Source organism: Serratia sp. 201 (assembly GCF_037027545.1).
GTDB lineage: Bacteria > Pseudomonadota > Gammaproteobacteria > Enterobacterales > Enterobacteriaceae > Serratia > Serratia bockelmannii.
Genome location: NZ_JAXCHC010000001.1, coordinates 606310 through 661408 on the forward strand (window position 1 = coordinate 606310; position 55099 = coordinate 661408).

The 55099-nt window shown below is 61.9% G+C and carries 56 protein-coding genes (2 of these 56 running past the window's edge); 34 read left to right on the top strand and 22 right to left on the bottom strand.

Features of this window, described 5'->3' with window-relative positions:
- Window positions 1-681: the start of an alpha-amylase gene (gene amyA / locus WA302_RS03365; protein ID WP_261456147.1), read on the bottom strand. Its footprint begins 810 nt before the window's first position; 681 of the gene's 1491 nt are visible here — the first part of the coding sequence; the start codon lies at window positions 679-681; the stop codon falls past the left edge of the window.
- A gap of 500 nt (window positions 682-1181) precedes the next feature.
- Here amyA and WA302_RS03370 point away from each other — a divergent pair, with 500 nt between their 5' ends.
- Window positions 1182-2087 carry a bifunctional helix-turn-helix transcriptional regulator/GNAT family N-acetyltransferase gene (locus WA302_RS03370; RefSeq protein ID WP_038629042.1) on the top strand — a complete coding sequence of 302 codons (906 nt, stop codon included), beginning with the start codon at window positions 1182-1184 and terminating at the stop codon, window positions 2085-2087.
- Window positions 2088-2171: 84 nt separating this feature from the next.
- Entirely contained in the window at window positions 2172-3470 is a 1299-nt protein-coding gene (locus WA302_RS03375; protein WP_261456148.1) for an SLC13 family permease, read from the top strand.
- On the opposite strand, the gene dapF is transcribed toward WA302_RS03375, so the two are convergent.
- From dapF to bhsA (WA302_RS03390), 3 genes are all read right to left on the bottom strand, one after another.
- The gene (dapF, locus tag WA302_RS03380) at window positions 3445-4320 is read right to left on the bottom strand and encodes a diaminopimelate epimerase (protein ID WP_261456149.1); all 876 of its coding nucleotides are present in this window, start codon (window positions 4318-4320) and stop codon (window positions 3445-3447) included. The two genes, WA302_RS03375 and dapF, sit on opposite strands and share 26 nt — an antisense overlap.
- Window positions 4321-4433: 113 nt before the next feature.
- Window positions 4434-4691 (bottom strand): multiple stress resistance protein BhsA, encoded by a 258-nt coding sequence (bhsA, locus tag WA302_RS03385; RefSeq protein ID WP_016928601.1) that lies wholly within the window; start codon window positions 4689-4691, stop codon window positions 4434-4436.
- Window positions 4692-4883: 192 nt separating this feature from the next.
- Entirely contained in the window at window positions 4884-5141 is a 258-nt protein-coding gene (gene bhsA, locus WA302_RS03390; RefSeq protein ID WP_033637578.1) for a multiple stress resistance protein BhsA, read from the bottom strand.
- A 176-nt stretch (window positions 5142-5317) separates the two neighbouring features.
- Between bhsA (WA302_RS03390) and WA302_RS03395 the strand changes: the two genes are divergently transcribed.
- The gene (locus WA302_RS03395; RefSeq protein ID WP_049203879.1) at window positions 5318-5962 is read left to right on the top strand and encodes a TetR/AcrR family transcriptional regulator; all 645 of its coding nucleotides are present in this window, start codon (window positions 5318-5320) and stop codon (window positions 5960-5962) included.
- Window positions 5963-5997: 35 nt separating this feature from the next.
- Here the strand turns inward: WA302_RS03395 and WA302_RS03400 are convergent, their stop codons facing one another.
- The 4 genes from WA302_RS03400 to WA302_RS03415 all read right to left on the bottom strand — a co-directional run bounded on the left by WA302_RS03400 (window position 5998) and on the right by WA302_RS03415 (window position 9228).
- Window positions 5998-6816: a MetQ/NlpA family ABC transporter substrate-binding protein gene (locus WA302_RS03400; protein WP_043136906.1), complete on the bottom strand. Its 819-nt coding sequence runs from the start codon at window positions 6814-6816 to the stop codon at window positions 5998-6000.
- Window positions 6817-6835: 19 nt separating this feature from the next.
- Window positions 6836-7504 (bottom strand): methionine ABC transporter permease, encoded by a 669-nt coding sequence (locus WA302_RS03405; RefSeq protein ID WP_004939505.1) that lies wholly within the window; start codon window positions 7502-7504, stop codon window positions 6836-6838.
- Complete coding sequence (locus WA302_RS03410) at window positions 7497-8522, bottom strand: methionine ABC transporter ATP-binding protein (protein WP_025302007.1); 1026 nt, start codon at window positions 8520-8522, stop codon at window positions 7497-7499. The genes WA302_RS03405 and WA302_RS03410 overlap by 8 nt, the downstream gene beginning before the upstream one ends.
- A 262-nt stretch (window positions 8523-8784) precedes the next feature.
- The gene (locus WA302_RS03415) at window positions 8785-9228 is read right to left on the bottom strand and encodes an acetyltransferase (protein WP_016928596.1); all 444 of its coding nucleotides are present in this window, start codon (window positions 9226-9228) and stop codon (window positions 8785-8787) included.
- A 242-nt stretch (window positions 9229-9470) separates the two neighbouring features.
- Here WA302_RS03415 and WA302_RS03420 point away from each other — a divergent pair, with 242 nt between their 5' ends.
- The 3 genes from WA302_RS03420 to WA302_RS03430 all read left to right on the top strand — a co-directional run bounded on the left by WA302_RS03420 (window position 9471) and on the right by WA302_RS03430 (window position 12163).
- Window positions 9471-10343: an oxygenase MpaB family protein gene (locus WA302_RS03420; RefSeq protein WP_336062896.1), complete on the top strand. Its 873-nt coding sequence runs from the start codon at window positions 9471-9473 to the stop codon at window positions 10341-10343.
- A gap of 163 nt (window positions 10344-10506) precedes the next feature.
- Entirely contained in the window at window positions 10507-11610 is a 1104-nt protein-coding gene (locus WA302_RS03425; RefSeq protein ID WP_025302009.1) for a suppressor of fused domain protein, read from the top strand.
- Between the two features lie 25 nt (window positions 11611-11635).
- Window positions 11636-12163 (top strand): cysteine hydrolase family protein, encoded by a 528-nt coding sequence (locus WA302_RS03430; RefSeq protein WP_049295228.1) that lies wholly within the window; start codon window positions 11636-11638, stop codon window positions 12161-12163.
- Window positions 12164-12195: 32 nt separating this feature from the next.
- Here the strand turns inward: WA302_RS03430 and WA302_RS03435 are convergent, their stop codons facing one another.
- Complete coding sequence (locus WA302_RS03435) at window positions 12196-13071, bottom strand: NAD(P)-dependent oxidoreductase (RefSeq protein WP_025302011.1); 876 nt, start codon at window positions 13069-13071, stop codon at window positions 12196-12198.
- A 290-nt stretch (window positions 13072-13361) separates the two neighbouring features.
- Between WA302_RS03435 and trpS the strand changes: the two genes are divergently transcribed.
- From trpS to urtE, 15 genes are all read left to right on the top strand, one after another.
- Window positions 13362-14369 carry a tryptophan--tRNA ligase gene (gene trpS, locus WA302_RS03440; protein WP_043136919.1) on the top strand — a complete coding sequence of 336 codons (1008 nt, stop codon included), beginning with the start codon at window positions 13362-13364 and terminating at the stop codon, window positions 14367-14369.
- 117 nt (window positions 14370-14486) lie between these two features.
- A complete protein-coding gene (gene phnC, locus WA302_RS03445) occupies window positions 14487-15320 on the top strand; it encodes a phosphonate ABC transporter ATP-binding protein (RefSeq protein ID WP_019454697.1) in 834 nt (277 codons plus the stop codon).
- Between the two features lie 41 nt (window positions 15321-15361).
- The gene (gene phnD, locus WA302_RS03450) at window positions 15362-16294 is read left to right on the top strand and encodes a phosphonate ABC transporter substrate-binding protein (RefSeq protein ID WP_025302014.1); all 933 of its coding nucleotides are present in this window, start codon (window positions 15362-15364) and stop codon (window positions 16292-16294) included.
- 78 nt (window positions 16295-16372) lie between these two features.
- Window positions 16373-17236, top strand: coding sequence for a phosphonate ABC transporter, permease protein PhnE (gene phnE, locus WA302_RS03455; protein WP_043136924.1), 864 nt, complete (start codon window positions 16373-16375; stop codon window positions 17234-17236).
- Window positions 17233-18132: a phosphonate ABC transporter, permease protein PhnE gene (gene phnE / locus WA302_RS03460; protein ID WP_025302015.1), complete on the top strand. Its 900-nt coding sequence runs from the start codon at window positions 17233-17235 to the stop codon at window positions 18130-18132. Before phnE (WA302_RS03455) ends, phnE (WA302_RS03460) begins: the two co-directional genes overlap by 4 nt.
- A gap of 232 nt (window positions 18133-18364) precedes the next feature.
- Window positions 18365-18829, top strand: a complete 465-nt coding sequence (locus WA302_RS03465; RefSeq protein WP_004939471.1) for a DUF1456 family protein — start codon at window positions 18365-18367, stop codon at window positions 18827-18829.
- Window positions 18830-19016: 187 nt separating this feature from the next.
- On the top strand, window positions 19017-22160 hold the full coding sequence (locus WA302_RS03470) for a right-handed parallel beta-helix repeat-containing protein (protein WP_261439051.1): 3144 nt from the start codon (window positions 19017-19019) through the stop codon (window positions 22158-22160).
- A gap of 253 nt (window positions 22161-22413) precedes the next feature.
- Window positions 22414-24243, top strand: a complete 1830-nt coding sequence (gene atzF, locus WA302_RS03475; RefSeq protein WP_261456151.1) for an allophanate hydrolase — start codon at window positions 22414-22416, stop codon at window positions 24241-24243.
- Between the two features lie 2 nt (window positions 24244-24245).
- Window positions 24246-27866: an urea carboxylase gene (uca, locus tag WA302_RS03480; protein ID WP_261456152.1), complete on the top strand. Its 3621-nt coding sequence runs from the start codon at window positions 24246-24248 to the stop codon at window positions 27864-27866.
- A 14-nt stretch (window positions 27867-27880) separates the two neighbouring features.
- Window positions 27881-28591, top strand: a complete 711-nt coding sequence (locus WA302_RS03485) for a GntR family transcriptional regulator (RefSeq protein WP_043137204.1) — start codon at window positions 27881-27883, stop codon at window positions 28589-28591.
- Between the two features lie 35 nt (window positions 28592-28626).
- A complete protein-coding gene (gene urtA / locus WA302_RS03490) occupies window positions 28627-29895 on the top strand; it encodes an urea ABC transporter substrate-binding protein (protein WP_025302020.1) in 1269 nt (422 codons plus the stop codon).
- A gap of 56 nt (window positions 29896-29951) precedes the next feature.
- Window positions 29952-31532: an urea ABC transporter permease subunit UrtB gene (gene urtB, locus WA302_RS03495; RefSeq protein WP_197825084.1), complete on the top strand. Its 1581-nt coding sequence runs from the start codon at window positions 29952-29954 to the stop codon at window positions 31530-31532.
- Window positions 31532-32608: an urea ABC transporter permease subunit UrtC gene (gene urtC / locus WA302_RS03500; protein WP_025302022.1), complete on the top strand. Its 1077-nt coding sequence runs from the start codon at window positions 31532-31534 to the stop codon at window positions 32606-32608. The genes urtB and urtC overlap by 1 nt, the downstream gene beginning before the upstream one ends.
- Window positions 32605-33411, top strand: coding sequence for an urea ABC transporter ATP-binding protein UrtD (urtD, locus tag WA302_RS03505; RefSeq protein WP_015377102.1), 807 nt, complete (start codon window positions 32605-32607; stop codon window positions 33409-33411). Before urtC ends, urtD begins: the two co-directional genes overlap by 4 nt.
- A gap of 12 nt (window positions 33412-33423) precedes the next feature.
- Window positions 33424-34122 (top strand): urea ABC transporter ATP-binding subunit UrtE, encoded by a 699-nt coding sequence (gene urtE / locus WA302_RS03510; RefSeq protein WP_260515377.1) that lies wholly within the window; start codon window positions 33424-33426, stop codon window positions 34120-34122.
- Window positions 34123-34129: 7 nt separating this feature from the next.
- On the opposite strand, the gene WA302_RS03515 is transcribed toward urtE, so the two are convergent.
- Window positions 34130-34429 carry a type II toxin-antitoxin system RelE/ParE family toxin gene (locus WA302_RS03515; protein WP_049295232.1) on the bottom strand — a complete coding sequence of 100 codons (300 nt, stop codon included), beginning with the start codon at window positions 34427-34429 and terminating at the stop codon, window positions 34130-34132.
- Complete coding sequence (locus tag WA302_RS03520; protein ID WP_004939442.1) at window positions 34414-34677, bottom strand: type II toxin-antitoxin system ParD family antitoxin; 264 nt, start codon at window positions 34675-34677, stop codon at window positions 34414-34416. The genes WA302_RS03515 and WA302_RS03520 overlap by 16 nt, the downstream gene beginning before the upstream one ends.
- Before the next feature lie 134 nt (window positions 34678-34811).
- On the opposite strand from WA302_RS03520, the gene WA302_RS03525 reads away from it, so the two are divergent.
- Complete coding sequence (locus tag WA302_RS03525; protein ID WP_004939438.1) at window positions 34812-35324, top strand: DUF2165 family protein; 513 nt, start codon at window positions 34812-34814, stop codon at window positions 35322-35324.
- Between the two features lie 21 nt (window positions 35325-35345).
- Here the strand turns inward: WA302_RS03525 and WA302_RS03530 are convergent, their stop codons facing one another.
- From WA302_RS03530 to WA302_RS03545, 4 genes are all read right to left on the bottom strand, one after another.
- Window positions 35346-35858, bottom strand: coding sequence for a GNAT family N-acetyltransferase (locus WA302_RS03530; RefSeq protein WP_049208922.1), 513 nt, complete (start codon window positions 35856-35858; stop codon window positions 35346-35348).
- 24 nt (window positions 35859-35882) lie between these two features.
- The gene (locus WA302_RS03535) at window positions 35883-36188 is read right to left on the bottom strand and encodes a type II toxin-antitoxin system RelE/ParE family toxin (RefSeq protein WP_065424617.1); all 306 of its coding nucleotides are present in this window, start codon (window positions 36186-36188) and stop codon (window positions 35883-35885) included.
- A gap of 1 nt (window position 36189) precedes the next feature.
- A complete protein-coding gene (locus WA302_RS03540; RefSeq protein WP_016928576.1) occupies window positions 36190-36450 on the bottom strand; it encodes a type II toxin-antitoxin system Phd/YefM family antitoxin in 261 nt (86 codons plus the stop codon).
- Window positions 36451-36518: 68 nt separating this feature from the next.
- Window positions 36519-37754: an FAD-dependent oxidoreductase gene (locus WA302_RS03545; protein WP_336062922.1), complete on the bottom strand. Its 1236-nt coding sequence runs from the start codon at window positions 37752-37754 to the stop codon at window positions 36519-36521.
- A gap of 280 nt (window positions 37755-38034) precedes the next feature.
- Here WA302_RS03545 and WA302_RS03550 point away from each other — a divergent pair, with 280 nt between their 5' ends.
- A complete protein-coding gene (locus tag WA302_RS03550) occupies window positions 38035-38904 on the top strand; it encodes a LysR substrate-binding domain-containing protein (RefSeq protein WP_025302028.1) in 870 nt (289 codons plus the stop codon).
- Here WA302_RS03550 and sseA read toward each other — a convergent pair.
- Window positions 38901-39746 (bottom strand): 3-mercaptopyruvate sulfurtransferase, encoded by an 846-nt coding sequence (sseA, locus tag WA302_RS03555; RefSeq protein WP_319869008.1) that lies wholly within the window; start codon window positions 39744-39746, stop codon window positions 38901-38903. The two genes, WA302_RS03550 and sseA, sit on opposite strands and share 4 nt — an antisense overlap.
- A 106-nt stretch (window positions 39747-39852) precedes the next feature.
- Between sseA and WA302_RS03560 the strand changes: the two genes are divergently transcribed.
- Complete coding sequence (locus WA302_RS03560) at window positions 39853-40278, top strand: NUDIX hydrolase (RefSeq protein ID WP_164099763.1); 426 nt, start codon at window positions 39853-39855, stop codon at window positions 40276-40278.
- Between the two features lie 7 nt (window positions 40279-40285).
- Here WA302_RS03560 and WA302_RS03565 read toward each other — a convergent pair whose 3' ends face one another.
- The 3 genes from WA302_RS03565 to WA302_RS03575 all read right to left on the bottom strand — a co-directional run bounded on the left by WA302_RS03565 (window position 40286) and on the right by WA302_RS03575 (window position 43491).
- Window positions 40286-40951 (bottom strand): epimerase, encoded by a 666-nt coding sequence (locus WA302_RS03565; protein ID WP_060447572.1) that lies wholly within the window; start codon window positions 40949-40951, stop codon window positions 40286-40288.
- Window positions 40948-41973, bottom strand: a complete 1026-nt coding sequence (locus WA302_RS03570) for an AraC family transcriptional regulator (RefSeq protein WP_025302032.1) — start codon at window positions 41971-41973, stop codon at window positions 40948-40950. Before WA302_RS03570 ends, WA302_RS03565 begins: the two co-directional genes overlap by 4 nt.
- 81 nt (window positions 41974-42054) lie before the next feature.
- The gene (locus WA302_RS03575) at window positions 42055-43491 is read right to left on the bottom strand and encodes an aminotransferase-like domain-containing protein (RefSeq protein WP_025302033.1); all 1437 of its coding nucleotides are present in this window, start codon (window positions 43489-43491) and stop codon (window positions 42055-42057) included.
- A 180-nt stretch (window positions 43492-43671) separates the two neighbouring features.
- Here WA302_RS03575 and WA302_RS03580 point away from each other — a divergent pair, with 180 nt between their 5' ends.
- The 3 genes from WA302_RS03580 (at window position 43672) to WA302_RS03590 (ending at window position 45852) form a co-directional block, all read left to right on the top strand.
- A complete protein-coding gene (locus WA302_RS03580; protein WP_016928567.1) occupies window positions 43672-43854 on the top strand; it encodes a DUF1127 domain-containing protein in 183 nt (60 codons plus the stop codon).
- Between the two features lie 15 nt (window positions 43855-43869).
- Window positions 43870-44493, top strand: coding sequence for a glutathione S-transferase family protein (locus WA302_RS03585; protein ID WP_261456156.1), 624 nt, complete (start codon window positions 43870-43872; stop codon window positions 44491-44493).
- Between the two features lie 228 nt (window positions 44494-44721).
- Window positions 44722-45852: a Gfo/Idh/MocA family protein gene (locus WA302_RS03590; RefSeq protein ID WP_336063439.1), complete on the top strand. Its 1131-nt coding sequence runs from the start codon at window positions 44722-44724 to the stop codon at window positions 45850-45852.
- Between the two features lie 101 nt (window positions 45853-45953).
- On the opposite strand, the gene WA302_RS03595 is transcribed toward WA302_RS03590, so the two are convergent.
- Genes WA302_RS03595 through WA302_RS03605 form a run of 3 tightly spaced genes read right to left on the bottom strand, consistent with a single transcriptional unit; the run spans window position 45954 to window position 49085 of the window.
- Window positions 45954-47825: an amidohydrolase gene (locus WA302_RS03595; RefSeq protein WP_049203907.1), complete on the bottom strand. Its 1872-nt coding sequence runs from the start codon at window positions 47823-47825 to the stop codon at window positions 45954-45956.
- 21 nt (window positions 47826-47846) lie between these two features.
- Window positions 47847-48392, bottom strand: a complete 546-nt coding sequence (locus tag WA302_RS03600; protein ID WP_049203908.1) for an antibiotic biosynthesis monooxygenase — start codon at window positions 48390-48392, stop codon at window positions 47847-47849.
- A 48-nt stretch (window positions 48393-48440) separates the two neighbouring features.
- On the bottom strand, window positions 48441-49085 hold the full coding sequence (locus tag WA302_RS03605; RefSeq protein ID WP_004939390.1) for a hydrolase: 645 nt from the start codon (window positions 49083-49085) through the stop codon (window positions 48441-48443).
- Window positions 49086-49225: 140 nt separating this feature from the next.
- On the opposite strand from WA302_RS03605, the gene WA302_RS03610 reads away from it, so the two are divergent.
- From WA302_RS03610 to WA302_RS03640, 7 genes are all read left to right on the top strand, one after another.
- Window positions 49226-50137, top strand: coding sequence for a LysR substrate-binding domain-containing protein (locus tag WA302_RS03610; protein ID WP_025302038.1), 912 nt, complete (start codon window positions 49226-49228; stop codon window positions 50135-50137).
- A 41-nt stretch (window positions 50138-50178) separates the two neighbouring features.
- Window positions 50179-50553, top strand: coding sequence for a cell envelope integrity protein TolA (locus WA302_RS03615; RefSeq protein ID WP_261456158.1), 375 nt, complete (start codon window positions 50179-50181; stop codon window positions 50551-50553).
- Between the two features lie 140 nt (window positions 50554-50693).
- A complete protein-coding gene (locus tag WA302_RS03620; protein ID WP_049295238.1) occupies window positions 50694-51170 on the top strand; it encodes an OsmC family protein in 477 nt (158 codons plus the stop codon).
- 89 nt (window positions 51171-51259) lie between these two features.
- On the top strand, window positions 51260-52291 hold the full coding sequence (locus WA302_RS03625; RefSeq protein WP_261456159.1) for a fatty acid desaturase: 1032 nt from the start codon (window positions 51260-51262) through the stop codon (window positions 52289-52291).
- A gap of 40 nt (window positions 52292-52331) precedes the next feature.
- Window positions 52332-53261 carry a glycine betaine ABC transporter substrate-binding protein OsmF gene (gene osmF / locus WA302_RS03630; RefSeq protein WP_025302041.1) on the top strand — a complete coding sequence of 310 codons (930 nt, stop codon included), beginning with the start codon at window positions 52332-52334 and terminating at the stop codon, window positions 53259-53261.
- A gap of 61 nt (window positions 53262-53322) precedes the next feature.
- On the top strand, window positions 53323-54483 hold the full coding sequence (locus tag WA302_RS03635) for an ABC transporter permease (protein WP_043136997.1): 1161 nt from the start codon (window positions 53323-53325) through the stop codon (window positions 54481-54483).
- On the top strand, window positions 54480-55099 hold the 5' portion of the coding sequence (locus WA302_RS03640) for an ABC transporter ATP-binding protein (protein WP_089195657.1). Its footprint extends 316 nt past the window's final position; only the first 620 of its 936 coding nucleotides appear in the window; its start codon is at window positions 54480-54482; its stop codon lies off the right edge, out of view. Before WA302_RS03635 ends, WA302_RS03640 begins: the two co-directional genes overlap by 4 nt.

Below are 55099 nucleotides of genomic sequence, written 5' to 3' on the forward strand. Positions count from 1 at the left end.
CGTGTCCAGCAGCCAGCGCGCCCAGTATTTGAGCTCCTCCGTCACGGCGGTATTGCGGAACTCCACGTCGGCGCCCATCAGATAGTCATAGTTGCCTTTCTCGTCGTCGACCTGATCGTTCCAGCCGTCGTCGCCGTAGTCGTTGGCGATTTTAAACACCCCTTTGTCATCCGGCTGCTCAACGTAATCGACGCCGCTGAAGCATTTGTAATCCCAGATAAACTCGGAATGCACGCCTTGGCGGCCGGGAAAGGTGAAGCGGGTGTAAGCCAGCGCGTCGAAGCCCTGGTCGTCGATGTCGTTGCGGTTGTTGGCGTCCACCTTGAACACGTGTACCCGTTCTTTTTCGTCCGCGCCGAGCTTGTGGTTGAACACCACGTCGTAGATCACCCCCACGCCGTGTTCGCGCAGCGTAGTGGCGGCATGTTCCAGCGCCGCCTTGTCGCCGTATTTGGTGGCCACGCTGCCTTTCTGGTCAAATTCGCCCAGATCGAACAGATCGTAGGTGTCGTAGCCGACGGAGTAGCCGCCGGAAGCGCCCTTGCAGGCGGGGGGCAGCCACAGATCGGTGATGCCCAGTTCGGCAAGGTGCGGAGCGCGCTCGGCGGCCTCCTGCCACAGTTTGCCGCCGTCGGGGTAGTACCAGTGGAAGAATTGCAGCAGGGTGGTTTTTTTCGTCATGAGCCAGCGTCCCGGTTAGCCAGAAGGAAAGGAGCAGTTAAAGCATGGGCTACTTTTGGCAAAAGGGACAATGGCGTAGGGAGGCGCGCGAAGGCAGGCGTAAATATGTAACCGATATTGACGGGATAGCGATTAAGTTGCTGCTATCAAGTTTTCACGTTTTAGTTTTTATTAACTATTTTTCAAATAGATATTTGCTTTGTTTTTTGTTATGTCAAATTTTGATGTTTTTACTCTCATTTTTATTGGTTTTTTATTTTAATTTTAAATATTAATTTGTATTTAAGTTTTTAAAATAATCAATTAAATGGTTTTAAATTCTGGTTAATGAAATGTTTTGACATATTCAGATGCCCCGTTGGTTATTCATTCGCAATTGTTTATGCGTTATCGTTATGTTCTAAATTAGGTAACACTATCAACCAATAATCCATCCAACGCAGCGTGAAGGTGGAAGTACAGGGGAGCATAACGCCGTGAACATCAGGGATTTCAGAGCATTGGCGCGCAGTTTGGTCAGAGAATTCGGCATGTTGAACAAGCAGAGCAACGGCTCGCGCTTTTCGCCGCTGCAGATCCATCTGATGATCGAAGTCAGCGAGCAGCCGCTGGGCGTCACCGAGCTGGCGGCCCGACTTTGCATCGACAAGGCCAGCGCCAGCCGGGCGCTGCGCAGCCTGGTCGCCGCCGGCGTGATAGAAACGGTGGATCATCCGGATGACAAGCGGCACAACCTGCATCGGCTGAGTAAACAGGGCGGCAAGGCGCTGGCCGGCATCGAGAGCGACGCCGACGGCTTTATGCAGGCGGCGCTGGCGCAGTTGGACGACGATGAGCTGGCGAGCACCACTGCGGCGATGAAAAAGATGACTGCGGCGCTGCGTAGCGCGCGCAAACAGCGCGACGCCAATCTGCGGGTGCGGCCGATCGCCGTGCGCGACGATGCGGCGATGGCGGCGATCATTCGCGATGTGTTTCGCGAGTACGGCATGGACAACATGGAAGGGGTCAGCCTGCACGATCCGGATCTCGATCGGCTGACCGGCCTGTATCGCGACAACGGCGGCCGCTACTGGGTGCTGGAGCGGGACGGGCAGGTGGTGGGGGGCGTCGGCATGGCGCCGCTGGCGGGCGAAGAGCCCGGCTATTGCGAGCTGCAGAAGCTATTTTTCAAGCCCGGCGCGCGCGGGCTGGGCATGGCGCGCTATATGGTGGTGCAGGCGATGAAGGCGGCGCGGGCGGCAGGGTATCGCTATTGCTATCTGGAAACCACCGAACAGTTGAAAGAGGCGATTGGGCTGTATTACGCGCTGGGTTTCACGCTGTTGACGGAACGGCGCGGCAATACCGGCCACCACGGCTGCAATGTGTGCATGCTGAAAAATCTGCAGAACGACGATATGTGAGCGGTTTCAAGGTTAACGCCTGCGCCTTGTGTCACCCTGTTAACCGTTTGATAACAATCACAACGTTTTATCAGGGAGGAAACTATGTTGGGGGATCCGATGGCGCTGTCCGCGCTGGTCACGCTGGTGGTCATCGCGCTATGGGCCAGCGCCCGCTTGCCGGAGTATTTGGTCGCGCTGCTGTTCTTTGCGGCGGTGATGGTATTGCAGCTGGCGCCCGCCGCGGTGACCTTTTCCGGTTTCGCGTCCTCCGCATTCTGGCTGGTGCTCAGCGGTTTCGTGTTGGGCAGCGCCATCCGCAGCACCGGCTTGGCGGATCGTCTGGCCAACCGGCTCTTGCCGCATCTGGCCGGTTCCTGGCCGCGCCTGGTGGGCGGCGTGGTGGCAATAAGCTACGCGTTGGCGTTTGTCATGCCCTCGAACATGGGGCGGATTACGCTGCTGATGCCGATCGTCATGGCGTTGGCCGAGCGCGCCGGCCTGGCGGAAGGCTCGCGCGGCCGCATCGGTTTGGCGCTGGCGGTGGGGTTCGGCACCTTCCAGCTCTCCGCCAGCATTTTGCCGGCCAACGTGCCCAACCTGGTGATGAGCGGTGCGGCGGAAAGCGCCTACGGCAGCCACTTCGCTTATCTCTCTTATCTGCTGTTGCATGCCCCGGTGCTCGGGGTGGCCAAAGGCGCGCTGCTGACGCTGTGCATCTGCGGCCTGTTCCGTGCCCGGCCGCAGCCAGTGACGGCCGAGGCGGGGCAAACGCCGCTCAGTGCCGCCGAGTGGCGACTGATCGCGCTGTTGGGCATTACGGTGCTGCTGTGGATGACCGACAGCTGGCACGGCATCGCCCCCGCCTGGATCGGGTTGGCGGCGGCCTGCGTCTGCCTGCTGCCGCGCCTCGGTTTTCTCAACGGCGAACAGTTCGCCGCCGGCGTTAACGTGCGCACCTGTATTTACGTGGCGGGGATCCTGGGGCTGACCGCGTTGGTCAGCCACTCGGGTCTCGGCGATCGGTTGGGCGGTGCGCTGCTGGCGATGATGCCGGATCTGCACGGCAAGCCGTTTACCGCATTCGGTTCGCTGGTGGGGATCACCGCGCTGTTGAATTTCGTGGTGACCGCCAACGGCGTGCCGGCGCTGTTTACTCCGCTGGCGCAGGCGCTGTCCGCAGGCAGCGGCCTGCCGCTGCTGACGGTGCTGATGACCCAGGTGATCGGTTACGCCACGCCGCTGTTGCCGTATCAGGCCTCGCCGATCGTGGTGGCGATGGGGATGGGCAAAGTGCCGGCGCGTGAAGGGCTAAAGCTGTGTCTGCTGTTGGCCGCGCTCAGCTTTGCGCTGCTGGTGCCGTTGGACTATCTGTGGTTCAGGCTGCTGGGGTGGATCCCGTAAACAGCCCCGGACCGCCGGCAAAACAATCTTCGTCCAGCGTCAGGGTGGCGATTTTATGCACCGGCCCGCGCATGCTGACCTGAAAATCGCCGCTGAAGGCGATCTGCAGTTCGCCGCCCGGCATCCGCACGCTAACCCGATCGCCGACTCGTCCCAACTTGCGCATCACGCTGGCGGCGGCGCAGCTGCTGCTGCCGGAGGCGAGGGTAAAGCCGGCGCCGCGCTCCCAGATGCCGATGCGCAGCGTCTGGCGATCGGCCACTTCCACCAGTTGTACATTGGTGCGTTTCGGGAACAGCGGATGGCGTTCAATCAGCGGTCCGAGCCGATGCACCTGCGCCAGATCCAGTTTTTCCACCGGCACCACGCAGTGCGGGTTGCCCATCGACACCAGCGAAACGCTCAACGTCTCCTCCCTCAGGGGCAGCGGATAGTTCAGCGCCTCCGGCAGATCGATCAAGGCCGGCAGCGCCGCCGGGCTGAAATTGGCGCGCCCCATCTCCACGGTTATCTGATGCGCGTCTTGCGCCACCTGGCAACGCACGTCGCCGCCGGCGGTGTGCACCAGAAACGGCTGATGCCCTACACGCTCGCTGTCAAACAGATAGCGCGCGTAGATACGCAGGCCGTTGCCGCTTTTCTCCGCTTCGGAGCCGTCCGGGTTGATGATGCGCAGGGTGGGATTGACGGCGTCACCGCTGTCGATCAGCAGGCCGTCGGAACCAATGCCGTAATGCGGGTGGCACAACAGGCGGATCTGTTCCTGGCTCAGACGATCGGCGACCGAACGGTGGCAGACCAGGTAGTCGTTGCCCAGGCCGTGATATTTGTGAAACAGCAGGGGAGTCATGGCGTTGCTCGGCTCAGCAAGAAAAGGTCGCTACAGCTTACAACAGAATGTTGGCGTCAAAACAAACAAAAGGCGGCCTGAGCCGCCCTTTTGCACGATTGCCTATCTGGCCATTAATTGTAGATGATCGCGGTGCCGTGCAGTTTGTTGTCACCGGTGGTGGCGATGATCTGGAAGGATTTGGCGCCCGCCGCGTCGGCTTTGGCCGCCAGTTTGTTTTCCAGGCTGCTCAGGTCGGACGCACCGCTGACGGTGACGACGCCGGCTTTTTGCAGGTCGGCGGGTTGTGCGTTAACCAGATCGGCGGCGAAGCTGCCGAAGGAGACGGAAGCCAGTGCGATGGCTGCGATGGTCATTTTCAGGTTTTTCATGGTCTTATTTCCTATCTTTGTTCTTTACGATGTTTGTTTTGTAAGGTCGTTAAATTGATTAACGATCGATAATTTAATGTTAGATGCCGGTTTGACGGATTGCAAGTGTTTTTTTAATGCTCGTTAATTAATTTTTTTACGCCCTGGCGCTGTGAGCAATAAGGGTATGCAGTCCACAGGATTAATGCTTTGTTATTGATAGATTTCTGCAGTACCATGCAGCTGGTTGTTACCGCCGGCGCCGATGATGCGGAAGGATTTTGCGCCTGCCTGATCGGCTTTAGCGGCCAGGCTGCTTTCCAGCGAGGTCAGATCGGATGCGCCGCTGACGGTGATGACGCCCACTTTCTGTTGATCTGCCGGTTGGTTCTGGACTAAATCGGCGGCGAAGCTGCCGAAGGAAACGCTGGCCAGAGTGAGAGCTGCTAAGGTTAATTTTAAATTTTTCATGATGTTAATTCCTTTCTGATAACGGTCAATAGAGGGTTTTAATCTGCTTCGTTAAATTATCTTAACGATCGATAACTAAATGCTAATCGGTTCTCGACGAACGCGCAATATTTTTTTATAATGATCGTTAAGTTATTTGTGCTAAGCCTGCCGTGGAGCGGGATAGGAGAGGAACGATGAGCATCAATGAAGCGGTCTGCGGCAAGAAAAGCCGTGGCAGACCAAAACAATTTGATCGCGACCGGGCGCTGGAAAGCGCGCTCGATCTGTTCTGGCGGCACGGTTATGAAGCCACCTCGCTGGCCGATCTGGTGGAAGTGACCGGCGCCAAGGCGCCGACGCTGTATGCGGAATTCGGCAACAAAGAGGGGATGTTCCGCGCGGCGGTGGAACGCTATCTGCAAAAATACACCACCTGCACCAACCAGCTGTTGGAACAGGATGTGCCGGTGGCCGAGATCGTCGAGGCCTACGTGCGCTCTTCCGTCGAAGTGTTTACCGACCCCGATACGCCGTCAGGCTGTTTTATGGTGTGCGCCTCCGCGGCACTGTCGTCTGCTTCCGACGACGTCGCCCAGATGCTGCGCAAAAAACATCATGCCCAGGAAGCGGCGCTGAAAGTCTGCTTCGATCGCAAGGTGCAGCAGGGCGAATTGTTGGCGAAAACCGATACCGCGCTGCTGGCGAAATACGTCATTTGCACCATTGAAGGCATGTCGGTGCAGGCGCGAGAAGGGGCAAGCCGGAGCGAGCTGTTGCGGTTGCTGGAGGCGCTGATGCTGGTGTGGCCGCGGCTCAGCCAGATTGGCAATAAGGTGTAGAAACAGGCCCGGTTTTCACCGGGCCGTATAACCTACTACTGATTGACCGGGATCACCGCGCCCTGGTACTTCTCGCGGATAAAGTCCTGAATCGGCTTGGAGTGCAGCACTTTCACCAGCGCCACGATCTCCGGCTTGTTCACGTCGGCTTTGTGCACGGTGATGATGTTGGCGTACGGGTTGTTTTCGCCGCTTTCGACCGCGATCGGATCCTTGGTCGGATTCAGCCCGGCGTCGATGGCGTAGTTGGCGTTGATCACCACCGCGTCACCTTCGTTGTTGTTGTACATCTGCGGCAGCAGCGCGCCTTCAACGTTCGCCTGGAACTTCAGGTGTTTCGGGTTTTCCACCACGTCGGTGATGCGCGCGTCCACCTTGCTCACCCCTGGCTTCAGCTTGATCACGCCTTGCTGCTCAAAAATTGACAGGATGCGGCCTTCTTCCGCCACCGCGTCGCGCATGATGATTTTGCCGTTTTCCGGCAGATCTTTCAGGCTCTTGTACTTCTTCGAGTAGATGCCGATAGGCTCAATATGGATCGCGCCGGCGCTGACGAAGTCGTAGCTCTTGTCGTCGGCGTGGTCTTTCAGCACCGAGTTCAGGTAAGGCACGTGCTGGAAGTAGTTGGCGTCGATGTCGTGGCTGGCCAAGGCGGTGTTCGGCAGAATGTAATCCTGGAAGCGCTTGATCTGCAGATCGATGCCTTCCTTCGCCAGTATCGGTTTGGCCTGTTCGAGGATCTCGGCGTGCGGCACGTTGGAGGCGCCGACCACCAGCTTGGTCGCCGCGGCGGCGCCGTAAGAGGCGAGGGTGGCGACAGAGGCGAAAGCCAACATCAGTAGGTGCTTTTTCATCATCGTTTTCCTTGGTTAATTAACGTTTATCGAGCGTTCTTGTCAGGGTGTCGCCAATGAACTGAATGACGAAAACGATCAGCAGGATCGTCAGCGTCGCCACCAGCGTCACGTCACTGTGGTTGCGTTGGAAGCCTTCCAGATAGGCCAGGTTGCCCAGGCCACCGGCGCCGATCACCCCGGCCATCGCGGTGTAGCTCACCAGTGCGATCAGGGTGACGGTGATGCCGGAAACCAGCGCCGGCGAGCTCTCCGGCAGCAATACGCGGAAAATCAGGGTGCGGTTTTTGGCGCCCATCGAGCGCGCCGCTTCGATTACCCCTTTGTCGACCTCGCGCAGCGCGATCTCCACCAGCCGGGCGTAGAACGGCGCGGCGCCGACGATCAGCGCCGGTAGGGCGGCGTCCGCACCGAGAATGGTGCCGATCAGCGACTTGGTGAACGGGATCAGCAGTACGATCAGAATGATGAACGGAATGGAGCGGAAGACGTTGACCAGTACGGAGATCAGCGAGTAGACCGCCCGGTTCTGCAGCAACTGGCCCTTCGAGGTTAAAAACAGCAGCACGCCGAGCACGATGCCCAGCACCAGCGTGGCCAAACCGGCGATGCCGGTCATGTACAGCGTTTCCCAGGTGGCGTCCCACAGTTGGTCCAGGCGCAGGTGGGGGAACAGGGATTCAATCATGTTGGATAACCTCGACGGCGATATCTCTTTCGTGCAGCAGGCTGAGCATGTCGGCGACTTGTTGTTCGTTGCCTTCGGCGTGAATGTACAGTTCGCCGAACGAACCGTTGAGGGTGTGGCTGATCTTGCCGTGCAGAATGTTGACGGTCAGGGCGTAGCGCCGGATCACTTCGGAGATCACCGCCTGATGGGTTTGCACGCCCACGAAGGTCAGCTTGAAAATCGCCCCCGGCAGATGAGCGGTGAGCAGCGGATTGAAGCTCTCTTCCGTGTCCGCATACTGCGACACCTGTTTGACGAATTGCCGGGTGATCGGCTGTTGTGGCCGGGTGAACACGTCAAGCACCGGGCCTTCTTCGACGATGCGGCCGTTTTCCATTACCGCCACGCGGTGGCAGATTTTGCGCACCACGTGCATCTCGTGGGTGATCAGCACGATGGTCAATTTCAGCTGGCGATTGATGTCCAGCAGCAGGTCGAGAATGGCGTCGGTGGTTTGCGGATCGAGCGCCGAGGTGGCCTCGTCGCACAGCAGCACGCTCGGGTTATTGGCCAGCGCGCGGGCGATGCCGACGCGCTGTTTCTGGCCGCCGCTGAGCTGCGACGGATAGGCGTTTTCGCGCCCCTGCAGGCCGACCAGCGCGATCAGTTCCGCCACGCGCGGCGCAATCTGCGCCTTGGGCACGCCGGCGATCTGCATGGAAAAAGCGATATTCTGGCTGACGGTGCGCGACCACAGCAGGTTGAAGTGCTGGAACACCATGCTGATTTTCAGGCGTGCCTGGCGCAGATGGCTCCCTTTGGCGCGGGCAATATCGAAACCGCCCACGTCAATGCGGCCGCTGGTGGGCGTTTCCAGGCCGTTGAGCAGGCGGATCAGCGTGCTTTTGCCCGCGCCGCTGTAGCCGATGATGCCGTAAATTTGCCCGGCGTCCACCGCCAGACTGACGTCGTCTACCGCCACGACGCGGCCCTGTGCGCTGTCAAAAGTTTTGCAAACGTTCGAAAGAACGATCATAACGAAGCGGATCCTTATCGATACATCACAGCATTCCGTCCGGAGCGCGTTGCGCCGGACAGGGATCGTTCGGCTTTTCGGCGGGGCACGACCCGGCGGGAAGTGGCGGACGGAACCTCTGTTGCGGGTGAATACCGGGCAATCCTACCGAGGGTTGATAGTGACAGGAAGAATGTAAAATCTATTACTTATTCTGATTTGATATATTAAACGGCGGGCGCCATGGGGGGAGAAAACCGGCCGCTGGGCGGCCGGTGGAGGGCTAGCGTTTTTCCAGCTTCATGTGCAGCAGCGGGAACGGGTTGCCCTGGCCGTCGAGCGGCGAGCGGCCGGTGATGACAAAACCGTAGTGGCGGTAGAAGCCGCTGGCCTGCGGATTTTGCTCGTTCACGTCCAGCTGCAGCTCATCGTGCAGCGTTTCCGCGTGGGTCAGCAGCGCTTTGCCCACCCCTTTGCCGCGCTGATCGGCGTCGATAAACAGCATCTCCACCTTGTTGCCGTTCAGACCGATAAAGCCGCAGGGATGCCCCGGCCGCTCTTCGGCCACCCAAACGTTGACCGCCGGCAGGTAGTCGTTCAGCACCAGCGGGAACAGCTGTGCGATGTTGTCTTCGGTTAAAAAGTGGTGAGTGGCGCGCACCGAACGCAGCCAGATATCTGCCAATTGCGCGTTGTCTTCCGCCGCGCGTGCTCTGATGGTAATCATCGAACTCTCTGCTATCTAAGTTGAAGGAAAAGAAACTAGATAGAGGTTTTGTGGGGTTAGTGCCGAATTAACGTGGGTTAACGCCCTGCAAAGCGCCTCTGCAGTGGATCGAATAGGCCCGCCTGGTTGCAAGCGGTATAACAACTGTAATTCAGTAAGTTAATGCTTTCAACCGCCGCAGGGCGCAATGAGGCGCTCGCCGCGTGATACACTGGCCGCTGAATGAGCAAGAGGGCGGCAGGATGGAAGCGGTACGCGCAGCGATAGAAAAACAGGTGCTCAGCCTGACCGGGTTGGCGCTCGGCGGCGTCGATTTTGAGAATCCGCCCGGCGATCCGGGGCTGTTCGGCCCGCAGTCGGTCATCTGGCAGGTACACCGCGATTTCACCCCGATGCTGTGCGGCGGCGTCAGCGCCTTGCTGTTGCAAATGCTGCACCCGTTGGCGCTGGCCGGCGTATGGGATCACTCCAACTTCCGCGACGATATGATTGGCCGCCTGCGCCGCACCAGCCAGTTCGTGTCGCTCACCACCTTCGGCCCGACCGCCGAGGCGGAGCGGCTGATCGCCAAAGTCAAAGCCATCCATCTGCGGGTGACCGGCGTCGGCAGCGACGGCACGCCTTATGCCGCCAGCGATCCGGCGCTGCTCACCTGGGTGCACGTGGCGGAGAGCAGCCGTTTTCTGGCCAGCCACCTGCGCTACCGTAACCCGCATCTTTCCCGCGATTTGCAGGATCAATACTACCGCGAAGCGGCGCGCGTGGCCGCCGCGCTGGGGGCGACCGCCATTCCTCAGTCCTGCGCGGAGGTCGAAGAGTACCTGCAGGCGATGCGGCCGCAGCTGGTCTGCGATGAACGCACGCAAGAGGTGGCGCGCATTCTGCTGAAAGCGCCGGCGCCGAGCGCATTGGCGCGCCCGCTCGGCGGGGTGGTGATGCAGGCAGGCATCGATCTGTTGCCCGATTGGGCGCAGCGGCAGTTCGGCTTTCATCCGGGCGCACTGCGGCGGCGGCTGGTGCGAACGGGGGCCGCAGGCCTCGGCAAAGTGCTGGGCGCGTCGATGCGCAACGGTTCCTATCAGCGCGCGGTGAGGCGCATTACTCGGCCGTCATGAGCCACAGCCGCTATAATTAGTCTTTGTTTATCTTCGTTTACGGCCGCTTTTGAGACTTTTACGGGTGATCCGGCCAGTAATGCGTTTTACACTTGGGGGCAAAGCCACATTCCATTTTTTGCGCGCAGCCGATTCTGCCGCGCCCTGACCCTATTGAGGTGATATGAACGAGTCATACGTACTTGCTGAAGTCAGCAATGAGAACCAGACGCTGGTCGCGGTGGTTCAGCAAGATCACCGGGCAGCCTATTTTTACATCTATCCCGCCGAAGCCTACAGCGATCGCTATCAGGTGCGCGCCTGCTGGCTGCGCAACCTGGCCGCCGCGCCGCTGCAGGAAGACCGCGCCGCGCTCGAGCAGGGGCAGCCGCCGATGCTGGCGGCGGAATTTTGCCGCAACCTGGAAGGGGAAGCGCCGCTGAACCCGGAAGGGCTGATGGTGGTATGGAGCGAAAGCGACGACGGCGCGGCCCTGTGGTATTACGGCCAGTTGCTGGCGGTGATCCCCGGCTGGAGCCTGTATATCGACCATTCGGTGTGCTATTCGGCCAGCTGCATCAAGGAGAGCCCGTTGGCCTATCCGCTCGGCTCGGCCTCGACCAACACGCAATATGCGCAGGCGGAAAGCACCCGCCAGTTTTGGCGCAGCTGGCAGCGTGAAGAGGGCAACCCGTGGCCGAAGATGCAGCGCGATTTTCAGGCGCGCTATGAGCCGCATTTCGGCCCGTCGGTAAAATACTACGCCATCGATCAGGGCAAGTGGCCGCCGATGGCCATCACCCAGCATGAGCGCGACGGCATCTATTACTTCCTCACCATGGGCGTCAGCATTCGGCCGATGCCGTGGGTGGAGATTCTGTTCAACGACGAGGCTTCGCGCTATCGCCGCATGGAGATGGCGATCGCCATCGACAGCCAATACATGACCGAAGACAACGCGGTGCAGATGGCCAGCGCGCTGGCCGGTTTCGCGCACGCGCCTTGGGCGCGGCTGACCTGGATCGGCGAAGGGCATACGCTGGAGTCGGACGTGGCGCCGCTGGGCTACGAGGGCTATATTTTATCGTCGTCCTTCTACCCGCATCACGCGCACCTGACTCTGCCGCAGCAGTACGGCGACCCGGTGAACCTGTTTTGGGCCAGCCCGGTGTTTACCGCCGAGCGCCAGCTGGCGCACGCCACGCCGAACGGCGGGCACGATCTGGTGAACCGGTTGCGTGAGCAGGGCGTCGATCATATTTTCCGCCCGCGCCAGCCGGTGTGCTGACGCGGCTTAATCTTCGGGAGCCGCCATGACCACCGCGTTGTTGATTATCGATGTGCAGGAAGGATTGTTTACGCCGCCGCCGGCGGATGCCACGGGCACCGTTACGCGCATTAATCAGCTGAGCGAGCGCGCCCGCCGGGCGGGCGTGCCGGTTGTCGTCATTCAGCACCATACGCCGGACGACGAGCTGCCGCACGGCAGCGCCGCCTGGCAAGTGCTCGCGGCGCTGAAGGTGGCGCCGGGCGACCATCGGGTGGATAAAACCACGCCGGACTCGTTCCTGCGCACTTCGCTTGGCGCGTTGCTGATCGCCAACGGCGTATCGCAGTTGGTGGTTTGCGGTTACTCCACGCCGTTTTGCATCGATACCACGGTGCGCAGCGCCGCGGCGCACGGCTATCCGGTGACGCTGGCGGCGGATGCCCACACCTGCCACGACAAATCCTATGCCGACGGCCTGCTGATCCGTACCCACCATAACGAGACGCTGTCGAATATCGACAGCTTCGGCGTGCCGATCCGCGCCGTGCCCGCAGCGGACATCGTGTTCTGATAACGGAAAACGGGGGCCAGCGCCCCCGTTCGTTATTTCAGGCCCGCCCGCCGCGCCGCCACCTTGGCCAGCGCGGCCCAGTCCAGATCCGCATCCCCTTGCGCCATCGCGTCGAGGAAGTTGTCCTTCAGCACTCCGGCGAACGGCATCGGCGTATGGCTGTCGGCGCCGGCGGCCAGCGCCAGCCCGACGTCCTTCAGCCCCAGCGCCAGCCGGAATCCGGCGGGTGAATACTTCTCGGCGGCGATCAGCGCACCATAGCCCTGGTAAGCCGGGGCGGCGAAGACGGTGCTGCTCAGCATCTGCAGGTAGTCGGCGCCGGAAACGCCGTAGTTGCGCACCAGCGCGCTGCCTTCCGCCATCGCTTCAATGGCGCTGGCCAGCGTAAAGTTGGTGGCGATTTTGACCACGTTGGCCTGCGCCGGGTCGGCGCCGAAGTGCCAGGTTTTCTGGCCGAGGGCATCGAACAGCGGCTGCGCTTGCTTCAGCCGTTCGCTATCGCCGGCTGCCAGAATATTCAGCTTGCCGGCGGCGGCCACGTCGATCCGCCCCAGCACCGGTGCGGCGAGATAGCCGATGCCGTGTTCCGCATGCAGCGTCGTCAGGCGTTTGGCGAGCTCGACCGAGATGGTCGCCATATTGATATGCAGCGCGCCCGGTTTCATCCGCTGCAGCAATCCGCTGTCCACCACCACCTGTTGCGTGGCGGCATCGTCGGCCAGCATGGTGATCAGCACGTCGGCATCGGCCAACTGTTCTGGCCGTTCGGCCTGCCGCGCGCCGGCGTTTACCAGCGGCTGCGCCGCCTGCGGCGAGCGGTTCCATACCGTCAACGCGAAGCCCGCCTGCACCAGGTTAGTTGCCATGGCGCTGCCCATCCCACCCAGTCCGGCAAATCCGATCTTCATCATGCGCTCCTTTTTCAGGTTGAAGGTTTTACCCTAGCGCGCCGGGCCAGGAACGCAAATGCCGGAGTGTAACGCCTTCTTACGCGCCGGCGGCGGGCTATTGACGCATTGTCGCTGCGGGTATACCTTGATGGCATGAATATATCGATGCACTCCACCCACAATCAGTCATGGTGGCGCCTCTTCTGAGGCGGCACGAGTATTCACATCTCTTTTTAATGCCGCCGGTTTGGCGGCATTATCTTTTGTGGCGTTGATCCGGCGGTCTACAGACCTTCAGGAGCACTGTCATGAGCTACACCATTCTTACCGGCGATCGCGCTACCGGCCCACTGCATTTAGGTCACTTTGTCGGCTCGCTGCGCCAACGCGTCGAACTGCAGCACCAGCATAACCAAACGGTGATGGTGGCGGATCTGCAGGGCCTGACCGACAACGGCAACAACCCGCAAAAAATCAGCGCCAACGTGCTCAACGTCGTGGCCGACTATCTGGCGGTCGGCATCGATCCGCACAAGACCACGATCTGCCTGCAGTCGGCGCTGCCGGCGTTGGCCGAGCTGACGATGTACTACCTCAATCTGGTCAGCGTGGCGCGGCTGGAACGCAACCCGACGGTGAAAAACGAAATCGCCGAGAAGGATTTCGCCCGCAGCCTGCCGGCCGGTTTTCTGATCTATCCGGTCAGCCAGGCGGCGGACATCACCGCCTTCGGCGCCACCCACGTGCCGGTCGGCGAGGATCAGCTGCCGATGCTGGAGCAAACCAACGAGATCGTGCGGCGCTTCAACCACATCGTTGGCCAACCGATATTAACGGAGTGTCAGCCGCTGTTGAGCAACGTCGGGCGTCTGCCGGGGCTGGACGGGCAGGGCAAGATGTCGAAATCGCGCGGCAACGCCATCCCGCTTGGCGCCGGCGCCGACGAGGTTCACAAGGCGGTGATGAGCATGTTCACCGATCCTGGCCATCTCAACGTCAGCGATCCCGGCCGGGTGGAGGGCAACATGGTGTTCACCTATCTGGACGCCTTCTGCGAAGACGCCGCACTGGTGGCGGAGCTGAAGGCGCACTATCGGCGCGGCGGGTTGGGGGACGTGAAAATCAAACGGCTGCTGGAGGATTGCCTGCAGAGCCTGCTCGAGCCGATCCGCACCCGCCGCGCCGAATTCATTGCCGATAAAGGCGAGCTAACGCGTATCCTGCAGCACGGCACCCGCCGCGCGCATCAGGTCAGCCAGCAGACGCTGCAGCAGGTCAAGATGGCGCTGGGGCTGGACTTCTTTAGCCTGGAATGATGCGCACGCCGGGGCGGCACGCGTCACGCCCCGGCCATAAAACGATCATCCCACTGTCATAAACTTATCCGTTAATAGGTGCCCATAATGATTAGCCACTGAAACCAGAGAAATCATATGGCTCAGGCACTGTTAAAATTGGCACAGCACGACTTTCCAGGGCAGCACGCCGCCGCATCTCGCAAAGTATTATCGGTAAAGGGACTCGGCAAGGCCTATAAAGCGCAGCAGCGCGTGCTGGATGACATCAATTTCGATCTGCACGCCGGCGAGTTCGTGGCGGTGATCGGCCGCTCCGGCGCAGGCAAGTCCACGCTGCTGCATACCCTCAACGGCACCATTCCTTCCAGCTGCGGCGAGATGCTGCACTTCGAAGACGATGGCGTGGCGCAGGATATCGCCCAGCTTGCCGGCCGCCAGATGCGCCAATGGCGCGCGCGCTGCGGCATGATCTTCCAGGACTTCTGCCTGGTGCCGCGGCTGGACGTGATGACCAACGTGCTGCTGGGGCGCCTGAGCCACACCTCCACCCTGAAATCCTTCTTCAAACTGTTCGATGACGCCGACCGCGCTCGCGCCATCGAGCTGTTGCAGTGGCTTAACATGCTGCCGCACGCGCTGCAGCGCGCCGAGCACCTCTCCGGCGGCCAGATGCAGCGCGTCGCCATCTGCCGCGCGCTGATGCAAAACCCGCAAATCCTGCTGGCCGATGAGCCGGTCGCGTCGCTCGATCCGAAAAATACCCGCCGCATCATGGATGCGCTGCAGAAAATCAGCGAAGACGGCATCGCGGTGATGGTGAACCTGCACTCGGTCGAACTGGTGAAAGAGTATTGCTCGCGGGTGATCGGCATCGCCCACGGGAAGATCGTGTTTGACGGGCATCCTTCGCAACTGAACGAACGGATCCTGCACCAGCTGTATGGCGAAGAAGCCAATCAGATCCATTGAAGCACTTTTGACCTTTACCCTTTACACACAAGGCACACCTAATGAAAAAAGTATTGAGTCTGACCACCCTGATGGCCGGCGCGATGATGGTATTTAATGCTGCCGCAGCGGATGCGCCGAAAGAGCTGAACCTGGGCATTCTCGGTGGCCAGAACGCCACCCAGCAGATCGGCGATAACCAGTGCGTGAAGCAGTTCCTGGACAAGGAACTGAATGTCGATACCAAGCTGCGCAACTCGTCCGACTATTCCGGTGTGATCCAGGGCCTGCTGGGCGGCAAGATTGACCTGGTGCTGAGCATGTCGCCGTCGTCGTTCGCTTCGGTCTACATCAAGGATCCGAAAGCGGTGGACATCGTCGGCATCGCGGTCGACGACGTCGACCAGTCGCGCGGCTACCACTCGGTGGTGGTGGTGAAGGCCGGCAGCCCGTACCAGAAACTGGAAGATCTGAAGGGCAAGGCCATCGGCTTCGCCGATCCGGATTCCACCTCCGGCTTCCTGATCCCGAATCAGGCGTTTAAAAAGCTGTTCGGCGGCACGGTCGACAACAAATACAACAACACCTTCTCCAGCGTCACCTTCTCCGGCGGCCACGAGCAGGATATCCTTGGCGTGCTGAACGGCCAGTTCGAAGGCGCGGTGACCTGGGCGTCGATGATCGGCGACTACAACACCGGCTACACCAGCGGCGCGTTCACCCGCATGATCCGCATGGATCACCCGGACCTGATGAAACAGATCCGCATCATCTGGCAGTCGCCGCTGATCCCGAACGGCCCGATCCTGGTGAGCAACTCGCTGCCGGCCGACTTCAAAGCCAAAGTGGTCACCGCCATCAAGAAGCTGGATAAAGACGATCACCAGTGCTTTATCAAAGCGATGGGCGGCAAACAGCACATCGGCGACACCACCCTGGCGGAATACCAGACCATCATCGATATGAAGCGCGAGCTGACCAAAGGCGACCGTTAATTCCCGGCTGCCTCGGCCGTCCGAATGAAGGGGTTCAGCGTGCTGAACCCCTTGTTCCATCAAGATGGAAGACCTGCTTTGAATACCGATTTCGCACACTATTACCAACGGATCCGCAGCAAGCAAAAACGCGAAGCGCTGCTGTGGTCGCTCGGGCTGGTGGTGTTGTACCTGGGCGCCGGCAACCTCGCCGAGTTCAACCTGCACACCGTCTGGGTGTCTATTCCGCACTTCTTCGACTACCTGGCCGAAACCGTGCCGACGCTGCACTGGCACCTGCTGTTCGCCGATGGGCGCACCGAAGGTTCGCTGGCCTATTGGGGTTACCGCCTGAACATCCAGCTGCCGCTGATCTGGGAGACCCTGCAGCTGGCGCTGGCGGCGACCATTTTTTCGGTGCTGGTGGCGACCGTGCTGGCGTTTCTGGCGGCCGGCAATACCTATACCCCGGGCTCGGTGCGGCTGGCAATTCGCACGCTGGTGGCGTTCTTGCGCACCATGCCGGAGCTGGCGTGGGCGGTGATGTTCGTGATGGCGTTCGGCATCGGCGCCATTCCCGGCTTCCTGGCGCTGGCGCTGCACACCATCGGCAGCCTGACCAAGCTGTTCTACGAATCGATCGAAACCGCCTCCAACAAGCCGGTGCGCGGGCTGGCGGCCTGCGGCGCCACGCCGCTGCAGCGCATGCGCTTTGGCCTGTGGCCGCAGGTGAAGCCGGTGTTTCTCTCCTACAGCTTCATGCGGCTGGAGATCAACTTTCGTCAGTCGACCATTTTGGGGCTGGTGGGCGCGGGCGGCATCGGCCAGGAGCTGATGACCAACATTAAACTCGACCGTTACGATCAGGTCAGCATGACGCTGCTGCTGATCATCGTGGTGGTTTCCGTGCTCGACTACGTGTCGGGCGAGCTGCGCAAGCGTGTGGTGGAGGGGGCAAAATGATAGCGGGCACTCCGGCATCGGCGGAAACGCTGCGCCAGTTGAAACAGCAGCATCCGGCGATCTTCGCGCAGCAGGGGCGCTACCTGCGCACCGTCGGCCTGATCGCGCTGGCGATCGTGCTGTACTATGTGTTCTTCTTCCTGGTCTTCGGCATTAGCTGGCCGCAGTTTATCAACGGCTGCCAGCAGCTGGGGCGTTATTTCCTGCGCATGTTCGTCTGGCACGACTTCGCCAATTGGCCGTTCATGTACTACTTCCAGCAGATCGGCATCACCATCGCCATTGTGTTCGCCGGCACCATCACCGCGTCGCTGATCGCGCTGCCGCTGTCGTTCTTCGCCGCGCGCAACGTGATGTCGACGCCGCTGCTGCGGCCGATCTCCGTGCTGGTGCGCCGCTTGCTGGACGTGCTGCGCGGCATCGACATGGCGATCTGGGGGCTGATCTTCGTGCGCGCCGTCGGCATGGGGCCGCTGGCCGGGGTGTTGGCTATCGTGATGCAGGACGTCGGGCTGCTGGGCAAACTGTACGCCGAAGGCCATGAGGCGGTGGACAAGTCCCCCAGCCGCGGCCTGACGGCGGTGGGCGCCAACGGGTTGCAGAAGCACCGCTACGGCATCTTCACCCAGTCGTTCCCCACCTTCCTGGCGCTCAGCCTGTACCAGATCGAGTCCAACACCCGCTCAGCGGCGGTGCTGGGCTTCGTCGGCGCCGGCGGCATCGGCCTGGTGTATGCGGAGAATATGCGGCTGTGGAACTGGGACGTGGTGATGTTCATCACCCTGATCCTGGTGGTGGTGGTGATGATCATGGACAAGGTCTCGTCGATGCTGCGCAACAAGTACATCATCGGTGAAGACATCCCGCTGTATCAGCAAAAAAGCCAAATCGATTGAGAAACCCCTTGCCGATCCCTATACTGCCGCACATTCAAGGTGTGCGGCCATACCCGTCATACTTGGAGCTGCCTCTTTGTTGGCTGCATTTGCGCGCCCCGGTCACATAGTTAACTATGCTCCGGGGGGCTTACAAATTTGCCGCCGCGATGCAACTCCAATTATTTTGGGTATGGGGCATTTTTTTACAATGCGCACGTCCCCGTTAGACAAGTAAAGGCAATGCAATCCCATGATGAACAACGACGTGCTGCGCAGCGTGCGCTATATGCTGAGCATTAACAACGCCAAAATGGTCGAGATTATCAAACTGGACGATTTCGAGGTGGCGGTGTCGGCGATGGACGCTTACGTGATCAAAGAAGGCGAGCCGGGCTACGAGAAGTGCCCTGACGAAGTGATGGCGCACTTCCTCAACGGCCTGGTGTTCTTCAAGCGCGGCAAGGACGACAAGTTCCCGGCGCCGGCGGTTGAACTGCCGATCACCAATAACCTGGTGCTGAAAAAGCTGCGCGTGGCGTTCGAGCTGAAAGACACCGACATGCACCAGATCTTCACAGCGGTGGACTTCCGCATCTCCAAGCCGGAGCTGAGTGCGCTGTTCCGCAAAGAGGGCACCAAGAACTACCGCCCGTGCGGCGATCAGATGCTGCGCTACTTCCTCAAAGGGCTGGCGCAGCGCGTTCGCGGCGAGTAACGCGCAGCGTTCACCGAACATCAGGCGCAATCGCAAGGTTGCGCTTTTTTATTGCCGCTCTCCCGCTCGCCGTTGTTGTACTGGCCCTCAGCCACCCGTCATCGATGGAGGGCGTGCCGCCCGTCCGGTTACTTTTCTAGGGTTCGTTCAATGTCGATTGAAACGTAAAATCCAGAGGAGTAATTCAATGGCTCAAATGTCAAAAGAAGATCCACAGTTCAACACAAAAAATGCCGCCGCTCAGGTCAATGATGGCGGCGAATTCGCTGAATATACCCCTGAACAGTTCGGCGCCGTAGGCGATGGCCTGGCTGACGATAGAGATGCCGTCAGCGCCATGTTCGCTAAAGTGGCGATTGACGCCGCTAGCTCGATGAAAAAACGCCAGGTCAGAATGGCGAATGTCTATCGGTTGACGTTGGGTTCGGCTTGGCAGCCTCTGCAGATCCCTAGCAACTGCCATATTTATGGCGGTGGTGAAATTCACCTGGATGACGATACGCCTCAAATCAATATTTTTAATACCGTGGAACAGTCGAATTTCATCGTGGAAGATCTGAGGATCACGAGAAAGGTGACTCAGAAAGATGCAGATCCTATTTGGTGGTATGCCACTCGCGCGTGTACCGGCATGGCTTTCACCCGTTGTGAACACTTCACCGTGAGAAATTGCGCCATCAGCATGCATACCGATGCTTTGGGCCTTTCTGACTGTACGTCAGTTACCCTTGAGAACAATTTACTTAAAGATCTGGGTGAAGAACCTATCGCCGTTCGTGGCGGACGCCATATTACAATCCAGAATAACGAACTGACGAATCACCAGGGTGACGGGATCTTGCTGAAAACGGGCGTGAACCGAGATGCTTATGACATCTTGATTGTGAACAATCATATTCATGATGGACATAAACCCGCTAAACCCGCTGGGGCCGGGCATACGCAAAGAGGGGGCGGGGTGACATTGAATAATGAAGTGACCGGCACGCCTCATTCATTCACTAACCTGACCGTTGCCAATAACCATATTGTTAATACCAGCTATGGCATCTCGCTGGGTGGAATCAGTGACATTAATATCTCTAATAACTACATCAAAACGATCGAAAGGTTCGGCATTCAGATCGACTATTCCTTAGTGAATAACCCCACCAAAATCCCTACGAATAATTCACGAATTATCGGGAATCACGTTGAAGATACCGTTGAGAATGGCATCGACTATCACGGCAATAACGATATTTCTGTCGCTGAGTCCGTTATCGCAGATAATTTTTTAAATTTCTGCGGCACCTCCAATTCCTCGGCCTTCAATGGCATTGCCGCAACGGAGGCGACCCTCTCAGGCAATATTATCAATAATTGCAAGGTTGCCCTGTTCACCAATAGCTGCGTGATGACCGGCAACAAGATAACCAACTCCGGATGGACCAGCAGCCAGGTATGGATCAAGCTGTACGGCGACCGTACGGTGTTTTCCGGCAATCGGGTCACGGACTCTGGGTTTGGTTATATCCGTTTCTTGAATGGGAAAAACGCCATTATTGAAGGAAATGTGATTAAACTTGCTTCTCCCGCTCGGGCGCTGGAGTTAGGCGGGGCATTTGACGAAACGACTCTCATTGGCAAGAACGTCTGGGATTGCGCTTTTAAACCGATTATCTCTACGCTTGTAGGGGTAACGGGCAATCAACTCATTCAGTATTCCTTCCCGAATGAAGGCGTGCCCCACATTACCCCTCAGATGTTCGGCGCGAAGGGCGATTGGAATGATACAGCTGGCGTTGGTACGGATGATACGCAGGCGTTTAAACAGGCTATCGCTTATGCGATTAGCCAAGGCTGCAAGAAGCTCTATGTTCCTGCCGGCAACTATTACATTACAGATACCTTAAATTTAGGGGGAGAAAACTACACCGGAGATAAAGGCATTGCGATAGAGGGTGAAAATTGGATTAGTACGAAATTCTTCTTTAAGCCGACGTCTAATGATCATGCGTGTTTTGAGTCGAAAGGCGGTTCCGGGATCCATACCAACAGATATATCAGCGATGTGACGATTACGCCGGCCAAGGGCGCGTTATATACGGGCACCGGCTATCGGATCAATGGTTCCTGTTTCATGCGGCATGAAAGATTGCTGATTATGAAGTTTTTTGTGAACTTACATCTGTTGAACGGCTATGCCGGTGCGTTTACCGAGTTCGTCAGTTTTCACTCTTGCCGGTTCCACCGTGGCTTGTCGAACATCTTGATGGAAAGCAATGGCGGGGATAGCTCCTTCCACGGCGTGGGGTTCCATGAAATTCAATGTCAGATCAAGGTCTCCGGCAATCCGGGCGATGGTGGCACAAATACGGATGCCGGCGTGGGGCTGGAGTTGAGAGGAAACGCCAACAGCGTAACGTGGTACAACGGTTTCTGCTATATCCACCTGTTCGGCGGCGTCGGCGCTACGGCGATCAAACTCACCCGAACCAACACCGATAACATCCTGGGGCAGTTTACTTGCGAAGGTGAAACCATTCTTCAGAGTGATGGAAGCACCTTTGAATGTCGGGGCGGTTTCTATAACGTAGGTAATACCACTTACAATGTGGCTGCAGAACCGGTAAACGGCATCGCGGCGGCATTTGTGTTTGATAACATGCTGAGCAATACGACAAGATTCGCCAACGCGGCAATCGCCGATATGGCTCCTAGGCAACTTCCGTGGTCCTTGGCGGACAGGGCCAGCCATGGCGCTTATCCGGCCATTTTCCATGGTATCAAGGACGGCTCCGATAACCTGTTCTATGCCGCCAAAGGAGGGAGTACCAGCTACCATTACTTTGGCGGCATTTCTCCAGGCAATAACCTTCAGGGGTTTGAACCGGGCGTCAGGTTGGCTCAGGACGGGGCTTCTTTAATTAGTTTTTCACCTAAGTTTACGCTTGGCGCTAATAACAATACGACCAGCAGCGGCGTATCCATCTCCCCGGCGGATTTTTCGCCGCAGAAGGATATCGCGACCGCCTTAGGACAACCCTCATTTAAATGGAGCGGGTTGTACACCAAGCAGTTAACGGTTGCGGATAATGGCATCTATCCGGCCGGTAACGGCGCTTATCCTATTGGTGGGCCGAATAACCAATTCTCCTCCGGCCACATAAAAGTGTTGAATATTTATGATTCAGCGAACGTGAACGGAGATCCTGTAGGTGTCAGAGTTGCTGTCCCCGCTTCGGCCGTTGCGCCCGGTAAAATAGGCCAATGGTCGGCAGACTCCACGTTCTTTTATATTTGCACGGCGGCCAATACCTGGAGAAGGGTAGCGCTCACCACATGGTAGGTACTGAGCTTGCGGCTGGCGGTTGACCTATCCCCATCGGCCTGCGGGGCGGCGAGTGTCGTCGCCCCGGTTTTTCCTCTGCGTCATCCCGCCATTGCACTCTTTTTGTTCTCCCGCTGCGCGCCGCTGGTGCAGCCCGTTTGCCGCCGCCGTCATAAGTTTTAATTATAATTCATTGAAATCATGAGATTAAAAATTGGCACGCCGGTTGCTCTGTTGAATCCCATCTTGTGTACCAGATGGAATTCAGCCGATGAGCGAATCTGTTGTAGCGTGCGGTTTTACCCTCAGTGAATGGCAACACCATTACCAAACCCGCCCGGCGGGCGAGCGCCTTGCCTGCGTCAGTGCGACGATCGAAACGTTGGTCGCCGGGCTGAGCCCAGACGATAACGCCTGGCTGTATCTCGCCACGCCGGCGCAGCGCGAGCAGCAGTATCAACAGCTGGCGCAAAGGCTGGAAGCAGTCGCCGGCGATCTCACCCGCCTGCCGCTGTTCGGCGTGCCCTTCGCCATCAAAGACAATATCGACGTCGGCGGCTGGCCGACCAGCGCCGCCTGCCCGGCGTTCACCTATCAGGCCGCGGCGGACGCCACCGTGGTCGCCCGCCTGCGCGCCGCCGGGGCGATCGCCCTCGGTAAAACCAACCTCGACCAGTTCGCTACCGGGTTGGTAGGCACTCGCTCACCGTATGGCGCGGTGGTCAACAGCTTCGACAGCCGCTACGTCAGCGGCGGTTCCAGCTCCGGCTCCGCCTCGGTGGTGGCACGCGGCCTGGTGCCGTTCGCGCTCGGCACCGACACCGCCGGTTCGGGGCGCGTGCCCGCCGGGTTCAACAACATCGTCGGGCTGAAGCCGACCAAGGGGCGGTTGTCCAACCGCGGCGTGGTGCCGGCCTGCCGGTTGAACGATACGGTGTCGGTCTTCGCGCTGACCGTGGCCGACACCGCGCAGGTGACGGAGTTGGCGAGCGGCTTTGACGCGGCAGACCCGTATTCCCGTGCCGATCCGCATACCGCGCCGGCGGATATCCCCGCCGCACCGCGTTTCGCCGTTCCCGCCCAGTTGGAGTTTTTCGGCGACGTTCAGGCCGAGCGGGCGTTTCACCGTGCGCTGGCGCAGCTGCAGGCGGGCGGCGCGACGCTGGAACCCCTCGATTTCGCGCCGTTTCGCACTCTGGCGGAACAGCTGTATTACGGCCCCTGGGTGGCGGAGCGCACGGTAGCCATTGAGCAGGTGCTGGAAGCGAGCCCGCAGGCCATCGATCCGGTGGTGCGCGGCATCGTCGGCAACGGCCTCGGCTACAGCGCCTGCGACGCCTACAAGGCGGAATACCTGCGCGCCGAGCTGGCGCGGCAAATCGCCCAGCGGCTGGCGCCGTTCGACGCGCTGGTGGTGCCGACCGCGCCCACTATCCGCACCCTGGCGGAGATGGCGCAGGAGCCGGTGCTGTTCAATTCGCAATTCGGCACTTACACCAATTTCACCAACCTGGCCGATTTGAGCGCGCTGGCGCTGCCGGGGCCGCTGCGCGAAGACGGTCTGCCGGCGGGCATCACCCTGATTGCGCCCGCCTGGCATGACCGGGCGCTGGCGGCGTTTGGCCTGCGCTGGCAACGGCAAAGCGCCTTGCCGCTCGGCGCTATCGGCCGGGCATTGCCGCCGCAGCCCGCGCCGGCGCCGTCTTCGGGACACGTGCGTCTGGCGGTAGTGGGCGCTCACCTCAGCGGTATGCCGCTCAACGTCCAGCTGACGGAGCGCGACGCGGTGCGGGTGGAGCAAACCGTCACCGCCCCCTGTTACCGCCTCTACGCACTGGCCGATACCGAACCGCCGAAGCCGGGGCTGGCGCGCGCGGCGCAGGGGGCGGCGATCCGCGTTGAGCTGTGGGACATCCCGCTGGCCCGTTTCGGCGAGTTTGTGGCGGAAATCCCGGCGCCATTGGGCATCGGCACGCTGCTGCTGGCGGACGGCCGGCGGGTGAAGGGGTTTATCTGCGAAGCCTGGGCGCTGGAAGACGCGACGGATATCACTGAGTTTGGCGGCTGGCGCGACTATCTCGCCAGCGTTAAGGGGGCATGAACATGTTTACTACCGTACTGATCGCTAACCGCGGCGAAATCGCCTGCCGCGCCATTCGCACCCTGAAACGCCTGGGCGTAACCAGCGTGGCGGTCTATTCCGACGCCGACCGCAATGCGCCGCACGTCGCCGAGGCCGACAGGGCGGTGGCGCTTGGCGGCGACAAGGCCGCCGACAGCTACCTGCGCATCGACAAGATCCTCGCGGCGGCAGCGGCCACCGGCGCGCAGGCGATCTACCCCGGCTACGGCTTTTTGTCCGAGAGCGCCGAGTTTGCCGATGCCTGCGAAGCGGCGGGCATCGCCTTTATCGGCCCGACGGCGGCGCAGATCCGCGAGTTCGGCCTCAAGCACCGGGCGCGCGAGCTGGCGGCGTTGGCCGGGGTGCCGATGACGCCGGGCACCGGCTTGCTGGAGAGCGTTGAGCAGGCGGTCTCGGCCGCCGCGCGCATCGGCTACCCGGTGATGCTGAAAAGCACCGCCGGCGGCGGCGGCATCGGCCTGACGCGCTGTGACGACGAGGCGGCGCTGCGCGACGCGTACGACAGCGTCAAACGGCTGGGAGAGCAGTTCTTCCGCGACGCCGGCGCCTTTATCGAACGCTTTGTCGATCGGGCGCGCCACGTCGAGGTGCAGATTTTCGGCGATGGCCAGGGGCGGGTGGCGGCGCTCGGCGAGCGCGACTGTTCGCTGCAGCGGCGCAACCAAAAGGTGGTGGAGGAAACGCCGGCGCCGCACCTGCCGGCGGCGACTCGCCAGGCGCTGCACCGGGCGGCGGTGGCGCTGGGCGAGTCGGTGAATTACCGCAGCGCCGGCACCGTAGAGTTTATCTATGACGCCGCGCGCGACGAGTTTTATTTCCTGGAAGTGAACACCCGCTTACAGGTCGAGCACCCGGTCACCGAAATGGTCACCGGCCTGGATCTGATCGCATGCATGCTGCAGGTGGCGGCGGGCGACGCGCTGGATTGGGCGGCGTTGCAGCGCGCGCCGCAGGGCGCGGCGATCGAAGTGCGCCTCTACGCCGAAGATCCGCTGAAAAACTTCCAGCCTAGCCCCGGCGTGCTGACCGAGGTGCATTTCCCTGACGACGTGCGCCTCGACGGTTGGGTGGCGACCGGCAGCGAAGTGTCGGCGTTTTACGACCCGATGATCGCCAAGCTGATCGTGCACGGCGCCGATCGGGCGCAGGCGCTGGAAAAATTGCGCGTGGCGTTGGCGGCGACCCGTTTGCACGGCATCGCCACCAACCTCGACTATCTGCGGCAGGTGATCGCCACGCCGCAATTTCAGCGCGGCGACGTCTGGACGCGCCTGCTGGACGATGTGCGTTTCCAGCCGCACTGCCTCGAAGTGCTGCAACCCGGTACCTACAGCAGCGTGCAGGATTATCCCGGCCGCCTCGGCTATTGGGACATCGGCGTGCCGCCGTCCGGCCCGATGGACGACTTCGCGTTTCGGCTGGCCAACCGCATCGTCGGCAACCACCCGGCGGCCGCCGGGTTGGAGTTTACCCTGCAGGGGCCGACGCTGCGCTTTCACTGCGACGCCACCCTCGCGCTGACGGGCGCGAGCTGCCCGGCCGATCTGGATGGCGAGGCGGTCGCCTACTGGCGGCCGATCGCGGTGCGGGCCGGGCAGGTATTGACGCTGGGGCGTGCTACGCAAGGCTGCCGCACCTATCTGGCGGTACGCAACGGCTTTGACGTGCCGGTGTATCTCGGCAGCCGCTCCACCTTCGCGCTGGGCCAGTTCGGCGGCCACGCCGGGCGCACCTTGCGCGTGGCGGACATGCTGGCGATCGCCCAACCGGCGCTGGCGGCCAGCACTACGCCGGCGCCGATCGCCGCGCCGCAGGCGATGGACGACAGCCTGATCCCGCACTACGGCGACCAGTGGCACATCGGCGTGCTGTACGGGCCGCACGGCGCGCCGGACTTTTTCACCGCTGAATCGATAGAGGCCTTTTTCGCCACCGACTGGCAGGTGCATTACAACTCCAACCGCCTCGGGGTGCGCCTGTCGGGGCCAAAGCCCGAGTGGGCGCGGGAGGACGGCGGCGAGGCCGGTTTGCATCCTTCCAACGTGCACGATTGCGAGTACGCCATCGGCGCCATCAACTTCACCGGCGACTTCCCGGTGATCCTAACCCGCGACGGGCCCAGCCTTGGCGGCTTCGTCTGCCCGGTGACCATCGCCAAGGCCGAGCTGTGGAAAGTGGGGCAGGTGAAGCCGGGCGACCGCATCCGTTTCCATCCGATCGGCTTCCGGCAGGCGCAGTCGCTGGAGCAGGCGCAGCTCGGCAGCATCGAAGCGCTGGCGGCGGTGAAGGCCATCACCCTGCCGCCGCCGGATCTGGCCCCGGCGGAGACCGTTTCCGCCGCGGTGCTGGCGGCGCTGCCGGCGGCGGAAGGGCGCCCGGCGGTGGCGTATCGCCAGGCGGGGGACGGCTACATCCTGATGGAGTACGGCGACAACGTGCTCGATCTGGCGCTGCGGCTGCGCATTCATCTGCTGATGCAGTCGCTGCGGGAGGAGGTGATACCGGGCGTGGCGGAGCTGGCGCCGGGCGTGCGTTCACTGCAGATCCGCTACGACAGCCGGCAGATTAGCCAGGCCGACTTGCTGCAGCGCCTGCTGGCGCGTGAACGGGCGCTAGGGGACGTCAGCCGCCTGAAGGTGCCGACGCGCACCGTGTGGCTGCCGATGGCGTTCGAAGATTCGGCCACGCTGGGGGCGGTGGATCGCTATCAACAGACGGTGCGCGCCTCGGCGCCCTGGCTGCCGAACAACGTCGATTTCATTCAGCGCATCAATGGCCTGAGCCGACGCGAGCAGGTGCGCGACATTCTGTTCGACGCCAGCTACCTGATCCTCGGGCTGGGCGACGTCTACCTCGGCGCGCCCTGCGCGGTGCCGCTCGATCCGCGCCATCGCCTACTGAGCTCCAAATATAACCCGGCGCGCACCCACACCGCCGAAGGGACGGTCGGCATCGGCGGCATGTACATGTGCATCTACGGCATGGACTCGCCGGGCGGTTACCAGCTGGTGGGGCGCACGCTGCCGATCTGGAACAAATTCCTCAAAAACCCGCAGTTCACCGCCGGTGAGCCCTGGCTGCTGCGCTTCTTCGATCAGGTGCGCTTCTACCCGGTCAGCGAGCAAGAACTGGACGAGCAGCGCGAAGCGTTCCGTGAAGGGCGCATGCAGGTGCGCATCGAAGAGAGCGAGTTTGACTTCGCCGCCTACACCCGTTTCCTGGCCGACAACGCCGGGGCGATCGCCGACTTCCAGCATCGCCAGCAGCAGGCGTTCAGCGCCGAAGTGGCGCGCTGGCGCAGCGATGACGACGAGGCCGAGGCGCAGCTGTTGCCGCCGGAGGAAGAAGACGCCATCGACGGCGATCTGGTCAGCGCCGATCTGAACGGCAGCGTGTGGAAGATCCTGGTGGAACCGGGGCAGGCGGTGGCGGCCGGGCAGCCGCTGATCGTGGTCGAGGCGATGAAAATGGAGCTGGCGGTCACCGCACCGCGCGCCGGGATCGTTAAACGCATCAGCTGCCGGCAGGGGCGGCCGGTCGGGCCGGGCGACGCCCTGCTGTGGCTGGAAAAGGCGGTCTGAACGGAGGAGCGATGATGCAAATCACCAACGGAGAGCACAAGGCGCGCCCGGAGGGGCTGGCGGAGCGCATTTATCTGCAGCTCAAGGCCGACATCTTCGAGTTTCGCCTGCTGCCGGGCGATCGCTTCAGCGAAAGCGACGTGGCGCAGCGCATGGCGGCCAGCCGCACGCCGGTGCGTCAGGCGCTGTTTCGGCTGGAACGCGAAGGCTATGTCGAGGTGCTGTTTCGCAGCGGCTGGCAGGTGCGGCCGTTCGACTTCGCCTACTTCGAAGAGCTGTACGACCTGCGCATCGTGCTGGAGCAAGAGGCGGTGAAACGGCTATGCGAACGCCCGGCCGGGGAAACGCCGGACGCGCTGGCGGCACTGAGCCGTTTTTGGACCGAAGCGCCGCGCCTGGCGGACGGCAAGGCGGTGTCGCAGCACGATGAGCAGTTTCATCAGGCGTTGGTGGCCGCGGCGGGCAACGGCGAAATGGCGCGCATCCACCGCGAGCTGACCGAAAAGATCCGCATCATTCGCCGGCTGGATTTCACCCAGCAGGCGCGGGTGGACGCCACCTACCGCGAGCACGCCGCCATTTTGCAGGCGATCCTGCAGCGGCAAAGCGAGGAGGCGCAAACGCTGCTCGGCGAGCACATCGCCGTCAGCAAGGCAGAAGTGCGAAAAATAACGCTGCACATGTTGCACCAGGCGCGGGCTCAGCCGCCCGCGCGCTCGGCGTAACGATTTTGATTTCACACACATCAGGAGTTTGAACTATGCAACGTCGTCGTTTTATCAAAGCTTTTGCGCTGTCCGCCGCCGCTGTCGGCCTGGGCCTGGCCTGGAGCGCGCAGGCCGCCGACACCATCAAGGTCGGTATTCTGAGTTCGCTCTCTGGCACCATGGCGATTTCCGAGACGCCGCTCAAGGATGTGGCGCTGATGACCATCGACGAGATCAACGCCAAAGGTGGGGTGCTCGGCAAAAAGCTGGAGCCGGTGGTGGTGGATCCGGCCTCCAACTGGCCGCTGTTCGCCGAAAAGGCGCGCCAGCTGCTGAGCCAGGACAAGGTGGCGGCGGTGTTCGGCTGCTGGACTTCGGTGTCGCGCAAGTCGGTGCTGCCGGTGTTTGAGGAGCTGAACGGGCTGCTGTTCTATCCGGTGCAATACGAAGGCGAAGAGATGTCGCCGAACGTGTTCTACACCGGCGCGGCGCCGAACCAGCAGGCGATCCCGGCAGTGGAATACCTGCTGAGCGAGGACGGCGGCGGCGCCAAGCGCTTCTTCCTGTTGGGCACCGATTACGTCTATCCGCGCACCACCAACAAGATCCTGCGTGCCTTCCTGCACAGTAAAGGCGTGCAGGACAAGGATATCGAAGAGGTCTATACGCCGTTCGGCTACAGCGATTACCAGACCATCGTCGCCAACATCAAGAAGTTCGCCGCCGGCGGCAACACCGCGGTGATCTCCACCATCAACGGCGATTCCAACGTGCCGTTCTACAAAGAACTCGCCAACCAGGGCGTCAAGGCCACCGACGTGCCGGTTATCGCCTTCTCGGTCGGCGAGGAAGAGCTGCGCGGCATCGACACCAAACCGCTGGTGGGCAACCTGGCGGCCTGGAACTACTTCGAATCGCTGGATAACCCGACCAACAAACAGTTTGTCAGCCAGTGGAAAGCCTACGCCAAGGCGCACAATCTGCCGAATTACGCCACTGCGGTCACCAACGACCCGATGGAAGCCACCTACGTCGGCCTCCACATGTGGGCGCAGGCGGTGGAAAAGGCCGGCACCACCGACGTCGATAAGGTGCGCGCGGCGATGGCCGGGCAAACCTTCGCCGCGCCGTCGGGCTTCACGCTGACCATGGACAAGACCAATCACCACCTGCACAAACCGGTGATGATCGGCGAAATCGAGGGCAACGGGCAGTTCAACGTGGTGTGGCAGACCGAAGCGCCGGTGCGCGCGCAGCCGTGGAGTCCGTATATCGCCGGCAACGACAAAAAACCGGATTACCCGGTGAAAGGCGGCAAGTAACGTCACTCAGCGCCGGCGCGGCTCGACGCGCGCCGGCCCAACAGAAGAGGCAGCTGATGCAATCTCCGTTTTTATCCTCTCTGCGCGCCGGGCTGTGGCTGCTGTGCGCCTGGCCCCTGCTGGCGCAGGCCGGGCCGGCCGATGAGTTCGCGGCGGCCACTCGCGCGCAGCAGGCCAAACTGCTGCAGGCGTGGGCGGCCGAGCCGGACGCCGCTCGCCTGCCGTTGCTGCAGGGGCTGCAGCAGGAAACCGTGGCGATCGACGGGGCGAAACGCGCCTTTATCCGCCAGGGCGACCGCTATCTGCCGCTTGAAGGTGAGGCGGCCCCGGTTGGCGAGCCGAAGAAGGTGTGGCTGAACAACCGGCTGCGTATTCTGATTGCCAATGCGTTGTCGGCGCAGCGACTGGTCAGCGCGGACGCGGCGGTGCGGCTGCAGGCGGCGACCGCGCTGCAGCGCGAGGCGCAGGGCGATCAGCTGCCGCTGTTGACCCGGCGGCTGGCGCAGGAGAAAGACCCGCAGGTACGCGACGCGCTGAGCATTGCGCTGGCGAACCTGCAATTGGCCGACGCCAGCCCGCAGGTGCGCTTCAATGCGGTGCGGCTGCTGGGGGAGTCGGGCGAGCCGGAAACCCGCGCGCGGCTGCAGGCCTTGACCGACGCGGCCAATGAGCCGGACGCCGCGGTGCGCGCCGAGGCGCAGCGCAGCCTGCAGCGCGTGCAGCACCGCCTGATGATCGGCGATCTGCTCGGCCAGGCGTTCAGCGGCCTGTCGCTCGGCTCGATCCTGCTGTTGGCAGCGCTCGGCCTGGCGATCACCTACGGCCTGCTCGGCGTCATCAATATGGCGCACGGCGAAATGCTGATGCTCGGTGCCTATTCCGCCTATCTGGTTCAGGGGCTGTTTCAGCAGTTTGCGCCGCAGTGGCTGGCGCTCTATCCGCTGGCGGCGCTGCCGGTGGCGTTCGCCATCACCGCCGGGATCGGCATGCTGCTGGAGCGCACGGTGATCCGCCACCTGTACGGCCGGCCGCTGGAAACCCTGCTGGCCACCTGGGGCATCAGCCTGGTGCTGATCCAGCTGGTGCGGGTGCTGTTCGGCGCGCAGAACGTCGAGGTTGCCAACCCGGCGTGGCTGTCGGGCGGCGTGCAGCTGTTGCCGAACCTGGTGTTGCCGTGGAACCGCATCGCGGTGATCGCGTTCGTGCTGCTGGTGCTGGCGTTGACCTGGCTGCTGCTGAACAAGACTCGGCTCGGCATGAACGTGCGCGCGGTGACGCAAAACCGCGCGATGGCGGCCTGCTGCGGCGTGCCCACCGGGCGGGTGGACATGCTGGCCTTCGGGTTGGGATCCGGCATCGCCGGGCTTGGCGGGGTGGCGCTGTCGCAGTTGGGCAACGTCGGGCCGGAGCTGGGGCAAGGTTACATTATCGACTCGTTCCTGGTGGTGGTGCTCGGCGGCGTCGGCCAGCTGGCGGGGACGGTGGCGGCGGCCTTCGGCCTCGGCATCGTCAACAAGATCCTCGAGCCGCAGATCGGCGCCGTGTTGGGCAAGATCCTGATCCTGGTGCTGATCGTTCTGTTTATTCAAAAGCGTCCGCAGGGGCTGTTCGCCCTTAAGGGCAGGGTGATTGACTGATGAGCCAACCATTGACCGTAACCGGCGTGCAGAAAGCGCCCCGGCTGGCGTTGAGCATTGGCGGGCTGGCGTTGCTGGCGCTGCTGGTCATGCCGTTCATGACGTTGTTGCCGGCGGATCATCCGCTGGCGGTGTCCACCTATACCCTGACGCTGGCGGGCAAGATCCTGTGCTACGCGGTGGTGGCGGTGGCGCTCGATCTGGTGTGGGGCTATGCCGGGCTGCTGTCGCTCGGCCACGGGCTGTTCTTCGCGCTCGGCGGCTACGCCATGGGCATGTACCTGATGCGGCAGGCGGCGGGCGACGGGCTGCCGGCGTTTATGGCGTTCCTCTCCTGGAACGAGCTGCCGTGGTTCTGGAGCGGCACCCAGCATTTTGCCTGGGCGCTGTGCCTGATCGTTCTGGTGCCGGGCCTGCTGGCCTTCCTGTTCGGCTACTTCGCCTTTCGCTCGAAAATCAAAGGGGTGTATTTCTCGATCATGACCCAGGCGCTGACCTATGCCGGCATGCTGCTGTTCTTTCGCAACGAGACCGGCTTCGGCGGCAATAACGGCTTTACCGGTTTCACCACGCTGCTCGGCTTTCCCATCACCGCCGCCGGCACGCGGGTGGCGCTGTTCCTGGCGACGGTGCTGCTGCTGGCCGCCAGCCTGGCCATCGGCTTTGCGCTGGCGCGCAGCAAGTTCGGCCGGGTGCTGACCGCGGTGCGCGATGCGGAAAACCGCCTGACCTTCTGCGGCTACGATCCGAAGGGCTTCAAGCTGTTCGTCTGGACGCTGTCGGCGGTGCTGTGCGGGCTGGCCGGCGCGCTCTATGTGCCGCAGGTCGGCATCATCAACCCCGGCGAAATGTCGCCGACCAACTCGATCGAGGCCGCCATTTGGGTCGCCCTCGGCGGGCGCGGGACGCTGGTGGGGCCGCTGCTCGGCGCCGGCATCGTCAACGGCGCCAAGAGCTGGTTCACCATGGCCATTCCTGAATACTGGCAGTTTTTCCTCGGCCTGATGTTTATCGTCGTCACGCTGTTTCTCCCGAAAGGAGTGATTGGCCTGCTGCGGCGGAGGAAAAGCTCATGAAGGCGATGCAAGTGACCGACGAACTGTTTACCCATCCGCTGCCGGCGGACAAATACCGGCAGCAAACCGATCCGGTGCTGCAGCTCGACAACGTCAACGTCAGCTTCGACGGTTTTCGCGCGCTGACCGATCTGTCGCTGCGCATTGGCGTCGGCGAACTGCGCTGCGTGATCGGCCCCAACGGCGCCGGCAAGACCACGCTGATGGATGTGATCACCGGCAAAACCCGGCCGGACAGCGGCAGGGTGTTTTACGATCAGACCGTCGATCTGACCCGGCTGGCGCCGATGCAGATCGCCCACGCCGGCATCGGCCGCAAGTTTCAAAAACCGACGGTGTTCGAGGCGCTGACGGTGTTCGAAAATCTGGAGATCGCCCAGAAAACCCGTAAGTCGGTGTGGGCCTGCCTGCGCGCCCGCCTAAGCAGCGAGCAGCGCGACCGCATCGACGAGATGCTGAAGACCCTGCGGCTGGGGCATGAGCGCCACCGGCCCGCCGGGCTGCTGTCCCACGGGCAGAAACAGTTTCTCGAGATCGGCATGCTGCTGGTGCAGGAGCCGCACCTGCTGCTGCTCGACGAGCCGGCGGCCGGCATGACCGACGCCGAAACCGACTACACCGCCGAACTGTTCCGCGAGCTGGCGGGCAAGCATTCGCTGATGGTGGTGGAGCACGACATGGGGTTTGTGGAAACCATTGCCGATCGCGTGACGGTGCTGCATCAGGGGCAGGTGCTGGCGGAAGGATCGCTGGCGCAGGTGCAGGCCGATGAACGGGTGATTGAGGTATATCTGGGGCGCTGAGGAGGCGTAATCATGCTGCAGGTAGAGGAATTGAATCAGTATTACGGCGGCAGCCACATTCTGCGCGGCCTGTCGTTCGAGGCGCGTATCGGCGAGGTGACCTGCCTGCTGGGGCGCAATGGCGTGGGCAAGACCACGCTGCTGAAATGCCTGATGGGGCTGATCCCGGCGCGCAGCGGCAGCGTCCGTTGGCGGGGCGAAACCATCACCGGTAAAAAGCCGCATCAGCGGGTGCAGGCGGGCATCGCCTATGTGCCGCAGGGGCGGGAGATTTTCCCGCGCCTGACGGTGGAGGAAAATCTGCTGATGGGGCTGGCGCGTTTTTCCGGCGCTGACGCGCGCGCGGTGCCGGATCCGATCTATGAACTGTTTCCGGTGCTGCGGCAGATGAAGGAGCGGCGCGGCGGCGATCTCTCCGGCGGGCAGCAACAGCAGCTGGCGATTGGCCGGGCGCTGGCCTGCCGGCCGCAGCTGTTGATCCTCGACGAACCGACGGAAGGGATCCAACCTTCGGTGATCAAGGAGATCGGCGCGGTGATCAAACAGCTGGCGGCGCGGGGCGATATGGCGATCCTGCTGGTGGAGCAGTTCTATGACTTCGCCGCTGACCTGGCGGATAGCTATCTGGTGATGTCGCGCGGCAGCATCGTGCAGCGCGGCGCCGGCAGCGCTATGGAACAGGACGGCGTCCGCGCGCTGGTGGCGATTTAACGTTGGGTCAGCTGAAAAAGGATTGGCTGAGCGGATCGCGGGAATGATGCAGCACTCTGATGATATTCACCTCCCGCCTGTGCTGTCGAAAATAAATCAGGTGGTTGGCGACGGGCAATACCCATAGGCCGGGGCCGATTGCATCGATGTTTCTGCCGAGTTGGTGGTGGCTAAGGTTATCGAAAGCCTGATGCAGGCGGCGCAGATAATCTTCGGCCACCTGCAAGCCAAAGTGCGCCAACCCGTAAAAATAGATCTCTTCCATATCGTCCAACGCTTTTGGACGAACGGTTACTCTCCTGCGCATCCTTTTGCTTTGCTCCGTATTCTTTCCATGAACACATCACGATCCCATTCGACGGCTTCGCCGCTGTTCTCTCCTTCGGCGATCAAGCGCCTAAGCTCTTCCAGTTTTGAGGCGGCGGTACGTTCGCGCAAAGTGCGCACGGATTCGCGGATGACTTCGCTGGGCGTTCGGTAATCGCCGCTGGCCACCAGGTCTTCGACGAAGCTACGCAGTTCGTCACCCAGATCTACCGTTAGTGTTCTGCCCATTGTTCCTCCTCACTTTCGGCTATGCTGCGTCATTGTAAGATTAGTTCTTACATTGTGCACGTCAAACTATCAGGATCTCAATAGCGGTCCCGTCATGAGGACGGGAGCCACCCGTTTATTCATTAAGGATAACCATGAACGAAATCACTGTGTCACGCCTCGGTTGCATCGTCCTGTCTCTGTTTCCGGCTCTGTGGGGGCTGTTCAGCCTGTTGAACAATACGGCGGATTTCGCCGGCACCGCGCGCAATGCGGTGGGGCCGCTGCTTGCCATGCAGGATACTTATCAAACGCCGGGGCTGATGTGGCGCGCGATCCGCGCCGACTGGGCCTGCATGTTGGGGTTGGCGGTCATCACCACGCTGGAAACGCTGGCCGGCCTATTCGCGGCCGCGGGCGTGGTGCTGATGATCGGGCGATTGAAAGGCCCTTACGCCGCCTTCGCCAAGGGCAAAGCCTGGGCGATGCTGGGGGCGCTTTGCGCAATTGCGGTGTGGGGCGTCGGTTTTATGGTGGTCGCCGGCGACTGGTTTATGGCCTGGCAGGCCAAGAAGGATCCGCTGGCGGTGCAGCTGGGGGCGCTGATCTACCTGGCGCCCAATGCGTTTGCCTTGCTGTTCCTGATGCTGCAGCGGGAGCCGCGCTAACGACGGCGGAGCGGGGCGCGGTTACAGCGCCTTGCTCATATACCAGATGCCTATCGAGCCCTGGGCGCTGGTGTAGCAGGTCTCGCCACAAATGCTCAATCCCTGGCGCTGATAAAAGCGTTGGGCGCCGGTGTTGCGTTGCAGCACCTCCAGCCACAGCGTCTTTTGCCGGCGCTCGATGGCCCGCTGTTGCACCTGTTCGAACAGGCGCTGGCCATAGCCATTGCCGGCATGGCCCGGCAGGAAATAGATTTTCTGCAGCTCTGCGCCACGGGTTTGCGTTGGCGCCAGCAGGCTGTCGACGTTGAGCCGCGCATAGCCGACGAGGGCGTCATTCTCATAGGCCAACAGCCAGCACACGTCGGGATCGCGCAGCGTCTGTTCCAGCGCGGAGACGGAAAAATCCTCGGCCAAAAAGGCCTCCAGCTCGTGCGGGTAGTGCCACAGCTCACCGAAGTGGGCGCGGTAGGTGCGGATGCCGATATCGCGCACTTGCGTTAAATCTTCCAGCAATGCCTGACGAACGGTGAACATCAGTGCCCCTTTGAGTAAGAAAAATTACAGCCGTTGTTCCAGATGCCGGTGAGGCACCATCGCCTGATGCAGAATGGCGAGAACGGTGATGCCGGCAGGGCGGTTGCGGTAGTAGATCCTATGGCTGGCGTAAGGAAAACTGCGTATCTCTTCGCCCAGATCGTGGAAGTGAGCTTTACCCGCTTCCGGCATATCTGCCAAATGATGCATGACCTCTCTCAACTGCTCAAGATAGCGGCGAGATTGCGCTTGGCCCCCGTGCTCGATGGTGAAATGACGAATAGCCAGCAGATCTTGTTGGGCCTGCGGGGTGAGGCGAAACGCGGGCATCTCAGTCTGTTTCATCGGTGAGCAGACGGTTGAAGAAGGCATCGCCGTCTACCGCTTTACCGGCGTCTTCCTCGGCGGTAGCCTGCGCGATTTTTTGCTGCAGTGCGCTTAATTTGAGATCTTCCAGCGCCTGGTAATCTTCTACAGACATGACGACGGCGACCGGTTTGCCGTTGCGATTGATTTGCACCGGTTCACGCTGCGCCTTGAGCAGCAAATCGCCGAATTGGGTTTTGGCCTCGTTCGCGGTGAGTGCGTACATTTAATCGCTCCAGTTAATTAAATCGTTCGATTTAACCATTATACGGCGCGATGAAAAAATCACCAATGCTATTCCGGCGGGCAGGTTTCATTGGACAGATGCCGCGGTGTTTCACGGCGAAAACCCAGGCCGATGATGCGGCCGAACAGGCGCGGCAGCCAGCGGCTGTTGCCGACGCGGGCGATCAAGCGCGAGCCGCCCGCCGCGCGGCGTTCGCCCGGCTTGCGCTGGCTCATTTTGATCTGCAAAAACTGGATGGCGCGAGTGGGGAATTCGCGCCGGCGCTGCACGCTCAGCAGATGCTTCAGCTGCAGCCGATGCTGGCGCAGCGGCGGGATCAGGGCGTTGGCGGCGGCCACCGCGTCCTGAATCGCCAGGTTGACGCCCACACCGCCGATCGGCGACATGGCGTGCGCGGCGTCGCCGATGCACAGCACCCCCGGTTTGGCCCAGCGATCCAGACGATCGATGCGAATGCTCAGCAGTTTGACCTGATCCCACTCGACGATCTCCTGCAGGCGATCGTCCTGGAATGGCGCCACCTCGGCGAGGTGCAGTAAAAATTTCTCCAGCCCGCTGTGGCGGATCGCATCGAAGCTGCCTTTGTCGATCGAATAACCGCACTGCCAGTAGTCGCCGCGATCGATCATGATGAAGTTCTGTTTCGGCCCGGTGTGGCCCATCGACCAGGCCGGATCGCCCGGCTGCTTGCTGAGCTTCATCCACACTACGTCGCGCGGCGCGCCGAAGGATCGGCTGCTGAGCGCCGCCTGTTCGCGCACCACCGAGTTGCGGCCGTCGGTGCCGATCACCAACTGGCTGCGCACGCGGATCGGGCCTTCCGGCGTGTCGGCCAGCACGCCGCACACATGGCCGCGGTCGTACAGCAGCTGGTGAACCTGCGTTGAGGTCAGCAGCCTGAAGTTGGGGAAGGCGGCGGCCTGCTGGGCCAAAAAGTTGAGGAACTCCCACTGCGGCATAAAGGCGATAAATTTGCAGCGCGTCGGCAGGCGGGTGAAATCCGCCAGCTTGATGTCGCGCCCGGCGACTTCGGCGTGCAGAGACTCCGCACGCTGGTGCGGCAGCGTCAGCAGTTCGTCGAGCAGGCCCAGTTGGTGCATGACTTCCAGCGTCGATGGGTGAATGGTGTCACCGCGAAAATCGCGCAGGAAGTCGGCGTGCTTCTCCAGCACCGTCACGTCGATCCCCGCCCGCGCCAGCAGATAGCCGAGCATCAGCCCGGCGGGGCCGCCCCCCACGATGCAGCAGGTGGTGGCGTAAGGTGTGATCGGTGATGACGACATGGCGGTTGACCCCGGAGAGCGGCCCGCATCCCGCGAGCCGCAAGTGAATGTTTAATGTTGATAATGATTATCAATATCAAGTTTGACTGTCAACCCGCGGCGCAGTGTGGTCAAAGGGGGCGGACAGAGGGGCGTAATCGGCGGGCAGGGTGAAACGGTATTGCATCGCGAGCATAAGGATTCTCCGGAAAGACATTGACCCGGAGAGCGTGACACGCCATCTTTATCAGTAAAATCGGTATTATTTTGATTGATGGTTCAAAAAATCAGGACGGTCAGCATGGGGCGAATAACGTTCGATCTCGAGGATTTGCGCAGCTTCGTCACCGGCGTCGAGCTGGGCAGCTTCGCCAAGGCGGCTGAACGGCTGGGGCGTTCGACGTCGGCGGTCAGCGCCCACCTGAAAAAGCTGGAACAGCAGGTCGGCGCGCCGATCCTGCGCAAGGCTGGGCGCGGCATGGTGATGACCGAGGCGGGGGAAACCCTGCTCGGCTACGCGCGCCGTCTGCTGGAGCTCAATGACGAAGCCGCCGCCGCGGTGCGCGGGTTGGATCTGCAGGGCACGGTGCGGCTGGGGTTGCAGGAGGATTTCGGCGAGACGTTTCTGCCGCAGGTGTTGGGCAGCTTCGCGCGCGCCAATCCGAAGGTGCGCATCGAGGCGCGCATCGCCCGCAATGCCGAGCTGATCGACTGGGTGCTGAAAGGCCAGCTGGATCTGTCGCTGGCGTGGGATGGCGGTTTGAGCACGCCGTTTCATCAGGCGCTGGGGCAGCGGCAGCTGCACTGGATCGCCTCGCCCGGCTTCGCGCTGGCGCCGTGGCGAGAAGGGGATGAGCCCTTGCCGTTGGTGATGTTCGACGCGCCCTGTCTGATGCGCAGCGCGGCGACGCAGGCGCTGGATCGCGCCGGTATTCCCTGGCGCATCGCCTTTACCAGCCGCAGCCTGAATGGCGTTTGGGCGGCGGTGAGCGCCGGGTTGGGCGTCACGGTGCGCACGGCGGCGGGCTTACCGCCCGGCCTGTCACCGCTGGCCCCCGATCTGCTGCCCGCTCTTGGCCAACTCGGCGTGGTGCTGCACCGCGCCGAGGATCAGCCTTCGGCCGCCGTGCAGCGGCTGGCGCAGATCGTGGTCGAGCGGATCGAAACCTAATCTTGGGCGATTGGCTGCTTGCCGCTCAGCTGGCCCCATTCGCTCCAGGCACCGTCATACAGCTTGACCTGCGGCGCGCCGAGCGACAACAAGCCAAACGCCAGCACCGCCGCCGTCACGCCGGAGCCGCAGCTGGTGATGATCGGGCCGTTGATGTCCACCCCCTTGTCGCTGAAGGTTTGGCGCAGTGCCTCCAGCGATTTGAAACGGCCGTTCTCCAGCAGCTCGCCGTACGGAATGTTGATGCTGCCCGGAATGTGGCCGCGGTGCAGGCCGGGACGCGGCTCCGGCGCTTCGGCATGGAAACGCGGCGCGGCGCGCGCGTCGAGAATTTGCACCGGCGTGCCTAGCGCCTGTTCCACTTGCCGCATATCCACCACCGCGTCGGCGTTGAACCGGGCGTTGAACGTCTGCGGTTCAGGCTGCGCCGGGCCGGTTGCCAGCGCTTTGCCTTGCGCGGTCCAGCCGTTCAGCCCTTCGTCCAGTACGTAAACATGCTGAGCGCCGAAATTGCGGAAGGTCCACCAGCCGCGCGGTGCGGAGAACTGGTTGCCCTCGTCGTAAATCACCAGGGTATCGCGCTCGCTGATGCCCAGTTTGCCCACCGCCGCGCCAAACTCCGCCGCCGTCGGCAGCATGTGCGGCAGCGCGGTGTTTTTGTCCGCCACGTCGTCGATATCAAAATAGACCGCGCCGGGGATATGGCCGCGTTCGAACTCGGCAAGCATGTCCTTTTTCGGCGTTAGCCCCACCGGCGACATCCGAACGTCGATCACCACCAGATTTTCATCGTTGATATGTTGCGCAAGCCATTGGGGAGTCACCAGAAACGGAGAGTTCATCGTTATTGTTCGCCTGTTGTGAAAACGGATTTTCACTATACACCAGGCCGCGCGGGGATGAAGTATGATGTTCGGTCAAAGGCGATGGGCCGGGAGCGGAGAAATCATGACGGACGAGGCGTTTGGCGGGGCCAAGATCGCGCTGCTGTGCGACGATCGCTTGCTGGTTTACCAACGGGACGACAAGCCGGGCATTCCATGGCCCGGTCAATGGGATCTGCCTGGCGGCGGGCGGGAAAACGGCGAAACGCCGCTGCAGTGCGTGCAGCGGGAAACGCAGGAAGAGTTCGGCGTGACGATCGCGGAATGTCAGGTTGTCTGGCGGCGGCGCTACGATGGCGTTCTGCCCGGCTCCCCGCCGACCTGGTTTATGGCCGGCGAGATCGCCCCGGCGCAGATCGCCGCCATTCGCTTTGGCGACGAAGGCCAGCGCTGGCGGATGATGCCGGTGGCGCAGTTTATTGAGCATCCGCAGGGCATCGAGCATCTGCGCCGCCGGGTGGCGGCGTATTGGCGGCGGCGCGGTGGATGACGGTATTTCAGCGCGTCGCCAGTTGATTGATCTGCGGCGGCTCCAGGATGCGCAAGGCGGTTTCCCGGCGCGCCACCGCCAGCATCGCCAGCCCGATTCGTTCGGTGCTGCTCACCTGCGAGGGAAACAGCCGCAATGCGCCGAGCCACAGCGGTTTGAACAGCCGATAAATCAGATCGTATGTACGGACTTTGGAGCGAATGCCGTGCAGCGGCACAATGGCACCGGGGCGGAACATCACCGCGTGGAACGGCAGCGCCAGCAGTGCGTTTTCGGTGGCGCCCTTGACCCTGGCCCACATGCTGCGGCCGCGTTCGCTGCTGTCGGTGCCGACGCCGGAAACGTAGATGAAGACCATCGTCGGGTTCAGCGTCGCCAACGGGCGAGCCGCGGCCAGCGTCAGGTCGTAAGTTACCGAGCGATACTCGGCTTCGCTCAGGCCGGCGGACGAAATCCCCAGACAGAAGAAACAGGCGTCGTAGCCGGCGAGCTGCGGCTCCAGCGCCGACAGGTCACGCAGGTCGGGCAGGGAGAGCTGGCGCAGTTTGGCGTGGCTCTGCGCCAACGGGCGCCGGCCGATGCTGAGCACTTTGCTGACCCGCGGATCGCGCAGGCATTCTCGCAGCGCGCCCTGGCCCACCATGCCGCTGGCGCCGAAGATAATCACTTTCATGCTCTGTCCTCCCGATGGTCGGCTGCACGCTGAGTGCGCCAGCGGCTGGGCGTCAGCGCTTCCCACTGAATAAAGGCGCGGCTGAACGAGTTCAGCTCTTCGAATCCCAGCACAAAGGCGATTTCGCCCGGCTCGAGATCGGTATCCGCCAACAAGCGGCAGGCGGTACGATGGCGAGTTTTGTCCAGCAGCTGCTGGTAGCTGTAGCCGTGCCGTTGCAGACGGCGCTGCAGCGTGCGCGGGCTGAGATAGAGCTCCGCGGCCACGCTGTTGACGCTGGGGCGCTGGCCGCGCATGCTGCGGCCGAGGATCGTCATCACCTGTGTGGGCAAGTCTTGCTCGGCGCGCGCTTCGGCCAACTCGGCCTCCAGCTCCGGCAGCAGCAGCGCCAGCATGTCCTGGTCGTGGGTGATGAGCGGCTGCTGCATCAGCGCACGGTCAAATACCAACACGTCCAGCGGCGCGTCGAATCGCACCGGGCAGCCGAAGTGGCGCAGCAGCGGTGAGTGGGGATCGCGACGGCGGGTCACCTCAAGCGCCTTGGGCTGCAGCGGTAAACCGGTGCCACGGCGGCACAGGGTGGTGATAGAGGCGAACATGGTGTCTATCAGCAATTCCGGCGTATGGTCCTCGATCATCGTCCAACGCGTATGCAGCCGAACGCTGTCGCCATCTTCCTCCAGCATCAGTTCTTCCGGGCACACCAACCGTTTGTAGCGCGCGACTTTACGCAGGGCCTCGCCCATCGTGGCGGAGTGCAGTGCGGCGACTGACGCGATATCGTAATGCTCCGGCGCGACGTCGCCGCCCAGCCGCAGACCAAAGGCGGGATCGTCGCTCAGTTGGGCGAGGGCGCGCCAGACGGCGAAGAACTGGTGGGTGGTCAACCGCACTTTTACGCGCCGCTCGCTGAGCAGCCCGGCGGGCAAGCCGGCTAACTGACCGACCCGTTCGAGATCGACGCCTTGCGCCGCGAGGCGCACCGCCAACGCGTTGGAAACCGGAATTTGATCGCTGCTCATGGTTGTTGCCTGCCAGTGGTAAGAGAAGGCATTACTCTAAAACAGCCTGTCCGTGCGCCGATAATCCGATCGCGTCAAGATTTAATCCGATTGCGCCAAACTGTCGGTTGGCATCAGCGCCTGGATGGTGGCGCCGACCCGTTGTACCGCCTGTTCGATCTCCGTCGTCAGCGTCGGCGCATAGTTGATGCGCAGACAGTTGCGGTACTTGCCGGCGGCGGAAAAAATGCTGCCGACGGCGATTTGTACGCCTTGCTGCTCGAGATGGCGGTTTAGCCGCAGGGTATCGAACGCCTCGTCCAATTCGATCCACAGCATAAAACCGCCGCGCGGCCGGCTGACGCGGGTGCCGACCGGGAAGTGTTTCAGGATCAGATCGGTCATGCGATCGCGGTTCTGCTGGTAGCGGGCGCGCATGCGCCGCAGGTGCTGCAGATAGTGCCCGCTGCGGATAAATTCGGCGATCGCCAGCTGCGGCTGGGTGGCGGTGGCGCCGGAGCCGATGAACTTCATGTGTAGCACCCGCTCCAGATAGCGGCCGGGCGCGATCCAGCCCACGCGCAGCCCCGGCGCCAGCGTTTTGGAAAACGAGCTACACAGCAGCACGCGGCCGTCGTCGTCGAACGACTTGATGGTGCGCGGCCGCGGGTAGTGATAGGCGATGTCGCCGTAAACGTCATCCTCGATGATCGCCGCATCGTGGCGTTGCGCCAGCGTCAGCAGCCGCTGTTTATGGGCGTCGGGCATGATGTAGCCCAGCGGGTTGTTGCAGTTGGGCGTCAGCAGAATGGCCTTGATCGGCCACTGTTCAAGGGCCATCTCCAGCGCGGCCAGGCTGACGCCGGTGAGCGGATCGGTGGGGATTTCCAGCGCTTTGATGCCCAATCCCTTCAGCGTTTGCATGGTGCCGTGGAAGCAGGGGGAATCGACCGCCACGATGTCGCCGGGTTGGCAAACGGCGCGCAGCCCGGCGGAGATCGCTTCCTGGCAACCGGTGGTGATCAGCAACTGATCGGCACCGATATGGCAGCCGGAATCCAGCAGCAGACGAGCGACCTGTTCACGCAGCGCGGTCACGCCCTGAATGCTGTCGTAATAAAGGCTGCGCAGGTCGCCGTGGCGGGCGGCGTTGCGCAGGGCGACAATCAGCGGTTTCATCGTCGGCTCGGCGACGTCCGGCATGCCGCGCCCCAGTTGGATCAGGCCTTCGCGCGGCCGGTTGCGCACCAGCTCCAGCACCTGCTCCCATTGCGAAATGTCCACCGGCCGCTGCACCGGCGCCGTCATAGCGGGCAGCTCGGCCTGCGCGCGCCGCGTATGCACGAAGTAGCCCGACTTCGGCCGCGCTTCCACCAGGCGCTGTTCCTCGAGCAGCCGGTAGGCTTGCTGCACCGTGCTGATGCTGACGCCGTGCTCCTGGCTCAATGCGCGCACCGAAGGCAGGCGATGGCCGGCCGGATACAACCCTTGCTGAATGCGTTGGCTGAGAATGGCGGCCAGCGTGGCGTAGCGTGTCATACAGAGGCCTCTCATCGGCGGTAAGAATTAAAAAACCGGTACAGATGCTTTCAAAGTAAACCATTCAGTGGGTTTTTTGGTGCAGCTGTATGAAAAAAATAGCGCCAGCGTGAATCTGTATTGTTTTTCTCTCGGCGAGCATGATGACTGCAACGCGAAAACATCAGGGAGAATAACAAGATGGCTCTGTTTACTGGCGCGCCGCGGCGGCGCTCATTCGGTGGGTCACGCTGGCGTCTGTATCTGCAACGCTACAGGACGCGAAAAGAATTATTATTGCTGGACGATGCGCGGCTGATCGATATTGGTTTGTCGCGTGCAGAAGCGCTGCGTGAAGGATGTAAACCTTTCTGGAAAGAATAGATAAGAGGAAAACCGATGCTGAGAGTCTTGGGCAAGGCTTCATCAATCAACGTGCGCAAAGTGTTATGGACCTGTCAGGAGCTGGGGCTGACGCTGGAACGGGAAGACTGGGGCAGCGGCTTTCGCTCCACGCAGGAGCCGGCGTTTCTGGCGCTGAATCCCAACGGCCTGGTGCCGGTGCTGATTGACGGCGAGCGGGTGCTGTGGGAGTCGAACACCATTTGCCGCTATCTGGTGGGGCGGGAAGGGCGCCGCGATCTGCTGCCGCAGGAACCCGGCGCGCGCGCGGCGGTGGAGATGTGGATGGACTGGCAGGCCACCGATCTGAACGGCGCCTGGCGCTATGTGTTCATGTCGCGCGTGCGCGGGCATGCGGATTATCAGGATGCCGCCAGCCTGGCCGCCGCCGAACGCGAGTGGAATCGGCTGATGGGCTTGCTGGATGCGCATTTGGCGCAGCACGGCCCTTATGCCGCCGGCGCCACCTTCACGCTGGCGGACGTGGTGCTGGGGCTGTCGCTGAACCGCTGGCTGATGACGCCGTTCGAGCGGCCGAATTATGCGGCGCTGGCGGCCTATCAGCAGCGCCTGCTGCAACGCCCTGGCTACGTGCAACACGGTGCCAACGGTTTACCGTAATATGAAATAAATGGTTCATTTTATCCCGTCCGGATACGACCAGCCGCGTCCGGGCTTTCCTCATTGCATCATCCCGTCAACGTTTCATGAACGGCATCACGAATATGAACTTTATTTTCCCGCGTGCTTGTTATTGAAATTTATATTCCATATAAACCCGTTATCAATCGGCGCGTTTCATTGAGCCGCGCCTGGTTCTACACAGAATTTCGGTCACGGGAGAAAATGATGAAACAGGTACGCGTTGGGTTAATCGGCACCGGCTATATCGGGCGTTGTCACGCTATCGCTTATGCGCAGGCCCCCACGGTCTTTCCCCTTAAAGGGGATCTGGTGCTGGAGATGCTGGCGGAGGTGACGCCCGAGCTGGCGGCGCAGCGCGCGGCCGAATTCGGCTTTGCGCGTTCGACCGGCGACTGGCGGCAGCTGGTGGCCGATCCGGCGATCGACGTGGTGGATATCTGCGCCCCCAACTTCTTACACAAAGAGATGGCGCTGGCGGCGATCCACCACGGCAAGCACGTGTATTCGGAAAAACCGCTGGCGCTGGACGCCGCCGACGCGGCGGAGATGGTGCAGGCCGCCCGCGCCAAGGGGGTGAAAACGCTGGTGGGTTTCAACTACATGAAGAACCCGACCAGCCAGCTGGCGCGCGAGATCATCGCCAACGGCGAAATCGGCGAGGTGGTGCATTTTTACGGCACCCACAATGAGGATTATCTGGCCGACCCGCGCACGCCGATCGACTGGCACTGCCGCCGCGCCAGCGCCGGGCTGGGCGCGTTGGGGGATCTGGCGGCGCACATCGTCAACATGGCGCACTACCTGGTGGGCGATATCGTGGCGGTCTCTGGCGATATGCAGACCGTGATCAAGCAGCGCCCGGACCCGAAAGACGCGGCGCGCCTGCTGCCGGTGGAAAACGAAGATCAGGCCAGTGCACTGCTGCGTTTCGCCGGCGGGGCGATGGGCACGATCGAAACGTCGCGCATCGCCTGCGGGCGCAAGATGGGGCTGACCTATGTGGTCACCGGCACTAAAGGCACGCTGAGCTATACCCAGGAACGGATGGCGGAGCTGAAGCTGTATCGGCACGATGAACCGGTGGAGCGGCAGGGGTTCAAGACGCTGCTGGTGGGGCCGAAGCACCCGGACTATGCGGCGTTTTGCATCAGCGCCGGGCACGGCATTGGTTTTAACGATCAGAAGACGGTGGAGATCCGCGATCTGGTCAACGGCATCGCCGCGGGCGATCGCATGTGGCCGGACTTTGAAGAAGGCTGGAAGGTGTCTTGCGTGCTGGATGCGATAGCCGCCTCCGCCGAGCAGCGGCGCTGGCTGGAGATCAACCGCGATTGACAATAAAATGGCGCTCTCCGCGGACAGCGCCATTAATTTGCTACTTTACTAACTTAGTATCTTATTAAGCTAGTTACGTAATAAGTTGCTGGGCTGGCAACTTAGAACGAGAAGCACGAACAGCCGAACGCGCCCCAGAAGGCATTCTCGTCCGACACCGGGATGCTGGAGCGGCGCGCAATGTCATGCTGATGCGCGTGTACGCCGCACGGGCCGCAGCATTGGTGCGCCTGGCTCACGACCCCGACGCGAGCTGCCGCCGACGGCGGCGCGGAGCGGTAATGGCCCGGCACTTGGGTGACCGGTGACCACTCCGGCAGCACCGGCAGCGGCGGTGGCGCCAGCGGCGAGAAGCTGCCAGCGGCGTAGACCACTTTGCCATCCACCACCGTCATCACCGACTCGATGCCTTTGATCTGCTCTTCCGGCACGCTGAAATAGTCCTGCGACAGCACCGCCATATCCGCCAACTGACCGACCTTGATCTGGCCTTTCTTGCCCTGTTCGGTGGAGAACCAGGCGCTCCCTTGCGTCCACAGCATCAGCGCTGTTTCGCGATCCAGACGGGCGCTGTCGTCGTACATCGCCATGCCGCCGACGGTGCGGCCGGAGACCAGCCAGTACAGCGCCGTCCACGGGTTGTAGCTGGCGACGCGGGTGGCGTCGGTGCCCAGCCCGACCGGCAGCTCAGCCGCCAGCATTTTCGCTACCGGCGGCGTATGTTTGGTGGCTTCGATGCCGTAGCGATCGGCGAAATATTCGCCCTGGAACGCCATGCGATGCTGCACCGCAATGCCGCCGCCCAGCGCCTTGACCCGTTCGATATTGCGTTCGGTAATGGTTTCGGCGTGGTCGAATAGCCAGTGCAGCCCGTTGAACGGAATGTCGCGGTTCACCTTCTCGAACACGTCCAGCATGCGGCTGATGGACTCGTCATAGGTGGCGTGCAGGCGGAACGGCCAGCGGTGCTCGACCAAATGGCGCACCACCCGCTCCAGCTCGTCCTCGGTGCCCGGCGGCAGATCCGGGCGCGGCTGCAGGAAGTCTTCGAAGTCGGCGGCGGAAAACACCAGCATCTCGCCGGCGCCGTTGTGGCGATAGAAATCGGTGCCCTGGCCCGGCTTGAGCATGTCGGTCCACAGCTCGAAGTCTTCCAGCTCCTGCTTCGGCCGCTGGGTGAACAGGTTATAGGCGATGCGGATGGTCAGCTGCTTTTTCTCGTGCAGCTCGGCGATCACCTGATAATCCTCCGGGTAGTTCTGGAAGCCGCCGCCGGCGTCGATGGCGCTGGTGAGACCGAGGCGGTTCAGCTCACGCATAAACTGGCGGGTGGAGTTGACCTGCTGCTCCAGCGGCAGCTTCGGCCCTTTCGCCAGCGTGGCGTACAGGATCATGGCGTTGGGTTTGGCGATCAGCATGCCGGTCGGGTTGCCGTTGGCGTCGCGCTGGATCTCGCCGCCCGGCGGGTTCGGCGTGTCTTTGGTGTAGCCGACTACCTTCAGCGCCGCGCGGTTGAGCAGCGCGCGATCGTAGAGATGCAGAATAAATACCGGCGTGTCCGGCGCCGCCTGGTTGATTTCGTCCAGTGTCGGCATGCGGCGTTCGGCAAACTGGAATTCGGTCCAGCCGCCGACCACCCGCACCCATTGCGGGCTCGGCGTGCGCAGCGCCTGCTCTTTCAACATGCGCAGCGCGTCGGCCAGCGAAGGCACGCCTTCCCAGCGCAGCTCCAGGTTGTAGTTCAGGCCGCCGCGGATCAGGTGCAGGTGCGAGTCGTTCAGGCCCGGAATGGCGGTGTGGCCGTGCAGATCGATCACCTGGGTTTCCGGCCCGGCGTGCTGCATGACTTCGCCTTCGCTGCCGACCGCCAGAAACTTGCCGTCGCGGATGGCGACCGCCTGTGCGGTAGGATTTTGGCGATCGACGGTGTGAAACTTGCCGTTGGTGATGATCAATGAAGCGTGGTGGTTCATAACATTCTCCCGGCGAACCGCCTAGCGGCGGGTCAGCCATTGATGAAAAACGCGAGTCACGATGGGCATCCACAGGTACACCACCAGGGCGACCACGGTGGCGTCATTGAGAAAATGGCCGAGCAGCGTGCCGTCCAGCTGCGGCAGCGCCAGCCCCCAAAACCAGGGCACCAGATTGGTGGAAGGGAAGATCACCAGCAGGGTGATGATGAACTGCTTCCACTGGGGCGGCTGGCGCACGTTGGGGTTGGGTGGGGTAAACCAGAACTCCGCGCCGGGGCGGATCTCGATATGGTCGTTCTCCAGCAACAACGGAGTGACTTCTTCGATGTATTGCTTGCGCAGCGGCGAGTTGAGCCAGCGGTAGAGATTGTCGACATTGTCGAAGCGGACCAGCACCGTATAGGCCTGTTCGCTGTCGGATGGGCGGATGACGTTGACGCCCAGATGGCCGGTGAAGCCCGCGGCGTCCGGCATGATGCGGTTCAGCCAGGCCTCATAGGCCTGCTCGTTCCCCGGCGCCAAACGGTGGGTGATCACCAGCGTGACATGCTGCGGATGGGCCATAAAACCGACTCCTGAAAATACCCCGGCACGGGGCCGGGGCAAGGGGAATTATTTCACCGTGCGGGCCGGTGCGTGGTGCACCATGGTGTAAGCGTAGTCGACGCCCATGCCGTACGCGCCGCTGTGTTCGCGCACCAGCGCCATCACCGCGTCGTAGGTGTCTTTGCGTGCCCAGTCGCGTTGGTACTCCAGCAGCACCTGTTGCCAGGTCACCGGTACGGCGCCGGCTTGCACCATGCGATCGATCGAGCGTTCGTGCGCATCGACGGAGGTGCCGCCGGAGGTGTCGGTCACCACGTACACTTCATAGCCGGCTTCCAGCGCCATCAGCGCTGGGAAGGTCAGGCAGACTTCGGTCCACAGCGCGGAGATCACCAGCTTTTTGCGGCCAGTGGCTTCCACGGCTTTGACGAAGGCCGCGTCTTCCCAGGAGTTCATCGAGGTACGTTCAATCGGGGTGATTTCAGGGTGTACCGCCAGCAGTTCCGGCCAGATATAGCCGCTGAAGCTTTCGGTTTCGACCGAGGTGAAAAGGGTGGGGACGTTGAAAATCTTGCCTGCCTTCGCCAAACCAACAACGTTGTTTTTCAGTTGCTGACGATCAATATTAGCCACGCCGAAGGCCATTTGTGGTTGATGATCGATAAAAATCAGTGCGGAATTGTCTTTATCAAGCAGTTGAAACTTGGACATAATTTACCTTCCCAGTGATATTTCGGTTGAACATCTGATGAGTGTAACGCCGATAAAACCCATGGTAGGCAGAGGGCGATTTCAAAGATACCGCAGAATTTTTGCCGACTTGTTGAGTTTTTTTATACACGGGAGAAAGCATGAGATTAAACCTGGAAGCGCTGCTGATTTTGGACGCGCTGGACCGGCACGGATCTTTCGCCGCCGCGGCCGCTGCACTGTTTAAAACCCCTTCGGCACTGAGCTATATGGTGCAAAAGCTCGAGAACGATCTCGACATCACCCTGCTGGACCGCTCCGGCCATCGGGCGAAGTTCACCGATACCGGCAAGCTGATGCTGGAAAAAGGGCGGGTGCTGCTGCGCGCGGCGCAGGATCTGGAACAGCAGGCGCGCTACGTGGAGAACGGCTGGGAAAGCGAGATCACGCTCGGGATCGACGCCTCCTTCCCGTTTGCCCGCCTGTTGCCGCTGATCGACGAGTTCTATCGGCAGCATCACCATACCCGGCTGCGCTTCAGCCACGAGGTGCTGGCCGGTTCCTGGGAGTCGCTGGTTTACGGCTGCGCCGACATTATCATCGGCGCCATTTGCGAGCCGCCGTCGCGGGTGGGCTATGCGTTCAGCCGCCTGGGGCAGCTGGATTACGTGTTCGCCGTCGCGCCGCAGCATCCGCTGGCGGCGCTGCCGGAACCGTTGCCGAAGGATGAGATCCGTCAGCACCGGGCGGTGGTGGTGCGCGATACCTCGCGCGTCAACGCGCCGCAGAGCCTGAACCTGCTGGAAGAACAGGATACGCTGACGGTCTTCGGCTTTGACGCCAAACTGCAGGCGCAGTTGGCCGGGCTGGGCTGTGGCTATCTGCCGCGTTCTCTGGCGGAACCTTACCTGAACAGCGGCGAACTGGTAGCGAAACGCGTTGAATCTGAGCGCTGCAGCGACGCTGCCTATTTCGGCTGGCGTGAAAGCGCCAGCGGCCTGGCGGCCAAGTGGTGGCGCGAGCGCCTGCAGCGTTACGCGGATGACGGTGAGGCTTACCCAGCGGCGCAGTAAGGGCGCTCGATAAAGATTAATCCCCAATAAGGACATCGGGAATGAAAAAGACACTAGGCCTGTTGGCGCTGTTGTTGTTGAGCGGCTGCGGCGCGGGGGCCGGCCATCAGGCCGGCACCCCGTTGCCGGGGCCGCAGGCCGAGGCGCAGACTGCGATGCCGCTCAGCTATCCGGTGCGGGTGCATAACGCGGTGAGCCGCGAGCTGCGTTTGCCGGAACACGCGCGCGGCCAACGCTGCACCATCAGCATACGGCTGCGCCCGGACGGCAAGCTGGTGAGCAGCAAGATCGTGAGGGGCGATGCGCCCCTGTGTGCGGCGGCCAGCGCGGCGGTGCAGCACGCGCAGTTTCCGCCGATGGCCAGCGCCACTGAATACGCGTTGTTCAACGCCGTGGTGCTCGATTTCGTTCCCTGAAGGGATGTGACCGACGGGCCGCCTGCGCGGCCCGTTTTTTGTCGTTTCGCCGTTTGCGTATTCACGCTTTTCCGCCAATAGTGTTCTCCGGGCATGCACCCAGACAATTTTTCATTGGCCGGCCAACGGGAGCAAAAGACATGAAAGGCGAGCATCATTATCAGGTCTCGGTGACCTGGCAGGGGAATCTGGGCGCAGGCACGGAAGATTATCGCGCTTATGGACGCGATCACCTGATCGGCGCCGTGGGCAAGGCAGATATCGCCGGCTCAGCCGATCCGGCCTTCCGCGGTGACGCGACGCGCTGGAATCCGGAGGATTTGCTGGTAGCATCGCTCAGCGCTTGCCACAAATTATGGTACCTGCATCTGTGCGCCACCTCGGGGATTTCGGTGCTGGCCTATCAGGACGATGCCGTGGGCGTGATGCGCGAAGACGCCGCGCGCGGCGGCTTTTTCACCTCGGTGACGCTGCGGCCGCAGGTCACGGTGCGCGACGGCGACGATCTGCAGCTGGCGCAACAGCTGCATGAGAAGGCGCATCACCTGTGCTTTATCGCCAACTCGGTGAATTTCCCGGTGGCGTGTGAGCCGCATGCCGCGTACGCAACCCGCTGAATTTTCACTTAGCTTTGCCATTTTCGTTATTTTGAACGCCGCAACGGCTAACGGATACTGAGAGAAAATCTCTTACCGCGAGCCGCAGCATGTCCCACGCCCACTATTTGCACCCCGAACAGCGCGAACGAATCAGGCAGCTTTATCGGCGCCGGCATTGGCGGCTGGAGCTGCCCACTTGGGGGATCATGGCGGCGGTGTACGGCGGCTGGTTCGGCGTGGCGTATTCTTGGCAGGCGCTGGGCCCGTGGCTTGGCGCACCGCTGCTGATCCTCCTGACCACCTGGTACCTGTCGTTGCAACACGAGCTGATCCACGGCCACCCGACGCGCTGGCCGCGCGTCAATCAGCTGTTCGGCCTGTTGCCGCTGGCGGTGTGGTATCCCTATGGGCTGTATCGCGATTCGCATCTGCGCCACCACCGCAACGACCACCTGACCGATCCGCACGAAGATCCCGAAAGCTACTACTTCAGCGCCGCGCAGTGGCGGCGTTATCCCCGCCTGTTGCCGCTGCTGGCCGCGGTGCGCAATACGCTGATCGGCCGGGTGCTCCTCGGCCCGGCGCTGGATATTGCCGCGACCCTGGCCGGGGCGGTGAAAGCGCTCGCCGGAGGGAAGTGGCGCGCCTGGGCGAGGTGGTTAGCGCACCTGTCGCTGTTGGTGGTACTGCTGCACTGGTTGCAGATGCAGGGGATCGGCACGGCGTTTTACCTGTTGGCCATCAGCTATCCGGCGTTGGCGCTGACCAAGGTGAGATCGTTTTTTGAGCATCGCGCCGTGGACGCACCGCAGGCACGTTCTATTATTAATGAGGCGGGCTGGCCGTGGCGGCTGTTGTTTCTCAATTTGAACTACCATTTAGTGCATCACGATCTGCCCGGCCTGCCCTGGTATGGTTTACGCGACGTCTATCTGGCGGAGCGCGAGGCGTATCAGCGGCGCAGTCAGGGATTTGTCACGCAAGGCTACGGCGAGTGGCTGCGCGATTACGCCCTGACGCCGATCGACGTTGGCGTGCATCCGTTGCACGCCGATGAACCGCAGGGGGAAGGCGATGCCCTGCCGACGGAAAAATTTATTGCGCGCTGGAAGCGCGTTTCTCAGGATTTTCCAACCTAACTGGCCCATGAGCCGGAAAACGTATAACCAGAGGAAAAGTATGGCAATCACCTTATCACGCGGACGTTCCTTTGCCGTCGCGCTGGCTCTGCTGGCCACCGGCGGCCTGGCGCAGGCGGCCGACTCGGTGCGCGTCGGCTCCAAGATCGATACCGAAGGTTCGCTGCTCGGCAACATCATCGTGCAGGTGCTGGAAGCCAACGGCATCAAGACCACCAACAAGCTGCAGCTCGGCACCACCAAGGTGCTGCGCGGCGCCATCACCTCCGGTGAGATCGACATCTACCCGGAGTACACCGGCAACGGCGCGTTTTTCTTCTCCGATGAGAAAGATCCGGCGTGGAAGAACGCCCAGGCCGGCTTCGAGAAAGTGAAACAGCTCGACTACGACAAAAACAAAATCGTCTGGCTGGACGCGGCGCCGGCCAACAACACCTGGACCATCGCTATTCGCCAGGACGTGGCGGAGGCCAATCATCTGAAAACGCTGTCGGATCTCGGCAAGTGGATCAACGGTGGCGGCAAGTTCAAGCTGGCGGCCTCGGCGGAATTTATCGAACGGCCGGATGCGCTGCCGGCGTTCCAGAGTGCCTACGGTTTCAAACTGAATCAGGATCAGCTGCTGTCCCTGGCCGGCGGTGATACGGCGGTGACCATCAAGGCGGCGGCGGAGCAGACCTCCGGCGTCAACGCGGCGATGGCCTACGGCACCGATGGCCCGGTAGCGGCGCTGGGGTTGCAGACCTTGGCGGACCCGAAAGGCGTACAGCCGATCTACGCGCCGGCGCCGATCGTGCGCGAAGCGGCGCTGAAAGCGCACGCCAATCTGCCTGAGCTGCTGAAGCCGGTGTTCGCCTCGCTGGACGGGCCGACGCTGCAAAAACTCAACGCCCAGATCGCCGTGGAAGGCCAGGACGCCAAACAGGTGGCGGCCGCTTATCTGAAAGAGAAAGGGTTTGTTAAGGGATAATGCCGAGGTGCCCCCTCTGCCGTCGGGAGAGGGGGTTAACCGAGGGAGCCGGAGCGTTTCTTTGACTATCGCCGTAAAACATCGCGTCTTGTTGACGCTGTTCATGCTGTTGCTGCTGGCCGCATTCGGCCTGCCGTTCCTCAGTTATGCCCCCAATCGCCTGTTGTCGGGCAAAAGTCTCTCCTTGTTCTCCCTGCTGCACGGCCCGGCGCTGTGGCTGCTGTTGCCGCTGGCGGCATTGGCGAGCCTCAGCCTGTTGCCGCCGACGCGGGGGCGGGCGCTGCTGGCGGCGCTGGCCGCCTGCGGGGTGTTGACGCTGGCGTTCTGGATCAGTGGGCAGGCCGCCGGGCGTCTGGCGCAGGAGGGGTCGCGCCTGGCGCGCACCTCTTGGGGCAGCGGCTGCTGGCTGACGATGGCGCTGAGCCTGCTGATCGCTGCCGACGCCATGGCGCGCCTCACCGCGTCGCACCTGTGGCGCATGCTGGGCAACGCGCTGGTGCTGGTGCCGCCGGCGCTGCTGCTGTTCGGGCATCAGCTCGATCAGCTGTCGCTGCTGAAGGAGTACCACAATCGTCAGGAGGTGTTTGACGCCGCGCTGTTGCAGCACCTGACCATTCTGCTGGCGACGATGGCCCCGGCGCTGGCGATCGGCGTGCCGCTCGGGGTGCTGTGTTTTCGCTCCGAGCGTTGGCAGCGGCCGATTTTCTCCGCGCTGAACATTATCCAGACCGTGCCTTCCATCGCGCTGTTCGGCCTGCTGATCGCGCCGCTGGCGGGGCTGGCGACGGCGGTGCCCTGGCTGGCGGAGCACGGCGTCAGCGGCATCGGCATGGCGCCGGCGATTGTGGCGCTGGTGCTGTACGCGCTGTTGCCACTGGTGCGCAGCGTAGTGGCGGGGCTGCAAAGCGTGCCGGCCGGGGTGATCGAATCCGCCACCGGCATGGGGCTGACGCGCGGACAGATCTTCCTGCGCGTGCAGCTGCCGTTGGCGTTGCCGCTGTTCCTGACCGGCGTGCGCATCCTGGCGGTGCAAACCGTCGGCATGGCGGTGGTGGCGGCGTTGATCGGCGCCGGCGGTTTTGGCGCCATCGTGTTCCAGGGGCTGCTCAGCAGCGCGCTGGATCTGGTTCTGCTGGGGGTGATCCCGGTGGTCATGATGGCGGTCATCGTCGATTCGCTGTTTAAATTTTGGGTTTCAATCCTGGACGTATCGCGCCGATGATTCACTTTGAGCAAGTCAGCAAAATTTTTCAGGGCAAGCCGGCGGTCGACGATCTCACGCTGCACATCGCCGAGGGCGAATTCACCGTGTTGATCGGCACCTCGGGTTCTGGCAAGTCCACGACGTTAAAAATGATCAATCGCCTGATCGAACACGATCGGGGCAAGATCCTCTTTGCCGGCGAAGAGATCCAGTCGTTTAAACCGCAGGATCTGCGGCGGCGCATGGGCTATGCGATCCAATCGATCGGCCTGTTTCCACATTGGACGGTGGAGGAGAACATCGCCACCGTGCCGCAGCTGCTGAAATGGCCGCGCGCGCGCATCCGCGATCGGGTTACCGAGTTGCTGGAGCTGCTGCACCTGGAACCGGATCTGTTTCGCCGTCGCTACCCGCACCAGCTTTCCGGCGGGCAACAGCAGCGGGTGGGGGTGGCGCGTGCGCTGGCCGCCGATCCCGAGGTGTTGCTGATGGACGAACCGTTCGGCGCGTTGGATCCGGTCACCCGCGCGGCGCTGCAGGCGGAGATCGCCCGCATTCATCAGCTCTCGGGCCGCACCATCGTGCTGGTGACGCACGATATCGACGAGGCGCTGGGCCTGGCGGATCGCCTGGT

What these genes read in the sequence shown, in the direction of transcription:
- WA302_RS03375 (WP_261456148.1), top strand. Translation starts at nt 2,172, where the DNA reads ATGTTGGGGGATCCGATGGCGCTGTCCGCGCTGGTCACGCTGGTGGTC.
- dapF (WP_261456149.1), bottom strand. Translation starts at nt 4,320, where the DNA reads ATGACTCCCCTGCTGTTTCACAAATATCACGGCCTGGGCAACGACTAC.
- bhsA (WP_016928601.1), bottom strand. Translation starts at nt 4,691, where the DNA reads ATGAAAAACCTGAAAATGACCATCGCAGCCATCGCACTGGCTTCCGTC.
- bhsA (WP_033637578.1), bottom strand. Translation starts at nt 5,141, where the DNA reads ATGAAAAATTTAAAATTAACCTTAGCAGCTCTCACTCTGGCCAGCGTT.
- WA302_RS03395 (WP_049203879.1), top strand. Translation starts at nt 5,318, where the DNA reads ATGAGCATCAATGAAGCGGTCTGCGGCAAGAAAAGCCGTGGCAGACCA.
- WA302_RS03400 (WP_043136906.1), bottom strand. Translation starts at nt 6,816, where the DNA reads ATGAAAAAGCACCTACTGATGTTGGCTTTCGCCTCTGTCGCCACCCTC.
- WA302_RS03405 (WP_004939505.1), bottom strand. Translation starts at nt 7,504, where the DNA reads ATGATTGAATCCCTGTTCCCCCACCTGCGCCTGGACCAACTGTGGGAC.
- WA302_RS03410 (WP_025302007.1), bottom strand. Translation starts at nt 8,522, where the DNA reads ATGATCGTTCTTTCGAACGTTTGCAAAACTTTTGACAGCGCACAGGGC.
- WA302_RS03415 (WP_016928596.1), bottom strand. Translation starts at nt 9,228, where the DNA reads ATGATTACCATCAGAGCACGCGCGGCGGAAGACAACGCGCAATTGGCA.
- WA302_RS03420 (WP_336062896.1), top strand. Translation starts at nt 9,471, where the DNA reads ATGGAAGCGGTACGCGCAGCGATAGAAAAACAGGTGCTCAGCCTGACC.
- WA302_RS03425 (WP_025302009.1), top strand. Translation starts at nt 10,507, where the DNA reads ATGAACGAGTCATACGTACTTGCTGAAGTCAGCAATGAGAACCAGACG.
- WA302_RS03430 (WP_049295228.1), top strand. Translation starts at nt 11,636, where the DNA reads ATGACCACCGCGTTGTTGATTATCGATGTGCAGGAAGGATTGTTTACG.
- WA302_RS03435 (WP_025302011.1), bottom strand. Translation starts at nt 13,071, where the DNA reads ATGAAGATCGGATTTGCCGGACTGGGTGGGATGGGCAGCGCCATGGCA.
- trpS (WP_043136919.1), top strand. Translation starts at nt 13,362, where the DNA reads ATGAGCTACACCATTCTTACCGGCGATCGCGCTACCGGCCCACTGCAT.
- phnC (WP_019454697.1), top strand. Translation starts at nt 14,487, where the DNA reads ATGGCTCAGGCACTGTTAAAATTGGCACAGCACGACTTTCCAGGGCAG.
- phnD (WP_025302014.1), top strand. Translation starts at nt 15,362, where the DNA reads ATGAAAAAAGTATTGAGTCTGACCACCCTGATGGCCGGCGCGATGATG.
- phnE (WP_025302015.1), top strand. Translation starts at nt 17,233, where the DNA reads ATGATAGCGGGCACTCCGGCATCGGCGGAAACGCTGCGCCAGTTGAAA.
- WA302_RS03465 (WP_004939471.1), top strand. Translation starts at nt 18,365, where the DNA reads ATGATGAACAACGACGTGCTGCGCAGCGTGCGCTATATGCTGAGCATT.
- WA302_RS03470 (WP_261439051.1), top strand. Translation starts at nt 19,017, where the DNA reads ATGGCTCAAATGTCAAAAGAAGATCCACAGTTCAACACAAAAAATGCC.
- atzF (WP_261456151.1), top strand. Translation starts at nt 22,414, where the DNA reads ATGAGCGAATCTGTTGTAGCGTGCGGTTTTACCCTCAGTGAATGGCAA.
- uca (WP_261456152.1), top strand. Translation starts at nt 24,246, where the DNA reads ATGTTTACTACCGTACTGATCGCTAACCGCGGCGAAATCGCCTGCCGC.
- WA302_RS03485 (WP_043137204.1), top strand. Translation starts at nt 27,881, where the DNA reads ATGCAAATCACCAACGGAGAGCACAAGGCGCGCCCGGAGGGGCTGGCG.
- urtA (WP_025302020.1), top strand. Translation starts at nt 28,627, where the DNA reads ATGCAACGTCGTCGTTTTATCAAAGCTTTTGCGCTGTCCGCCGCCGCT.
- urtB (WP_197825084.1), top strand. Translation starts at nt 29,952, where the DNA reads ATGCAATCTCCGTTTTTATCCTCTCTGCGCGCCGGGCTGTGGCTGCTG.
- urtC (WP_025302022.1), top strand. Translation starts at nt 31,532, where the DNA reads ATGAGCCAACCATTGACCGTAACCGGCGTGCAGAAAGCGCCCCGGCTG.
- urtD (WP_015377102.1), top strand. Translation starts at nt 32,605, where the DNA reads ATGAAGGCGATGCAAGTGACCGACGAACTGTTTACCCATCCGCTGCCG.
- urtE (WP_260515377.1), top strand. Translation starts at nt 33,424, where the DNA reads ATGCTGCAGGTAGAGGAATTGAATCAGTATTACGGCGGCAGCCACATT.
- WA302_RS03515 (WP_049295232.1), bottom strand. Translation starts at nt 34,429, where the DNA reads ATGCGCAGGAGAGTAACCGTTCGTCCAAAAGCGTTGGACGATATGGAA.
- WA302_RS03520 (WP_004939442.1), bottom strand. Translation starts at nt 34,677, where the DNA reads ATGGGCAGAACACTAACGGTAGATCTGGGTGACGAACTGCGTAGCTTC.
- WA302_RS03525 (WP_004939438.1), top strand. Translation starts at nt 34,812, where the DNA reads ATGAACGAAATCACTGTGTCACGCCTCGGTTGCATCGTCCTGTCTCTG.
- WA302_RS03530 (WP_049208922.1), bottom strand. Translation starts at nt 35,858, where the DNA reads ATGTTCACCGTTCGTCAGGCATTGCTGGAAGATTTAACGCAAGTGCGC.
- WA302_RS03535 (WP_065424617.1), bottom strand. Translation starts at nt 36,188, where the DNA reads ATGCCCGCGTTTCGCCTCACCCCGCAGGCCCAACAAGATCTGCTGGCT.
- WA302_RS03540 (WP_016928576.1), bottom strand. Translation starts at nt 36,450, where the DNA reads ATGTACGCACTCACCGCGAACGAGGCCAAAACCCAATTCGGCGATTTG.
- WA302_RS03545 (WP_336062922.1), bottom strand. Translation starts at nt 37,754, where the DNA reads ATGTCGTCATCACCGATCACACCTTACGCCACCACCTGCTGCATCGTG.
- WA302_RS03550 (WP_025302028.1), top strand. Translation starts at nt 38,035, where the DNA reads ATGGGGCGAATAACGTTCGATCTCGAGGATTTGCGCAGCTTCGTCACC.
- sseA (WP_319869008.1), bottom strand. Translation starts at nt 39,746, where the DNA reads ATGAACTCTCCGTTTCTGGTGACTCCCCAATGGCTTGCGCAACATATC.
- WA302_RS03560 (WP_164099763.1), top strand. Translation starts at nt 39,853, where the DNA reads ATGACGGACGAGGCGTTTGGCGGGGCCAAGATCGCGCTGCTGTGCGAC.
- WA302_RS03565 (WP_060447572.1), bottom strand. Translation starts at nt 40,951, where the DNA reads ATGAAAGTGATTATCTTCGGCGCCAGCGGCATGGTGGGCCAGGGCGCG.
- WA302_RS03570 (WP_025302032.1), bottom strand. Translation starts at nt 41,973, where the DNA reads ATGAGCAGCGATCAAATTCCGGTTTCCAACGCGTTGGCGGTGCGCCTC.
- WA302_RS03575 (WP_025302033.1), bottom strand. Translation starts at nt 43,491, where the DNA reads ATGACACGCTACGCCACGCTGGCCGCCATTCTCAGCCAACGCATTCAG.
- WA302_RS03580 (WP_016928567.1), top strand. Translation starts at nt 43,672, where the DNA reads ATGGCTCTGTTTACTGGCGCGCCGCGGCGGCGCTCATTCGGTGGGTCA.
- WA302_RS03585 (WP_261456156.1), top strand. Translation starts at nt 43,870, where the DNA reads ATGCTGAGAGTCTTGGGCAAGGCTTCATCAATCAACGTGCGCAAAGTG.
- WA302_RS03590 (WP_336063439.1), top strand. Translation starts at nt 44,722, where the DNA reads ATGAAACAGGTACGCGTTGGGTTAATCGGCACCGGCTATATCGGGCGT.
- WA302_RS03595 (WP_049203907.1), bottom strand. Translation starts at nt 47,825, where the DNA reads ATGAACCACCACGCTTCATTGATCATCACCAACGGCAAGTTTCACACC.
- WA302_RS03600 (WP_049203908.1), bottom strand. Translation starts at nt 48,392, where the DNA reads ATGGCCCATCCGCAGCATGTCACGCTGGTGATCACCCACCGTTTGGCG.
- WA302_RS03605 (WP_004939390.1), bottom strand. Translation starts at nt 49,085, where the DNA reads ATGTCCAAGTTTCAACTGCTTGATAAAGACAATTCCGCACTGATTTTT.
- WA302_RS03610 (WP_025302038.1), top strand. Translation starts at nt 49,226, where the DNA reads ATGAGATTAAACCTGGAAGCGCTGCTGATTTTGGACGCGCTGGACCGG.
- WA302_RS03615 (WP_261456158.1), top strand. Translation starts at nt 50,179, where the DNA reads ATGAAAAAGACACTAGGCCTGTTGGCGCTGTTGTTGTTGAGCGGCTGC.
- WA302_RS03620 (WP_049295238.1), top strand. Translation starts at nt 50,694, where the DNA reads ATGAAAGGCGAGCATCATTATCAGGTCTCGGTGACCTGGCAGGGGAAT.
- WA302_RS03625 (WP_261456159.1), top strand. Translation starts at nt 51,260, where the DNA reads ATGTCCCACGCCCACTATTTGCACCCCGAACAGCGCGAACGAATCAGG.
- osmF (WP_025302041.1), top strand. Translation starts at nt 52,332, where the DNA reads ATGGCAATCACCTTATCACGCGGACGTTCCTTTGCCGTCGCGCTGGCT.